Origin of the sequence: Bacillus thermozeamaize (assembly GCA_002159075.1) — a bacterium.
Lineage (GTDB): Bacteria > Bacillota > Bacilli > ZCTH02-B2 > ZCTH02-B2 > Bacillus_BB > Bacillus_BB thermozeamaize.
Window position 1 is genome coordinate 1 of record LZRT01000060.1, and the last position, 57671, is coordinate 57671.

General features: G+C 52.5%; 43 protein-coding genes and 2 pseudogenes (1 of these 45 running past the window's edge). 26 read left to right on the top strand and 19 right to left on the bottom strand.

What is annotated here, in order from left to right:
• The 8 genes and pseudogenes from BAA01_05160 to BAA01_05195 all read left to right on the top strand — a co-directional run bounded on the left by BAA01_05160 (position 1) and on the right by BAA01_05195 (position 5996).
• Positions 1 to 452: pseudogene (locus BAA01_05160) on the top strand (transposase).
• A 139-nt stretch (positions 453 to 591) separates the two neighbouring features.
• Positions 592 to 1926, top strand: a complete 1335-nt coding sequence (locus tag BAA01_05165; protein OUM88495.1) for a hypothetical protein — start codon at positions 592 to 594, stop codon at positions 1924 to 1926.
• Positions 1927 to 1996: 70 nt separating this feature from the next.
• Positions 1997 to 2440, top strand: coding sequence for a hypothetical protein (locus tag BAA01_05170; GenBank protein OUM88496.1), 444 nt, complete (start codon positions 1997 to 1999; stop codon positions 2438 to 2440).
• A gap of 143 nt (positions 2441 to 2583) precedes the next feature.
• Positions 2584 to 3129: a universal stress protein gene (locus BAA01_05175; protein ID OUM88497.1), complete on the top strand. Its 546-nt coding sequence runs from the start codon at positions 2584 to 2586 to the stop codon at positions 3127 to 3129.
• A gap of 14 nt (positions 3130 to 3143) precedes the next feature.
• Positions 3144 to 4376 (top strand): hypothetical protein, encoded by a 1233-nt coding sequence (locus tag BAA01_05180; GenBank protein OUM88498.1) that lies wholly within the window; start codon positions 3144 to 3146, stop codon positions 4374 to 4376.
• Between the two features lie 32 nt (positions 4377 to 4408).
• Positions 4409 to 4720: an aromatic ring hydroxylase gene (locus tag BAA01_05185; GenBank protein ID OUM88555.1), complete on the top strand. Its 312-nt coding sequence runs from the start codon at positions 4409 to 4411 to the stop codon at positions 4718 to 4720.
• A gap of 200 nt (positions 4721 to 4920) precedes the next feature.
• The gene (locus BAA01_05190; GenBank protein ID OUM88499.1) at positions 4921 to 5247 is read left to right on the top strand and encodes a hypothetical protein; all 327 of its coding nucleotides are present in this window, start codon (positions 4921 to 4923) and stop codon (positions 5245 to 5247) included.
• A gap of 23 nt (positions 5248 to 5270) precedes the next feature.
• Positions 5271 to 5996 carry a hypothetical protein gene (locus BAA01_05195; protein OUM88500.1) on the top strand — a complete coding sequence of 242 codons (726 nt, stop codon included), beginning with the start codon at positions 5271 to 5273 and terminating at the stop codon, positions 5994 to 5996.
• An 89-nt stretch (positions 5997 to 6085) separates the two neighbouring features.
• Here the strand turns inward: BAA01_05195 and BAA01_05200 are convergent, their stop codons facing one another.
• The 9 genes from BAA01_05200 to BAA01_05240 form a co-directional block, all read right to left on the bottom strand.
• The gene (locus tag BAA01_05200) at positions 6086 to 7183 is read right to left on the bottom strand and encodes a radical SAM/SPASM domain-containing protein (protein ID OUM88501.1); all 1098 of its coding nucleotides are present in this window, start codon (positions 7181 to 7183) and stop codon (positions 6086 to 6088) included.
• A gap of 112 nt (positions 7184 to 7295) precedes the next feature.
• Positions 7296 to 7979 (bottom strand): hypothetical protein, encoded by a 684-nt coding sequence (locus BAA01_05205; protein OUM88502.1) that lies wholly within the window; start codon positions 7977 to 7979, stop codon positions 7296 to 7298.
• Complete coding sequence (locus BAA01_05210; protein ID OUM88503.1) at positions 7976 to 8776, bottom strand: hypothetical protein; 801 nt, start codon at positions 8774 to 8776, stop codon at positions 7976 to 7978. The genes BAA01_05205 and BAA01_05210 overlap by 4 nt, the downstream gene beginning before the upstream one ends.
• Positions 8777 to 8804: 28 nt before the next feature.
• Positions 8805 to 10100: a hypothetical protein gene (locus BAA01_05215; GenBank protein OUM88504.1), complete on the bottom strand. Its 1296-nt coding sequence runs from the start codon at positions 10098 to 10100 to the stop codon at positions 8805 to 8807.
• Positions 10097 to 10648 (bottom strand): hypothetical protein, encoded by a 552-nt coding sequence (locus BAA01_05220; protein ID OUM88556.1) that lies wholly within the window; start codon positions 10646 to 10648, stop codon positions 10097 to 10099. The genes BAA01_05215 and BAA01_05220 overlap by 4 nt, the downstream gene beginning before the upstream one ends.
• A gap of 75 nt (positions 10649 to 10723) precedes the next feature.
• Positions 10724 to 12592 (bottom strand): nitrous-oxide reductase, encoded by a 1869-nt coding sequence (locus BAA01_05225; GenBank protein ID OUM88505.1) that lies wholly within the window; start codon positions 12590 to 12592, stop codon positions 10724 to 10726.
• A 15-nt stretch (positions 12593 to 12607) separates the two neighbouring features.
• Positions 12608 to 13072, bottom strand: coding sequence for a hypothetical protein (locus tag BAA01_05230; GenBank protein OUM88506.1), 465 nt, complete (start codon positions 13070 to 13072; stop codon positions 12608 to 12610).
• A 260-nt stretch (positions 13073 to 13332) separates the two neighbouring features.
• Positions 13333 to 14487 (bottom strand): hypothetical protein, encoded by a 1155-nt coding sequence (locus BAA01_05235; protein ID OUM88507.1) that lies wholly within the window; start codon positions 14485 to 14487, stop codon positions 13333 to 13335.
• 240 nt (positions 14488 to 14727) lie between these two features.
• Positions 14728 to 16263, bottom strand: coding sequence for a long-chain fatty acid--CoA ligase (locus BAA01_05240; protein OUM88557.1), 1536 nt, complete (start codon positions 16261 to 16263; stop codon positions 14728 to 14730).
• A gap of 239 nt (positions 16264 to 16502) precedes the next feature.
• Between BAA01_05240 and BAA01_05245 the strand changes: the two genes are divergently transcribed.
• On the top strand, positions 16503 to 17990 hold the full coding sequence (locus BAA01_05245) for a hypothetical protein (protein ID OUM88508.1): 1488 nt from the start codon (positions 16503 to 16505) through the stop codon (positions 17988 to 17990).
• 41 nt (positions 17991 to 18031) lie between these two features.
• On the opposite strand, the gene BAA01_05250 is transcribed toward BAA01_05245, so the two are convergent.
• Both BAA01_05250 and BAA01_05255 read right to left on the bottom strand, forming a co-directional pair.
• On the bottom strand, positions 18032 to 19456 hold the full coding sequence (locus BAA01_05250; GenBank protein OUM88509.1) for a glutamyl-tRNA amidotransferase: 1425 nt from the start codon (positions 19454 to 19456) through the stop codon (positions 18032 to 18034).
• Between the two features lie 27 nt (positions 19457 to 19483).
• Positions 19484 to 20791 carry an MFS transporter gene (locus tag BAA01_05255; GenBank protein ID OUM88510.1) on the bottom strand — a complete coding sequence of 436 codons (1308 nt, stop codon included), beginning with the start codon at positions 20789 to 20791 and terminating at the stop codon, positions 19484 to 19486.
• Between the two features lie 331 nt (positions 20792 to 21122).
• Between BAA01_05255 and BAA01_05260 the strand changes: the two genes are divergently transcribed.
• From BAA01_05260 to BAA01_05295, 8 genes are all read left to right on the top strand, one after another.
• Complete coding sequence (locus BAA01_05260) at positions 21123 to 22580, top strand: aminobenzoate synthetase (GenBank protein ID OUM88558.1); 1458 nt, start codon at positions 21123 to 21125, stop codon at positions 22578 to 22580.
• A 61-nt stretch (positions 22581 to 22641) separates the two neighbouring features.
• Positions 22642 to 23508, top strand: a complete 867-nt coding sequence (locus tag BAA01_05265; GenBank protein OUM88511.1) for a branched-chain amino acid aminotransferase — start codon at positions 22642 to 22644, stop codon at positions 23506 to 23508.
• A gap of 400 nt (positions 23509 to 23908) precedes the next feature.
• Entirely contained in the window at positions 23909 to 24784 is an 876-nt protein-coding gene (locus BAA01_05270) for a hypothetical protein (GenBank protein ID OUM88512.1), read from the top strand.
• A 53-nt stretch (positions 24785 to 24837) separates the two neighbouring features.
• Complete coding sequence (locus BAA01_05275) at positions 24838 to 25848, top strand: hypothetical protein (GenBank protein OUM88513.1); 1011 nt, start codon at positions 24838 to 24840, stop codon at positions 25846 to 25848.
• On the top strand, positions 25830 to 26618 hold the full coding sequence (locus BAA01_05280; GenBank protein ID OUM88514.1) for a hypothetical protein: 789 nt from the start codon (positions 25830 to 25832) through the stop codon (positions 26616 to 26618). Before BAA01_05275 ends, BAA01_05280 begins: the two co-directional genes overlap by 19 nt.
• 5 nt (positions 26619 to 26623) lie before the next feature.
• The gene (locus tag BAA01_05285; GenBank protein ID OUM88559.1) at positions 26624 to 27331 is read left to right on the top strand and encodes an ABC transporter ATP-binding protein; all 708 of its coding nucleotides are present in this window, start codon (positions 26624 to 26626) and stop codon (positions 27329 to 27331) included.
• Positions 27332 to 27366: 35 nt separating this feature from the next.
• Positions 27367 to 28599, top strand: a complete 1233-nt coding sequence (locus BAA01_05290; protein ID OUM88515.1) for a hypothetical protein — start codon at positions 27367 to 27369, stop codon at positions 28597 to 28599.
• 146 nt (positions 28600 to 28745) lie between these two features.
• Positions 28746 to 29636 (top strand): UTP--glucose-1-phosphate uridylyltransferase, encoded by an 891-nt coding sequence (locus BAA01_05295; protein OUM88516.1) that lies wholly within the window; start codon positions 28746 to 28748, stop codon positions 29634 to 29636.
• A 75-nt stretch (positions 29637 to 29711) separates the two neighbouring features.
• Here the strand turns inward: BAA01_05295 and BAA01_05300 are convergent, their stop codons facing one another.
• Complete coding sequence (locus BAA01_05300; protein ID OUM88517.1) at positions 29712 to 30629, bottom strand: hypothetical protein; 918 nt, start codon at positions 30627 to 30629, stop codon at positions 29712 to 29714.
• Positions 30630 to 30859: 230 nt separating this feature from the next.
• Between BAA01_05300 and BAA01_05305 the strand changes: the two genes are divergently transcribed.
• Complete coding sequence (locus BAA01_05305; GenBank protein ID OUM88518.1) at positions 30860 to 31612, top strand: hypothetical protein; 753 nt, start codon at positions 30860 to 30862, stop codon at positions 31610 to 31612.
• A 67-nt stretch (positions 31613 to 31679) separates the two neighbouring features.
• Here BAA01_05305 and BAA01_05310 read toward each other — a convergent pair whose 3' ends face one another.
• A complete protein-coding gene (locus BAA01_05310) occupies positions 31680 to 32639 on the bottom strand; it encodes a 1,4-dihydroxy-2-naphthoate octaprenyltransferase (GenBank protein ID OUM88519.1) in 960 nt (319 codons plus the stop codon).
• Positions 32640 to 32832: 193 nt separating this feature from the next.
• A pseudogene (locus BAA01_05315) lies at positions 32833 to 33936 on the bottom strand (tRNA 2-thiouridine(34) synthase MnmA).
• A gap of 185 nt (positions 33937 to 34121) precedes the next feature.
• On the opposite strand from BAA01_05315, the gene BAA01_05320 reads away from it, so the two are divergent.
• Positions 34122 to 34469, top strand: coding sequence for a glyoxalase (locus BAA01_05320; GenBank protein ID OUM88520.1), 348 nt, complete (start codon positions 34122 to 34124; stop codon positions 34467 to 34469).
• 304 nt (positions 34470 to 34773) lie between these two features.
• On the opposite strand, the gene BAA01_05325 is transcribed toward BAA01_05320, so the two are convergent.
• Positions 34774 to 35220 (bottom strand): ATPase, encoded by a 447-nt coding sequence (locus tag BAA01_05325; protein OUM88521.1) that lies wholly within the window; start codon positions 35218 to 35220, stop codon positions 34774 to 34776.
• 494 nt (positions 35221 to 35714) lie between these two features.
• On the opposite strand from BAA01_05325, the gene BAA01_05330 reads away from it, so the two are divergent.
• The 4 genes from BAA01_05330 to BAA01_05345 all read left to right on the top strand — a co-directional run bounded on the left by BAA01_05330 (position 35715) and on the right by BAA01_05345 (position 40349).
• Positions 35715 to 36722 carry a quinone oxidoreductase gene (locus tag BAA01_05330; protein ID OUM88522.1) on the top strand — a complete coding sequence of 336 codons (1008 nt, stop codon included), beginning with the start codon at positions 35715 to 35717 and terminating at the stop codon, positions 36720 to 36722.
• Positions 36719 to 38536 carry an acyl-CoA dehydrogenase gene (locus BAA01_05335; GenBank protein OUM88523.1) on the top strand — a complete coding sequence of 606 codons (1818 nt, stop codon included), beginning with the start codon at positions 36719 to 36721 and terminating at the stop codon, positions 38534 to 38536. The genes BAA01_05330 and BAA01_05335 overlap by 4 nt, the downstream gene beginning before the upstream one ends.
• A 189-nt stretch (positions 38537 to 38725) precedes the next feature.
• A complete protein-coding gene (locus BAA01_05340) occupies positions 38726 to 39703 on the top strand; it encodes an alcohol dehydrogenase (protein OUM88524.1) in 978 nt (325 codons plus the stop codon).
• A 421-nt stretch (positions 39704 to 40124) separates the two neighbouring features.
• Entirely contained in the window at positions 40125 to 40349 is a 225-nt protein-coding gene (locus BAA01_05345) for a hypothetical protein (protein OUM88525.1), read from the top strand.
• A 381-nt stretch (positions 40350 to 40730) separates the two neighbouring features.
• Here BAA01_05345 and BAA01_05350 read toward each other — a convergent pair whose 3' ends face one another.
• From BAA01_05350 to BAA01_05365, 4 genes are read right to left on the bottom strand one after another with little or no spacing between them, the layout of a single operon-like run.
• Positions 40731 to 44648 (bottom strand): helicase, encoded by a 3918-nt coding sequence (locus BAA01_05350; GenBank protein ID OUM88526.1) that lies wholly within the window; start codon positions 44646 to 44648, stop codon positions 40731 to 40733.
• A gap of 32 nt (positions 44649 to 44680) precedes the next feature.
• Positions 44681 to 47932: a DNA methylase gene (locus BAA01_05355; GenBank protein OUM88527.1), complete on the bottom strand. Its 3252-nt coding sequence runs from the start codon at positions 47930 to 47932 to the stop codon at positions 44681 to 44683.
• Between the two features lie 25 nt (positions 47933 to 47957).
• Positions 47958 to 48575: a hypothetical protein gene (locus BAA01_05360; GenBank protein ID OUM88528.1), complete on the bottom strand. Its 618-nt coding sequence runs from the start codon at positions 48573 to 48575 to the stop codon at positions 47958 to 47960.
• A gap of 18 nt (positions 48576 to 48593) precedes the next feature.
• The gene (locus BAA01_05365) at positions 48594 to 51818 is read right to left on the bottom strand and encodes an AAA family ATPase (protein OUM88560.1); all 3225 of its coding nucleotides are present in this window, start codon (positions 51816 to 51818) and stop codon (positions 48594 to 48596) included.
• Positions 51819 to 51998: 180 nt separating this feature from the next.
• Between BAA01_05365 and BAA01_05370 the strand changes: the two genes are divergently transcribed.
• The 3 genes in view from BAA01_05370 to BAA01_05380 are tightly spaced (each overlapping or abutting the next) and all read left to right on the top strand, a layout consistent with a single transcriptional unit that may run on beyond the window.
• On the top strand, positions 51999 to 53120 hold the full coding sequence (locus tag BAA01_05370) for a hypothetical protein (protein ID OUM88529.1): 1122 nt from the start codon (positions 51999 to 52001) through the stop codon (positions 53118 to 53120).
• Positions 53117 to 56206 carry a hypothetical protein gene (locus BAA01_05375; GenBank protein OUM88530.1) on the top strand — a complete coding sequence of 1030 codons (3090 nt, stop codon included), beginning with the start codon at positions 53117 to 53119 and terminating at the stop codon, positions 56204 to 56206. The genes BAA01_05370 and BAA01_05375 overlap by 4 nt, the downstream gene beginning before the upstream one ends.
• A protein-coding gene (locus tag BAA01_05380; protein ID OUM88531.1) for a hypothetical protein crosses the window boundary here: on the top strand, positions 56199 to 57671 show its 5' portion. The gene runs 1017 nt beyond the window's last position; only the first 1473 of its 2490 coding nucleotides appear in the window; the start codon lies at positions 56199 to 56201; its stop codon lies off the right edge, out of view. Before BAA01_05375 ends, BAA01_05380 begins: the two co-directional genes overlap by 8 nt.

The window sequence follows — 57671 nt, forward strand, 5'->3', positions numbered from 1 at the left end:
ATGCTCTCCCAGAAATCGAGCCTGTCACCGCAGGTGAGGCCGCCGGGGTTGATCTGGGAGAAGTCCACCTGGCAGCCGTTCACGACGGTTCCCAAACAACCATTTTCAATGGCCGGCTTTTGCGTTCGAAAATGCGATACCGGAACAGGTTGCTGGCCCGCCTGTCCGCGAAACAATCGCGAATGAAGAAAGGATCACGGCGGTGGAAAAGGCTCCAGCGAAGCAAGCGAAACCAACTCCAAAAGATCGGCCATCAAATTCGCGACATCCTGCACAAGCAGACGACCGCCCTTATCTCCGCCCTCCACGCAAGAAGGGTGCAGACGGTGGTCATCGGCGACGTGCGGAATCTCCGGCAGCGGGTGGATTACGGGTCAAGGATGAATCAGAAGATTCATCAGATGGTTGCTGGCAAACGGTACCGACCGCACATGCGGTGTAGCCCGCGCTAAGCGGGAAAGAATCCCCCGGCACAAGCCGTGGGAGAACGTCAAGCTTTTTATGATCTGCGTCACAAAACAGCGCGTCATCTTCCGATATACTAATGGTAATACTAAGGCATGGCAAAAGATGCCACATGGAAAATACTGCATGGAAGGAAGGAAAAGATTGGTTGCTGAAAAGCCTCCGGTGGCAGCCGGTGCCGCCGGCACGCTGGCGCCGCGTTTTCGGCTTACCCGGGTCTTTATGCTGACGGGATTGGCGTTTCTCGGTCCGGCCTGGTTCAGTCTGGTCCAAGCGGCGGATGCAGTCGCCCAGGGTCGGTGGCTTGATCCCTTTCTCTTGTCGGCTGTCCACCTTTTTGTCATCGGGTATGCCTTGACGGTGGTGCAAGGAGCGATGCTGCAAATCATCCCGGTCGCCTTTCAAGGACGGCTGTACTCCATCCGCCTCGGCTACCTGCAATACGTCTTGATGGTGCTCGGCGCCTTGGCCTTTCCGGTGGGGTTTCTTGCCAAGCGGTGGGACATGGTGGCGGCTGGGGGAATGCTCGTCCTCGTGGCGTACGGTCTGCTTTGCTGGAATCTTGGCCAGACGGCCCGGACGTTGAAAAAGCGGACCGAGGCGCTGGGAATCATGACGGCATTTCTTTTTCTTCTCGCCACCGTGATCATGGGGATTGGCATGGCTCTCGGCCGGCCGCCGGCAGGCCAGGTGACGTTGCCGCTGCACATGGTCGCCGGCATCACCGGTTGGTTCACCACCTTGATCGTCTGGCTCAGCCCCCGGTTGATGAGCTTTTTCGTCTCCTCCCGCTACCCGCGCTTGCGCCGCGGCGGTTCCGGGTGCTTGTTGTTTGCCGGGATGCTGGCAGTGATCGTCAGCTTGGCCTTGCGGGGCGGCGGGGCAATGACGCCTGTGGCGATGGGGATGTGGGTCGGAGGGTGGCTTCTCTATTTGTGCGGCTATCTGCAGGTGCTTATCGGCATCTATCGTCATTTCCGGGAGAGGCGGCGCCAAGAGGTGGAGTGGGTCCTGAAATGGATCCTCGGGGGACTGTACGGAGGCATAGGGGTGTTGGTACTCTGGGCTGTTGTTTCCAGCCGATTTGAAAAGGGATGGACGCTGGCTTCCGGTGGCTTTGAAAACAGCCGGACGATGTCTGTCATGTTGTTGCTCATCTTCGGCTATCTGCAATGGATGATCGCCGCGTATATGACCAAAATCATGCCGTTTTTGCGCTGGATGGGCCGCTATGGTCATGGGAATCCGGCGGGGAAGACGCCCGAAAGGCGGCCCGGCCTGGCGGAGATGATGCCCAAGCGTCCCACTGTGGCGGCTTTGCTGGGGTTTGCCGCGGGAGCCGTGATGTTGGCGTTGGGCACGTGCTTCGGCCGGGGAGCGCTGACGCTGACGGGAGCCGTGTTGGGGGCGGTCGCGTGGGTCCTCTATGTGGCCGCGATGGCGGTCATGTACCGCCGGTGATCGGTTGCCATCCCGGTTCGTAGTCTGCGGATTTTCATCAGATGATTGTCGGAAAGGAATTGTGGTCGCGATGAAACCCTTTGCCTATGCATTCCTCAACTATCTGCATGTGGTCGGCGCGATTTTCGCCATCGGCCCTTATGCGGTTTTCTTTTTCCTGATGCGCCGGCTGAAAAAGGCGGAAACCGGCCATATCCCGGAACATTTCTCCGTCTTGCGTTTTGTGGTGCGGGTTTCCAAACATGCGGGTCACGTGCTGGTCATCACAGGCGTGCTGTTGTGGTGGCTGGGAGGTTTCCCGCTTTTTACCTCTTGGATCCTGATTCCTGTGGTCATTCTCTTCTCTGGCCTGTTTTTCTTGGCGAGGGCCTTTTCTCCCGTCATCGAGGCGTTGGAAAAAGGTGAGATAAACAGAGATGCGGGCATGAAAAAATTGCGCACGTCCCTCTATGGCTACCTGATCATCCTGCTCGTTTCGATGTGGTTCATGATTGCCAAACCTGTACTGTGGTAGTAAGCGAAGAAGTCGCACCGGACCCGGCAAGGGTCCGTTTTTTTGTCCGGTTTTTGTGAGGCAGATCACGGCGGCAGAGAAGCGGAACATGTATCATGAGATGTGGATGGGATGCTGCAGGAGCCTATAAGGAGATGATGAGGATGGCAACCACTCCTCAAACTGTGGAATTGGACGTCCGTCCCTATTTGCGAAAAAAACTGGAGCCTTTTCAACTGATCATGGATACGGTGAAGTCGCTCGGTCCGGAAGATACGTTCGTTTTGCATGCCACGTTCAAGCCCGTTCCGCTGCTTGGGTTGATGAAAACGAAAGGTTTTGCGTACAAGGCCGAGAAATTGGCGAAAGATCATTGGAAGGTGACGTTTGTCCCCAAGCACCGCAAAGGTGAATTGGCGGATGGGGCAGGGGAGGAAGACGCTCTCCGGGACGAGGAGCCTGTCGCTCAAAGGGCGGAGGGCGGCGATTCCCCGCAGACGATTGAATTGGACAACCGGGGGCTTGAGCCTCCGCAACCGATGATTCGCACCCTCAACGCCTTGGAAAGGTGCCGGAAAGGTGACCGGGTCGTCATCCACAACGACCGGGTTCCCGTGTTTTTGCTCGAAGAGCTGAAGGCGCTCGGCTATCCGTATACGGTCGAGGAGCTGCCGGACGGCTCCGCGCGTGTGGCAATCCAAAAAACGTAAGGGAGGCCTGTCTGATGTTTCGCCTTCCTTTTCTTTTTATCTTGACGGGGCTTGCCTGTTTCGCTTTGTTCTCTCTCACGACGCTGCTGCAGACGGCCGGCTGGATCGTCCATTCGCCACGCAGCCCCGGCGGCTGGTTTCACGTTCATCTGCTCATTCTCGGTGGGGCGACGATGATCGCCATGGGCGCCATGTATCAACTTCTCCGCGTGATCCTCCAAAGGGAGGTGTTTAGCGAGAGGTTGGGGGATGTCCACTACCTGCTGTTCACCGCCGGCACAGCCGGTTTGCTTGCCGGGTTTGCCTTTGCCCAGGTACAGTGGATTGCCGTTTTCGCCACGCTGGCCTGGCTCGGCATCCTCCTGTTTGCCGTCAATATGACGCTGACACTGCTCAAGGCTGCCCAGTGGAATCCGGTCACGCTCAGTGCCGCGGGCGCGATGTTCTATCTCGTGCTGACGGGGCTCGCCGGGGTTGCCATGGGTTTCAATTTCGCCTTCCATTTGTGGCCGGCTTGGCATGAAAGACTGTTTTACACCCATATTTGGCTGGGAACGGTTGGCTGGTTCGGCTTGCTGATCACCGGTTTCAGCTACAAATTGCTGCCGATGTTCTATTTGGCCCACGGGGTGCCGGATCGAATGGCGTACGCCGTCTTCTGTTTGTGGAACGCGGCGGTCCTGACGGGAGCCGTCGCCTTTCTGACGGCCGCGCCCTTTCCTGTTGTTCTTGTTGCCGCCAGTGTGTTGACCTTGGCGGTGTACGCGTACAACCTCTACATCGAACAGGTCCGCAAAGCGCGTCACAAAAAAAGCCCTGGTGCCGGCGTGCTGGCGGCCGTCTACAGCGCCCGGGCGTTGGCCGTGTTCGGGACAGTGGCGATGGTCTATGCCCTGTTCGCTCCCGATCAGGCGATGGATGCAAGGGCGATGGTGATCCTCGGTTGGGCATACCTGTGGGGCTGGGTGGTTCTGACGATTTTCGGATATTTGTCGAAGATTGTTCCTTTTCTTTGGTGGACGTACAAGTACGGACCCCGCGTCGGCAAAGAGACGACCCCGACGATGGCCGACTTGCTGGAAGACCGTCACGTCGCTTACATGCTGACGGCTGTTGCGGCAAGCCTGATCGTGCTGATGGTCAGCCTGCGAATGGGCAACATGGCATGGACGCAATGGAGCGGCGCGGCGCTTTCGCTATTCTCGCTGTCTTATGTGGGCTTGATGAGGTGGGTGTTTACCCGTTGATCACCTGGGAAGAAACACGGGAGGTGCTAGGAATGGAAGCGGCAGACATCCGCGAGACGGAGATTCGGGAGTTGCTGAGACAGGTATACGACCCTGAACTGGGCGTCAACATTGTCGATCTTGGGCTGGTGTACGAGATTCGCCTTGAGGACGGGGATGTCTATGTGCGCATGACGCTGACGACGCCGGGTTGTCCGATGCACGACACCATTGCCGGCGGGGTTGAACGGTTGCTGCGGCTTCATCCGGGGATACGCTCCGTCAAGGTTGACGTCGTCTGGGATCCGCCATGGTCGCCCGGGATGATGTCGGAGGCAGCGAAAAAACATCTCGGCTTCGTTTAGGCTGATCGTCGGCTTCGTTTCAGCTGATCGCCGTTCCGGCCCTGCTGTGCCCGGCCCTTTTTGTTTTTGGACTTGAAGGCATGTTGACGACGCTCCCCTCCAGGCAGTATAGTTCAGACAGCGTTGTTTAAGAATGGAATATTTGTTAGGGCAGGAAAATTTATGCTGCACAACCGAGGTATGGGAGGGATCAGGTCGTCATGAAACCGTTCTTGTATTTGCTGTTGGCTATCATCAGTGAAGTGATCGCGACCTCTTCGCTGAAAGCATCCCAGGGGTTTACCCGCTGGTGGCCCAGTTTATGGGTTGTGATTGGTTACGGAGCCGCGTTTTATTTGTTGTCACTGAGCCTAAAACACATCCCACTCGGCATCGCATATGCGATCTGGTCGGGCTTGGGGACGGTGGGCGTGGTGGTAATCGGCCTTATCGTTTGGCGCGAGACGCTGAACGTATACAGCGTGATCGGGATTGCGCTGATCCTGATTGGCACCGTGATCCTGAATTTGACCAAAGTGGAGGCGTGAATCGAGCGAAAGGGGGAAGCGACATGCATGTCCTCTTATCGAGGCACAATATTTCTTCGAGCAGTCAGATCCGATCTTATTTTAGCGAAGAAAACCTGAACCTGTTAATTGAAAACATGTATCTCAAGAAACTGGGAACAGGCTCGTACCTCTTCATGGAAGGCGACCCCTCCGACCGTCTGTTTTATGTGTATCAAGGCAAAATAAAAATCACCAAGCAGACCCCGGGAGGAAAAGAGTTTATTCTCTATTTTCTTCAAGATGGAGACATTTACGGAGAGATTGGTGATAAGAACGAAGTCCAGCACAACTGTTCTGCCTATGTCATGGAAGACAGCGTCGTCGGCATTCTTCAGCAAAGTGATCTCGAGATCCTGCTTTACCGGCATGGGGATCTTGCCACTCAATTCGTCAAATGGATGGGAATGATGAATCGCAAGACACAATCCAAATTCCGCGATTTGCTGTTATACGGCAAGCCCGGAGCCCTTTGTTCCACCCTGATCCGCTTGACCAACACCTGCGGCGTGGAGATCGAAGAGGGCATTCTGATCAGCCTCAGGCTGACCCATTCGGAACTGGCAAATATGATCGGCACGACACGGGAGAGCGTAAACCGGATTCTCAATGATTTGAAAAGCCAGGATGTCATCGGGTATCATGATGGAAGTATCGTTGTCAAGGACTTGGATTATCTAAGGAATATCTGCCACTGTGGAGACTGTCCGGCAGAGATCTGCCGCATTTAAATGGACGTGGCGGAAATTCTTGTATGCTTCTCTTAAATGTAGAAGGTTTGGAGAACCAACTCTCTCTGAAGCATGCACAAGGCTGATCATCACCTTGGCCTCAGCGCTTTGGGAATGTAAATGCAGCAAGGCTCGCTCTCCAGGTAATCTCCTGTAACGGCATAAGCTCTTGATCTGGAACCCCCGCAGACATGGCGAAATTCGCACACCCCGCATTTCCCCTTATACTGATCGGGATCGCGCAAACTCTTGAAAATGGGCGATTCTCTGTAGATTGTTGCCAGCTCTTGTTCCCTCACATTTCCCGCCTTCACCGGCAGGAACCCGCTGGGATATACATCGCCGATATGGGAGACAAAGAGAAATCCATTCCCGTCGTTTACCCCTCTCGGCGCCCGTCCCAGTCCATCAACATTGGAAGTGACCTTCTGCGGAATCCAGGCTGGGTTCATCCGCTTTAGGCCGTTTTCCTCCTTCATTTTTTGCAAGAGTACGCGACGGTAGTGTTGCGCGGCCGTCGTCTTGATGTCAAAGGGAACGGTCTTGCCAATCTGATATAACCACTCAAACACTTCCTCATGCTGCACGGGAGTGATCATATCTCTTGCCGATCCCCTTCCCGTAGGAACGAGGAAAAAGAGGCTCCAAAGAACAACGTCCAGCTTTTTCACCAATTCCAGCATGTTTTCCAAATCGTGAAGATTGTACCGGGAAACGGTGGTATTAATCTGCAGCGGGATTTCCAGTTCATGGAGATATGCAATCGCCCGCATGGTCAAGTCATAAGACCCACTGGTTCCGCGAAACCTGTCGTGAATTTCTGCCGTTGACCCGTCCAGGCTCAATGCCCACCGGGATAAGCCAATCTCTTTCGCCTTTTGGATTGCTTCCTTGGTTACCCTGGGCGTAGCGCTCGGCGTCATCGACAGGCGAAGCCCTTTTTTGATGGCGTATTCCGCCAGGTCATACAGATCCTCGCGCATCAGGGGATCTCCGCCCGTAAAGACGAGCAGGGGGTTATCCATCTCATAAATTTGATCGATCAGTTTTTTCCCCTCTTCATAAGTAAGCTCCCTCGGATCACGGCGGTACTGGGCTTCTGCCCTGCAGTGGAGGCACTTTAACGCACAAGCACGCGTCAGCTCCCAAATGACGATAAAGGGATTCTCATGATAATTTTTTGTCAAAGCAAATCACCTCTGGTGGTTGATCAATCCGTTTGTCTTTCTTAATGATAACCCTTGCTTTTTCCGGCTTCTGTGAATTGGATCACGAGCGATTCCACCAAAAAATCCCATCTCACCGGGAAAGGGGAACGGGATTAAAATGCGCAGACTCCAGGCGAAATTCTTCCACAGGCCATTTGCTTGCTTTCCCCTCGTGCAAGAACAACACATGGGTGGCCACTTCTCTCACCTCATGGAGGTGATGGGAAGAAAAGAGAATCGTTTTCCCCAGACTTTTCATCTCCTTCATGCTCTGGATAATTTCCCTCCTTCCGAACGGATCGATCCCGGAAGTGGGTTCATCCAAAAAAATCAGATCCGCATCGCGCAATAAGGCAAGGCCTAATCCCAGCCTCTGCAGCATTCCTTTGGAAAGCTGTCGCACTTTTTTCCCTTTGTGATGGATGAGTCCCATCTGTGTCAACACACGTTCCACTTTGTCCTTCCCGACCTTTTCCAGAGAAGCGAAAAATTCCATGTTTTCTTGGACGGTCAATTGGGAGTAAAGCTGAAAATGCTCCGGCAGGTAAGAGACGTGCTTTTTCCACTTGTCCGTTTTGGCAATGTCGTATCTGCAAATGGTCACCTTGCCGTGCTTTAATGGCAACAGGCCTAGCAGCGTTTGCAACAGGGTGGATTTCCCGGCGCCATTTTGGCCGACGATGGCGCATACTTCATTTGGCGCAATGGCAAAGCTGACATCGGTGAAGATCGGTTGACGGCCGTAATACTGGCAAATTCTTTCCACGTGAATCATTCCCGTATCCCCTTTCGCTTCAGCACAAGATGACTGATGATGATGGAGACGCCTGCCCAGAACAGGAAGTTGGCGGCCAAGACCAGCCTTGGGGACCTGAACAAGACCTGGTTGAAGATGGCACTGTTCCGATCAAGGGGATAGAAACCCAGCTGAACGGACAAAAAGTATTCGATCGCGTGGACGGGAGAGAAAAAATAGAAGAGGGAGAAGAAAAAGAGCTCATCCGTTCCGATGCCGGGAATGACATAAATCAAAACCAGGTCGTAAACATAGAGAAAGCCGGCCCAAATCAGGAGGCATACGGCAAAAGCCGCCATTTTATGATTCATGGCCACGCCCACGCAAATCCCGATTTGTGCAAAAACGGCCGATAACGCCAAAATGGAAAGCAAAAATGCGAGAAAAGGGAGAAAATCGGCTTGCAGGAACAAGCGGCTGATCAGCAGAACAAGAAAATAGCTGCTTAAAATCATGCTGAACAGGATCAAATGGATGGAGATAGACTTTTCGAGCAAAAAGCGCAACGGTGAAAAATGGCTGGACAATAAAACGAACAGCGTCCTTTGGGATTTTTCCTGCAATACCAGCATGGAGGAGACGATCAATGCCATGAACGGAACAAAATAGAGATTGATGCGAAACAAAGGCATGAGCGCGGCGGAAAAACGGATATCGCCTTGCAAATGGGTGACTTGCCACAGGATGAGCAAAGAGACAAACGCGATCATCCCCGAACCAATCCAATAAAGATGGCTCCGGTATACTTCCTTCCAGTCTTTCAACAAGAGGCTCATGCGGCTTTCCCTTCTTTCCGGACGTTATTCAAGCTTTCCTGATTCTTCGGAGCAACAACACACCGGCAACGGCTGGAATCAGGAAAACGAACGCGAAAATGCCGTTCCACTCCCGTTGCATGACCAGCGGATACGGATCAACCAACGGTTCCCGGTCCTTCATGAAGATTTTTTCGATCTTCTCATACACGTCAATCGCAGGGCTGTGAATCAACAAATACCCCAAAGGATATCGCGTGATGAATTCCCCGAATGAGGAAGCGTATTCATAGGGTTGATCCACGATCCCGTCCTGATCCAAATCGAAACCGGCCTGATCGGACCAGGCATTTCTCACCCATTGGTTTCGGCCAGGCTGGCCGTATGTGGTCACTTGGATCGTATTTTCCAGCAATTGATTCTGTGCCAGGATATTGTGGACGGAACTGGTCCAGATTTCAACGCCGATATTGTTGTACGAGATCTCGTTGTCAAGGATTTTGTTCCGGTTGGATTGATCAAGAAAAATGCCTTTATGGTTTAAGGTCACGATATTGCCTTTCATCACGACCTCATTGCTCGTCTGAAACAACACCCCAAAGGACCGGAGCGTCTGATGACCGTAAAACTGATTCTTTTCCAGCACGATATCGTTGGAATACATGATCGCGGCTCCGCCGATGTTGTCATAAAAAAGGTTGTGATAAAACCGGTTATGGTTGGAGTACATGTAATGAAGCCCGTAGCGGTTGTCGTGCAAGTCGTTTCCTTCCACCAAGGTTCGTTCGGAATAGGAAAAATAGATTCCGTCCCTGGTGTTCTTGATTTCGTTCTTGATAATCCGATTGTCCTTGGAATGGAAAAGGTGAAAGCCGTTCCCCCGGCTCGATCGGGGAAGACGCCCATTACCTTCAATCGTACACCCTTGGATGAGGTTGTTTGAACTTTCCTCAAGATAGATGCCGTGCAGAGATTCGGATATCTTCAGACGGATCAGGCGGTTGCCGTCGGACAACACCTTGACGGCCGCCTGATCTTGTTCCAACGAGGTCCCGCTGCCCGTGACGGTCAGGTTTTTCAAGGTCACATTGGGCGCGGTAACGGTGATGACGGTATCTTTGCCGGAACCTTTGATCACCACGTTCCCATTGCCGATCAAGGAAATTGGTTTATCGATCACCAGATCCCCCTCATAAATCCCTTCCTGAACCTCAATCCGTTCTCCTTCTTTTGCCTGTTGGATGACCTGCTGCAAGGGATTGGGAGTGGAGGCCAAGACCTCTCCTTGGACCATCAGGCTGATGCTGCCGACCAGGACAATCGTGAGCAAGATGCGCAGTTTCATCTTTCCTTCCCTCTCCAATACACCAGAATCAAGATGAGAAAGGCGAGGGCAGCAAGAAAAGCTCCATAGCTGAAAAAGGACAAGGTTGTAAAGTTGGCCAGTTTGTTTGTGCCAAGTACCGGCGGCACAAACGGATCGATCTGAATCGGCGCATGAGGATCCAACTCGGTTCCGTATTTCTTCAGCCAGCGATAAATGTCATAAAGACCGAGCGCGCCTCCGAAGGCGAACACGAACAGCCAAACCAGCAAGAACTTCCGGCGGCGAAACAGGCCAATCCATGCCGTCATTACGGCCATTGACCCAACCACATAAGGAAGATAGGAAAGTTCGGAGAAGGATTCCTCGCTGAATTCCGCCATGCCGATGTAGTGGTTCAAGCCGTTGATAATATCCAGCTGGCCTTCCAATTTATACGGATAGACGTAGATGTACAGTCCCTCCTGATATTGGGGTGCGGTCAGTTTCATCCCCCACCAGGGAAGAAAGATGGAGACGAAAAGCAGCAAGGCGGCGACAAGAACACCGATGCTTCCTTTTTTTGATATTTTATCCACGTCAATCACTCCCAGATTGTGGGAACAGGCATTCCTGAGAGGTCTCAAGAATGCCATCATCCTTTTCTATTTGGGTTCAACCAGGAGGTAACCCGTCATTTCCTGGTGCATGGCGGAACAGAAGTTGGTGCAGTAAATGGGATATACGCCGGCTTTATCGGCCGTGATCTCCATCGTCTTGGTTTCGCCGGGCTGAATCTCCATGTTCTCATTCAAACCGTTCAGGGCAAAACCATGGGTAATATCCTCATCAAGGTCCAGGTTGGTGATGTGGAAAATAACCTTGTCCCCTTCCTTTACCTTGACGACGTCGGGGAGGTTCGATTTCGCGTCAAAGACAAAGCGTGAACGGATGGCCACGCCGTAGACATGGACCGTATTCCCGTCCCGGACGATGCGAGCCTCTTCCTTGCTCCAAACGGCATTCTCACGATTGGGATCCTTGTCCAGAACTTCCTTGGTCTTGATCTTGTCCGCCTTGATAATCTGTCCGTAATGGGGCTCCGGCTGGGACGGAGCGATGCCCAAAACCTCCATCTTGTTGCCGGTGATGTCGATCAGTTCGAAGCTTTCCGGATGGGACGGCCCGACGGACAAGAAGCTGTCCTTCGAAATCTTGTTCAGAGATACCAGGTATTTTCCGTCCGGTGAAACCGTGTCCCCTTCGGCGCCAACCAGGTGTCCCGGCGCATAATGCACATCCGCTTTATCGATGATTTCGCCGGTTTGCAGGTTCCACTTCACGACTTGAGAGTCGATGAAGAGCGTGGTGTATGCATTTCCTTTGTCGTCAAACTGGGTATGAAGCGGCCCCAAGCCAACTTCCACTTCCCGTTCGACAACGCTTTCATATTTTAAGATGGGCAGGCCTTGCGCTTCGCCCTGAATATCATTGTTTTCGATCGCCTTCATCATTTTTTCAAAGCTGTAAACCGTCACGGTCGGCGACAGCTTGCCGCTCGCAATGAAGTATTTTCCGTCTGGAGTGACGTCCACGCCGTGCGGCGATTTGGCAACCGGAATCAGATAGACGGTGCCCGGAGCTTTGAGCGGATCAAACATCTTGACGCCGTTGACTTCGGTGTAATTTCCCTTGTTGACTTCTTCCTCGATTTTTTTCCAGTTGAAGACGACGATGTAATCCCGGTCATTCTGGGAGGCGTTCATTTCAAGCGTGGTGACCGCCTCTTCAGTATTGTACGTGCTCAAGAATCCCCAGCCGTCTGACGGGCCTTTTCCTGCGTCGGACAAATCGTATGACCATGGCGGCAGGAGCACCTGGAAGGCGATATTCAGCTTTTTGTTTTTAAAATCAGGTTTTACCGCCGTCATGACGCCTTTGTATTTCTGACTGAACTGATTTAGATCCGCATACCCGTCAATCGGTACGCTGAAGCGCGTGGGCATGAAAAAGTATTCGGAATTGGGTGTGACAAAGGCCGCACAGTGGGGGCCGGAGATATTGGGAATCTTGATGATGTCTTTTGTTGTGAAGGTTTCCAGATCCACATAGGCCGCCCGGTTGTTGCCCACGTCGGTGGCAAACAGGGCTCTGCCGTCATATTCGCCGTTGGTTTCCGAAAGGGCCGGATGGTGCAAATCGCCCCAGGTGTATCCGCCCAGCATCTCCTTCGATTCTTTGTCAAAACCGTAACCGGTTGCCGGATCCGGGCTGAAAACCGGCACAATGCGAATCAGCCTCATCGATGGCAAGCCGTATACGAAGAGCTGGCCTGAATGCCCACCGGAAGCCATCAGATAATATTCATCGAGCTTCCCTTGCGGAACGTAAACTTTTTCGGCTTTCGTTTGGGCATAAGAGGTGGTCTGGGAGATGTTGCCCGTACCATCCGTATTGAGAAAAAAGATTGCGGCTGCGAGAAACCCTGCCGTCAACCCTAAGGCGATCGAACCGATCTCTTTTTTCCTGAGCATGGTCCAACCTCCATTTTATTTTTCGCTTATGGTTTTCAACGCTTCGACAATCTTGTTCAACTCTTCGTCGGATAACGGTTTTCCCTTGATGACCGAACTCATGACGGCCGTCGTCGGTTCTTTCAAGAATTCATCCAAAGATTTTCCGTGCTTTGCGAGAACTTCCGCATAAGCATTGGATAAATCCGGACCTGTCTGGCCTCCCTTCACGTCATATGCGCTGACTGAGTGGCATTGGACACAACCGGCCTGCACAAAAATTTCCCCTCCCGTTTTTACATTGGAAACAGCCGGCTGATCATGCTGTTCGGTCATATGCTCGGTTGTGTGCTCCGCATCGTCGGTTTGCGTTTGGTCTTGCTGCTCTTCTACGACAGCCGTGTTTGTTGAATCTGCTTGCTTTTCATTCCCTGTAAAGAGATACACGCCGCTGAAGCCAACCAGAAAACTCAAGACAAACAACCCGATGATCCGGTACAACGATTTTTCCTCCTTTCTTTTGCTTGATGGGAAACATGTCGGGCCCTTCGCGTCCACCTCCTTTTTTCACCTTGCAAGCCCAGTATAAGGAAGGCAAACCACTTCTCTCTGCGAATTTCATCACAATTTTCTTTACATTTTTTTGAACTTATTCCGTTGATTTATAAAAAACAAAAAAGCCGCATTGCTTCTTTAGAACGAATAGAACGAAGCAATGTGGCTTTGATCTTCATTTCGTAAACGTAATGTTGAGGTGATATTTAACGGATGAGGCGGGCGATGTTGCGCGCCGTGTGGGCAAGCAGGGTCCGGGATTCGCGTATGGACTCTTCCAGCGTCATCGGCCGGTTCGGGATGGCGAAGAGGGCATCGAAGTGACGGTTTAAAGCGTTCAGTGTCTCCGCATCGCTGTCGAGGCTGCCGGAGATCAGGATGGTTCTCACGCTGTGTGCTCGGGCCAGGCGGGCAAGGGCAATGGGCAATTTTCCCAGCAAGGTCTGATGGTCCGTTTTTCCCTCGCCTGTGATCAGCCAATCGGCCTGGCGCAGCTTTTCCGGAAGACCGGCGGCTTGCGCGACCAGTTCGGCGCCCGCATGCACCTTTCCCCCGATGCTCATGAGGGCGAACCCCAGCCCTCCAGCCGCTCCGGCACCGGGAAGGTGCTGATAGGAACGGCCGAGATGCCGCTCCACCTTTTCCGCAAAGGAAGCCAGCGCCCGATCCAATCGCTGCACCTGTTCCGGTGTGGCCCCTTTTTGCGGCCCGAAGACAAAAGAGGCTCCTTGCGGTCCGCAGAGCGGACTTTTGACATCGCTGGCGATGAGGATGTCCGTTTCCTTGAGGCGCGGATCCAGCGTGCTGTAGTCGGCGCGGACGATGCGGGTGAGCGCGTCGATCACGGAGCATGCCGGGGCCGGCACCTGTTTGCCATCCGCGTCGACAAAGGTGGCGCCCAAAGCCTGCAGCGTGCCCAGGCCGCCATCGTTCGTCGCGCTGCCGCCGAGGCCGATGATGAGACGGCGGATGCCCTGATCCAGCGCGTGGCGGATGCATTCTCCCAGTCCGTAGGTGGTCAGGTGAACGGGATTGCGCTTTTCCGGAGGCACCAGCGTCAGTCCGGCGACCGCTGCCGTTTCGATGACCGCCGTTTTTGCGTCAGTGCCAGGGGCGCCGGCCAAGATGCCGTAAAAAGTGGGGATGGCTGTGCCCATGGGCCCGGTAGCCGTCAGGCGGATGCGTTCTCCTCCCGTGCCGGCCAGCAGGGCGTCCACGGTGCCTTCGCCGCCGTCCGCCATCGGGACTACGTCCACCTGGGCATCCGGGATTTCGGCGAGAAGGGCGGAACGGATGATGTTGCCGACTTCGATGGCGCTGAGCGATCCTTTGTAAGAGTCTGGGGCGACGACAATGCGCATGCTTTTTTGATCACCTCGATGCAGCGCGTTCTGACTCGATAAGAGTATTCGGCAAAGTCGTTTTGATCCCTTTTATTTCTTTGTTAAGGAATAAATTTGGTAGCCTGATGTTTTTGTGGCCTGAACCGCGCAAGAGGCAAATATCGCAAACAGTACCAAAAAACAAATGTCGGGGCACCTGTTTCCCATAGGCTCCAGGTGTGCCCTGTTTGCGAAAGGTTTCGATGGATGATGCCTGGATTATGCTTGGCCTGATTTGGCCTGTTCGCGCAAGACGTACTTCAGGATTTTGCCGCTGGCGTTGCGGGGCAACGCATCGACGAAGTGATACTGGCGCGGCCGCTTATAGTCCGCCAGCTTGTCGCTGTTCTTGCAGAAGGTTTCCAGATCTTCAGCGGTCAAATTCGGGTCCTTTTTGACGACATAGGCCACGACACGTTCTCCCCACATTTCATCGGGTACGCCGATGACGGCCACATCCAGGACGCCCGGGTGTTCGTAGAGGACATCCTCCACCTCCCGGGGATAGATGTTTTCACCGCCGCTGATCACCATGTCTTTCAGCCGGTCGGCCACATAGAGGTAGCCATCTTCATCGAGGTATCCCAGATCCCCGGAGTGGTACCAGCCCTTGTACAGCGCTTCCGCGGTGGCCTCTTCCCGCTTGTAGTAGCCGACCATCATGCAGGAGCCGCGAACGATGATCTCGCCGACTTCTCCCGGCCGGCAGATATCATCCGGTTCGGAGGGCTGGCCTTCGCGTGGGCGGACGACCCGCAGTTCATGGTTGATGCAGACTTTTCCAGCCGAGCCGGCTTTTGTCAGCTGCTCATCCTCCAGCAGGAAGGTGACGGCAGGTCCCATTTCGGTCATCCCGTATGCCTGGATCAGATCGATGCCCAGCTTCTCCTTGCAGGCCCGGACCAGGGCGGGAGCCATCGGCGCCGCGCCGTACAGCCCTTTGCGCAATGCGCTCAGATCGTATTGCGACAGGTCTTCCTGCAACAGCATATTCCACATGGTCGGCGCGGCGAAGAAATGGTCGATTCGCTCATCTTGTACCAGCTGCAAAATCTTTTTGGGTTCAAAGTGGTGCAGGATCACGCTGCTGGCGCCGATATGGACCCGGGGCAGAAAAACGCAGTGCAGCTCGGCGGCGTGAAACATGGGTCCCACCGCCAGCCCCCGGCTGTTCGGGGTCAGTTTCAGGGCGTTGAGGCAGATCATGTTCTGCTCGATCATATCGCGATGGCGGTGCATGACACCCTTGGGCCGCCCGGTTGTCCCGGAGGTGTACATGATACTGTACAGATCGTTTTCCGATACCTCCACGTCGGGGCGGGCGTCGCTTGCCCCGGCCACTTTTTGCGCATAGCTGTGCGCATACGCCGGCGGCTCCTCGTCCACATACCAGAACTGGATAGACGGGAAACGGTCGTGAATTTTTTCCACCTGCTCCGCCAGCGCCTGTTCAAAAAGGACGACCTTCGGTTCGGCGTCCGAGAGGATGAAGGCCACCTCTTCCGACATGAGGCGGAAGTTGATCGGGTTGATAATGGCCCCGATTTTGGCGCATGCAAAGAGGCAGGTGATCAGTTCGTGCGTATTGTACAGGTAGGTGGAGACGCGGTCGCCCTTTTGCACGCCGGCTTCGATGAGAGCGTTGGCCAGCTTGTTCACCTGCTGGTTCCATTCCGCATAGGTCCAGCGGATGTTTTTCCGCACATCGTAAAGGGCTTCCTTGTCAGGATACCTGATGACGGTTTGATCGAACATGGTGCCCAGGGTATTGTAGAGTGCCACGCGCTTTCTCCTCCTTGTCACACTCGCATTGTATGCGCTTTCAAGAATAGCAAGTTTATCATAGCACATTTCGCATTGGCTGAACAATAGAGAATTTTGTCAGATGGATAATACTGAGACAACCGTATTGGAAAAAAATGTTTTTTAAAAATTACCTGTTAATCGATTATTTGTTATAATAGAAAAAAGCAGATTACATCATGGGGAGTGGTATGATGGACAAGCAGCTAATCATCCTTCATCAACGCAATCAATTGCTGGTCAAACTGCTGTGGTTTTCACTGGCATTAGGGCTTATTGTCAATCTTGCGTCCAGATCGCAACCCATCACGATCATCATACTGGCCACGGTTGGAAGCGCGTTTTGCCTGATCGCGACGTATTTGATCCGGAAAAAGATATTGGTTTCTCATCTCATGTACCTGGTGGTCGTTGCCCTGGCTGTCCTGACCTGGTTGCTGGTAGCCAATGCACCAAAGATCACCATGTACTTTATGATCTACTACAGCCTGGCGGTCATTACGCTGTACCATGATTACAAGCCGCTTGTCTTTTCGGCAGGCATCGGCCTCGTCTTTACCAATCTTTTCTATTTTTTCTATCAGGATACGATGTTTGCGCAAATAGACACCAATGGCCTGATCTCTCTCAATTTGTTTGTGGTTTTAATCTCCGGCGCCTTGATCACGCAGAGTCTGATCGGGAAGAGGATGAGGGAGGAGGCGGATGAAAATCACCGCCAGGTGCTGGCCGCGAAAACCCGGATCGAGGAGGTGTACCAAAAGATCCAGGAAGCGGTGGAGGAATTGGGCCAAATCAGCACCCGGCTGCAGGAGAATGTGAATGTGGCTGGAAGAATTTCCAAGGAGGTGACCGACGCGTTTTCCGAGATTGCCAGCGGTGTGGAATCCCAGGCTGAGAGCGTCAATCAGATTGGCGAGGCGATGGGGCAGATTGATCGGGGCATTGGAAGCGTGACCCATTCTTCCGCCATGATGAAGGAAATTTCTCATCTTACCGGGAAGATGACCCGGGACGGAAACCGGGAGGTGGCCGCACTGTCCGTGGAGATGGACAAGCTGAACGCGATCCTGGCGACCACGGTGCAGTTGATGGATGATCTGAACCGGCACAATCAACACATCGGCGATATCGTCAAGACGATCAACGAGATCGCGGAGCAGACCAATCTGCTGGCGTTAAACGCGGCCATTGAAGCTGCCCGGGCGGGAGAGCATGGACGCGGCTTTGCGGTGGTGTCGGAAGAGGTTCGGAAACTGGCCGAGAATGCACGGCAATCGACGAAAGAAATTGCGGCCATTCTGGAACAGATTCAACAAAAGGCAACAGAGGTGTTCCAACAAATGCATTCCGGAACAGACGCGTTTCGGGCCAGCAGACAGGTGGCTGAAAAGGTGGAGCATGTTTTTGCGGAGATCACCCGGAATACTGAAAAGGTGATCCAACAGGCGGCCGACGTGGAATCACAGCTTCAACAACTGCAAAGCTCGTCGCAACGGGTTGTTCATGAAGCCGCTGCGGTCGCAGGGATCACCCAGCAAGCCGCCTCATCGGTACAGGAGGTGCTTGCTGGGGTGGAAGAACAACAGCGCAGGGTGGAGAATATCGTCGCGAACTTCCGGCAACTGGAACAAATGGCCCGGCAGTTGAAAAACCTGACCGCCGTAGATGCGGGGTAAGTCGGGTGCTTACCCCGCCTTGCGGCACAGTCCATTCCATGTCATTGGATATCGAACTTTACGGTTGGAAGCGAACGTTCCTGTTCAAACGCATAAGCGAAACGGTATAGATTGGCTTCGTCAAACGGCTTTCCGATCAGCTGCATGCCGATGGGCAATCCCGAAGACGAGAAACCGCAAGGCACGGAGAGGCTGGGCAAACCAGCAAAGTTGGTGGGACTTGTCAAACGAACCAGCGCCGCCCGGACGTGTTCTTCCTGTCCACGGATCGATACCTGACGTTGTCCGATGTCCGGCGGCAGGATGGAAATCGTCGGCGTGACAATCACATCCGCTTCTTTCAGCGCATGCATATATTCCTGAACGGCCGCATGTTTCAGCTGCCGGGCATGGATATAAACATGCGCTTTTTCGTCTTGGCCGGTAAGCAACCGTTCTCTTACCTCCGGGTCGTATTGCGCTGATTTCTCCCGGAGCATGGCTTCATGGACCGCATAGGCCTCGCTGCGGATGGTGATTTGCTGTGCCGACAGGATGTTTTGTATGTTGGGCAGATCGATGACGCGGATTTCCGCCCCCAGGTTTTCGAACACGTTCAACGCGTTCCGAACCTGCTGCTCCACTTCTTCCTGCACATGTTCAAAGTAGAAGGAGGAAGGGACGCCGATGACGCTGCCCTTGATGCTTTGCCCGATGAGACGGGTATAGTCTTCCGCGCCGGTCTTTACGGCGTACGGATCCCGTTCGTCGTAACCGGCCAATGCGTTTAATAACAATGCATTGTCCAATACGGTGCGGGTCATCGGTCCCACGTGGTCCAGCGTCCAGCTTAACGGATACACGCCGTATTTGCTGACAAGGCCAAATGTCGGCTTCATGCCGACAATGCCGCAACAACTGGACGGAATGCGTATGGAGCCGCCGGTGTCCGTCCCCAATGCGGCAAAGCACAAAGCCGCCGCGACGGCCGCCCCGGATCCGCTGCTGGATCCTCCCGTGATTTTGGACAAATTGTAAGGGTTTTTCACCGGGCCAAAAGCGGATCGGTCTCCCGTTGGGCCGTAGGCAAACTCGTGGGTGTTTAGCTTTCCGACAATCACCGCCCCGGCCTGCTTCAATTTTTCCACAACGGCCGCGTCGTGATCAGGAATATAATCCTTGAAAATTTCTGAACCCATGGTGGTACGGACGTTTTTCGTATAGATCAAATCTTTTAATCCGATTGGCACGCCATGCAGCGGCCCTCTCCAGTTGCCGGCGGAAATTTCCTTCTCCGCTTGCAACGCGCTTTCCATTGCTTGTTCATGCATGACGGTGATGTATGCGTTTAGTACGGGATTGACTTGTTCGATCCGTTCCAAGAGCGCCCTTGTCACTTCGGCCGGTGATAGCTGTCTCGCTTTGAAGGCGTTCGACAATCTGGCGATATCCCATTGCAAGATGTCTGTTTGAGGTGTATTTGCCATATTGACCTTTCCTTTCGTTAACTTGGGTCAGTTTGCCGTTTTTGTATTGGATGGGTTATGACCCGGTTTGACAAAGAGCATGGCCAACATGCCGACGACAACCGCCACTACGGCAGCTGTGAACATCGAAGTGTAACCGTAATTGGCGACCAAAAATCCGGTCAGCGTAGGCGCGACGATGGTGGCAATATTGGTGAAGAAGTGTGTAACGCCGCCAAACGTGCCTGCCCGATCGGGTTCCGTGTCAATAATCACGGACCAATACACGGAGTTCGGCAGGAAATTGAAGGCGTTTCCGATGGCCATCAAGGCCATCACGGCCACAATGCTGTCGACGACGGGAATCAACAGAAAACAGATGGCTGTCAGGAAAAGGGAAACGACGGCAAGACCGGAACGGGCGATGCGCAGATTCCCCGTTTTGCGCCGCAGCGCGTCAGAAATTTTACCCCCCAACAGCACAGTGAAGCAGGCGCCCACCCAAGGAATCATGCCCAAATACCAGAGCGCGCTGAGCTGAAAGTTGAACACGTCCTGGAGATATTTTGGCGTCCAGGTGAGCAGAAGGAAGTTGACGTACTGAAACGAAAAATAACCGATGGTGTTGAAAACCAAGGTCGGATTTCGGAAGAAGTGGTACCATTTTACGTTGGGATCTGCGGCGCCCACCGTTTTTTCGTTTTCCAGCAAATCAGCTTTGGACCGGATTTCCGCCAACTCTTCTTTCGATACTTTCGGATGATCCTCCGGCAAGTTGGTGAATACCTTGGCCCAGATGATCACCCAAATGATGCCGATCACACCGAGGATGACGAACATCATTTTCCAGTTGGTAATGGATAAGAGCGCCACTGCGACGGGAGCGGTCAACAGTGCTCCCAGGGGCGTGCCCAAAAGTCCCAGTGCGACGGCAAAGCCTCTTTCTTTGGGCGCGGCCCAGTTGGCCATCGTGCGGTTGATGGTTGAAAAAGTAGGACCTTCCGCCAGGCCAAACAAGATCCGAAACACGGCAAATCCGGCCAGCGCAGAGCCGCCGAACAGAGCGAGGCCGATTTCACCCGCATAGGCAGTGGCGATTTCAAATACCGACCATGCAAGCCCTGCGAGGATCCAAACAAATTTTGGCCCTTTGCGGTCTGCCAAAGCCCCGCCGAACAAAGCGCCGACCATGTAGCCGTAACCAAAATAGCCCAGCACCGCTCCCCATGACGCGGCATCAAAACCAAAAGCGGCGATGATGTCTTTTTGCGCATAGGCAATCGCGCCGCGGTCCACATAGTTGACCACGACCATAAAGACAATCATCCCCATGATAAAGTAACGATAATTTCTCATCGCTTTCAACCTTTCTTGTAGTGATTTTTCCAATCGTCACGATGTGGAAGCAGGACCCGGTTTTGGGCGCCTGATATTATCATTACCGGATCTTATCATTTCATCATTGCGCCTGAGCATATATGATTTTTTTATGTATTTTTAGCATAATAGAATGAAGTCAAAAAGTGAATAGCAGGCAAGTCGCATGCCCCTCGGTTGACGGTTGAAAAAAGAAGCGGATATGATGATAGGCGTCATCGATCATATCTGGAGCAATGTCTGGAGCGTGAGCGCGTTGTATCTGACATCGCGAAACGATTACAACACATGGAAAGCGGAAGGGTTCGCGCTGATCCCGGTCGTCAAAAAGATATGCGGGATCGAAGCGGAACAGTGGTTTGCCCTTGCGGAAAAACGGCAGAAAAACGAGTTTTTCGCCCTGTTGCAAAGCGGCCGCGGCGGACGGTACAGCTACCTGGGCCATGGCCTGTTCGGTGTGGTGAAGGCGAAAAACGGCCGGATGTGGTTCCGCGCTGGCGGCAGTGAGCGGAAGATCACCACCGCCGATCCACTGGCAACATTCAAACGGGAAATGGAGCGGTGGAGGGCGCCGCGGTTGCCGGAGGGGCCGGACTGGCTGGGCGGGGCGGCGGGTTATCTCGCTTATGATCTGGTTCGTTATTTCGAAAGGTTGCCGCAACTTTCGGCAGACGATCTGCGCTTGCCTGATTTTTATTTTTTGCTTTACCGGGATGTGATCGCCTATGACCATGCGGAGGCAGCGGCATACATCATCAGCAACGGGTTTGCGCAAGAAGGGGAAGGTTTCGACGCCGTAGCGGCCCGGGTGGAAGAGCTGCAACGGGAGCTCGCAGCATCTGGCCATGCAGGATTTGGCCATGAAGCCGGGGACGGCGCGGTCTCGCCGGCCTCCCGCCTTTTCAATGGCGAGGATGGGCCGGGAGGTCCGATCCACTTGTCTTTGGACAAAGAGGCGTTCGTCCGGGCGGTGGAAAAGGTCCAGGAATACATCGCCGGCGGCGATGTTTTTCAGGTGAACCTTTCCCTGCGCCAGTCGCGGCCGCTCGTGGCCGCGCCCTGGACGATTTACCGCAACCTTTTGCAAATCAATCCCTCGCCGTACATGGCCTATTTGCAGGTGCCCGAATTTCAAGTTGTCTCTGGGTCGCCGGAATTGCTGATCAAAGTCAAAGGCTCCGGCATCCGGACGCGCCCGATCGCCGGCACGCGGCCACGCGGCCAGAACCGGGAGGAAGATTCGCGCCTCGCGCAGGAACTGCTGGCGAACGAGAAGGAACGGGCCGAGCACATCATGCTCGTCGATCTGGAAAGGAACGACTTGGGCAGGGTCTGCCGTTACGGCACAGTAGAGGTGAGCGAATTAATGGTCATCGAAGCGTATTCGCACGTGATGCACATTGTCTCTGGCATCACCGGGGAACTGGACGAAGGCAAAGATGCGTATGACGCGATCCGCGCTTGTTTTCCCGGTGGGACGATCACCGGCGCGCCAAAAGTGCGAACGATGGAGATCATCGAGGAACTGGAACCTGTGCGGCGCGGGATTTACACCGGTTCGATCGGTTGGATCGGATTCAATGGGGACCTGGAATTGAACATTGTGATCCGCACCCTGTTGGCCAAGGACGGATGGGCGCATGTCCAGGCGGGGGCCGGGATTGTGATCGATTCCGATCCGGAGGCCGAATATCGCGAATCGTTGAAGAAGGCCGAGGCGCTTTGGCGTGCGTTCGAGATGAGCGGAGCAGGCATGCGGAAGGGCTGAGCCGGGTGTGATGTTGCGAATCGGCAGATGCCTAAATAGAAGAACAGGCGGGTGAATGAACATGGCACAGGCGGGCTACGTCTATTTGAACGGCGATATCGTGGAAGCGGAGAATGCCGTGGTTTCGGTTTACGATCACGGCTTTCTTTATGGTGCCGGCGTTTTTGAAACGTTCCGCGCGTATCAGCGGCGGCTGTTTCTCTTCGACGCGCACATGGATCGCTTGTTCTCAGGCCTCAGGGAACTGGGGATTCGCCTTCAGATGAACCGGGAACAACTGCGGGAGGCGGTATTGCGGACCCTTGCCGCCAACGGCTTGCAAGACGCCTATATTCGCCTTTCCGTCACCGCAGGTGTGGCGGGGCTGGGCTTGTCGGCGGAAGATTACACGCGCCCCACTGTTTTGGTCATGGCAAAAGAGGTTCCGCGGTTTCCGGATGCGATGTACGAAAAGGGCAAACGGCTGCTCACCGTTTCGATTCACCGCAATACGCCCGAAGGCCATACGCGTCACAAGTCCCACAATTTTTTGAACCAGGTTTTGGCGAAAAGGGAACTCGGGGAACAGGCAGAGGCGGAAGGGCTGATGCTGACGCGGGAAGGCTATGTCGCCGAGGGGATCGTCAGCAATATTTTTCTCATCCGGAGCGGGAGGCTCTTCACCCCGACGCTGGCGACCGGGATTTTGCCCGGCGTGACGAGGGCGTTTGTGCTGCGTCTGGCGGGCGAGCTGGGGATTCCCGCGGAGGAACGCGATTTTCGCCGCGAGGCGCTGTTTGCGGCGGATGAAGTGTTCCTGACCAATTCCATCCAAGAGATTGTCCCCGTGTGCGAGATCGACGGGGTGACGATCGGGGAAGGAAAAAGGGGCCCGTTCACGCAGCGGTTGCAGCAAGCTTACCGACAGCATGTGCAAACGGGCAGCTGACCGGAAATGCAAAAATTCTTGTTGCTTTTTATGGACAGACATGGTAAATTAGGGGACGAATTACCATAAAACATAGTGTTTTGATATGAAAAATCATATATCTTTATTTAACCTCAATTTCTGGGGAAACCGCATCCTGTCATGTAACCGCATCCTGTTATGCGATGTTTAATGAATATACAAATATTGTATATCATGAAAACAATTCCGTTTAACAAATAGATAACAGGAGATCCATATGCGGAGACATGTTTTGCAAAAAAGTGAAGACATGTCTTGCAAAAAACTGCAGAAAGAGATTTTGTAACCCTTTTCTTGGATTGGCATGAAAGTTGCTTAAATTTCCATTTAAAAATTTTGTCAAAGTTTGACGTAAATTCGAGGGTGGTGACGTGTACTGATGGATTTTAGCATTTGGCTCTCCCATTTTTTCAATGCGCTCACGCTTGGTTTCCTGTTGGCCTTGATCACTTCAGGGCTGACGCTCAGCTTCAGCTTTTTAAACGTGATCAATTTTGCCCATGGCGCGATGTACATGTTGGCCGCGTACTTAGGTTACCAGTTTTATCAGGCCACAGGGCAGTTTTGGCTCGCCTTGCTCGTCATCCCCATTGTCATGGGGCTGATCAGCATGCCGCTGCAGCACTTTGTCCTGCGGCGTTTGGCCCCGGTATCGCCCATTTATGTCATTTTGTTTACCTTTGGCCTTGCGCTTGTTGTCGAAAATGTGACGCGGATCATCTGGGGACCCAATATCATCAGCGTTTCCCCGCCGCCGCTGTTGTCAGGAAGCATCGATTTGTTCGGGGCGCCCTTTCCCGTTTACCGGTTGTTCATTATCGTTTTTAGCGCCCTTGTTCTCTTGAGCGTGTATTTCATTCTGCACCGGATGCCGGTTGGCATTATCGTCCGCGCGGGGACGGAAGATCAGGAGATGGCCGCCGCCCTGGGTGTAAACATTCACTTGGTTGGCGTCGGTGTGTTTGGATTCGGCACATTTCTCGCCGGGTTGGCCGGCGTCATCGCGGCTCCGTACACGGCCCTGAGTCCGCATATGGGCGTAAGCATTATTGTCATGGCCTTCCTCGTGATGGTGATCGGCGGCATGACCAGCTTTGCAGGCACTGTCCTGTCAGGTTTGCTCGTCGGATTTGTGCAGGTTTTCGGCGGCATCTATTTTTCGGATTTGGCGACCGCTTTTGCATTAATCCTGATGATCATCGTGATCTTGACGAACCAGAAGGGATTAAGCGCCCTGTTTGAAAAAGCCCGATGACGGCAAGCAGGGAGGCGGTTGATGCGGAAGTACACGGCTAAAGGAGGATCACCTTGTCCAACGCACCTGTTGACATCGAGCAAAAAAAGAATCCGCCCCTCGCCGGCAGACGCACGCAGATCAACGCGGGACAGCGGCGAATCGATTGGGCCGTTTACGCCGGCTGGGCATTGTTGTTCATTTTGGCGCTGACCACATTTACCCCCTTTTACCAGCGGTTTTTTATCGAAATGATGATCTTTGCCATTTTGGCGATGAGCATGGATTTAACGCTTGGGTTTACAGGCCTTTTAAATTTGTCGCATGCCCTTTTTTTCGGCTTCAACATTTACGTGTTGGCCATTTTGCTCACGAATTTTGAATGGCCTCTGCTGCTGGCTGTGCTTGCAGCGCTGCTCTTGACCCTGTTGCTGGCATTGATCATCGGTTATTTGAGCAGCCGCCTGCACGGCATACAGTTTGCCATGGTCACGCTTGCTTTTGTGGAATTGATTTACATTTTCGTCATGAAATGGCGAAATATGACAGGCGGTTCAGACGGGAAGCGCATCGCGCGGGAAGCTGCCGAGTTTTCGTTGGGCGGGCTCCAAATCAATATGAGCGATACGCTGCCGCTCCTTTTCTTCGTCAGCGCGTTGTTTCTGGCAAGTTATTATGCGCTGCGCCGCATCGTCAATTCCGCTTTCGGAAATGCCCTGGTGGCGGTCAGGGAAAATGAAGAACGGGCGAAATTTCTCGGTTACAACATCTTTCGCCTCAAATTGCAAGCCTTTGTGGTCAGCTCGCTGTTTAGCGCGCTCGCCGGGGTCGGTTACGCGTTTTTAAAGATGTACATCTCACCCGAATATGTCTCGTGGACACTCTCGGGTGATGTCTTGATTATGACGCTCTTGGGCGGGGCAGGAACACTCGTCGGCCCGATCGTCGGAGCGATGGGATTGGTCTGGTTTAAAGATTGGGTGAGTTCCTACACCGAGCACTGGATGCTCATCGTCGGTCTGTTGTTCATGCTTGTCGTTACCTTTATGCCGAAGGGGGTGCTCGGATGGCTGTTCAGGAAATAAGCGCGTCCCAGCTTTTAAAAGTCACGGATCTGGCGTTTGCCTATCGAAAAATACGCGTCATTGAGGGGATCGATTTTCACTTAAACCGCGGGGAAATTTGTTCCGTGATCGGGCCGAATGGCGCGGGGAAAACCACCTTTCTCAACCTGCTGAGCGGCAAACTGGTGCCCAATCGGGGAGAGATCGTCTATCGCAACCGTTCCATCACGCGCCTGTCGCCGGAAGCGCGCCGCCATTTAGGATTGGCCCGTTCCTTTCAAATCACCAACATTTTTCTGCATAAAACGGTTTATGAAAATGTCCGCTTTGCTGTACAAGGGTTGCATAAGAAGCGCTACGCGATGTGGAGACCGATCGATGATTATCGTGATATCGAAAAGGAAACGGAAGAATTGATCCATCTCATGAATTTGCAGGCGTTGAAAAACGCCCGCTGCCTCGATCTCGCGTATGCCGAACAGCGTCTTGTGGAACTTGCGCTCACGCTGGCAGGCGGCGCGGAAGTGCTGTTGCTTGATGAGCCAACGGCCGGTCTTTCTCTCGAAGAGAGCCGTTATGTTGCCGCGCTGATTCGGCGGCTTGTCGACGAGCGGGGTGTGAGCATCGTGTTCATTGAGCACGATATGGACATTGTCTTTTCGATTTCGGATCGCATTGCCGTGATGTACTACGGCAAGCTCCTCGTCACGGATACGCCGGAACGCGTCAGACAGAATGAACAGGTGCAAAAAATATACCTCGGAGAAATGGGCGGTGAATCAGTTCAGTGAATAAGATCCTTGAGCTTGACGACGTGCACGCGTTTTACGGAGAGGCGCACGTCCTGCACGGGGTTTCTCTCGTTGTTCAACCTGGACAAGTCGTATGTCTCATCGGCAGAAACGGGATGGGCAAGTCAACGACCCTGAAAGCGATCATGGGTTTGGTTCATGTCAGAAAAGGGGGGATTTATTATCGGGGAGAAGCGATTACCAACTGGGAGCCGTACAAAGTATTCAAGAAAGCGATCGGCTACATCCCGGAAGATCGCCGCATTTTTGCAAGCTTGACGGTGAGAGAGAACTTGTTGTTGGGGGCCTATTATGCGCCGAAAAAGAAAAAACGGTGGACGATCGAGGAGGTGTTCAAACTATTTCCGGTTCTCAAGGAAAAACAGGACCGAAGCGGCGCGATGCTGAGCGGCGGCGAACAACAAATGCTGGCGATTGCCCGGAGCTTGATGAGCGATCCGGAATTGTTGCTTATCGACGAACCGTGCGAAGGCCTGGCGCCGATTATCGTGCAGGAATTGGGCGCAGCGATCAAGCGGCTGTATGAAGAAGGGCTGCCGATCCTCTTGGTCGAACAAAGCCTCAAGCTGTCGAAAGAGCTGGGTGACTACTACTATGTGTTGAGCAAAGGCCAGGTGGTGTTTTCCGGCGATCGCCAAGCGTTGTTCGGCGACGGTGACGTGATCAGCAAATATTTGGGCGTAAATGTTTGAATAAAATAAAAAATATGTTTTTAGGGGGATGAGGTATGCGGTTTTTTCATCGGCGGGGTTGGCTCGTTTCATTGGTCGTTGTCATGGCGTTATTGTTGGCTGGATGCGGTGGATCGACTTCCACGGGCGGGCAGGCGAATGATGCGGATAAAGGCAGCGGTGACACGCTGAAGGTTGGTTTTCTTGGCGACTTGAGCGGGCCGTATGCGGATATGGGAAAAGAAAGCCTGGATGCGATTCAAACCGCGGTCAACGAGATCAATGAACAAGGCGGACTGCTGGGCAAAAAGGTGGAACTCGTCTACGAAGACGACGAGTTAAAACCGGACATTGCGCTTCGCAAAGCGGAAAAAATGGTCTTGGATCAAGGGGTGAAGTTTCTCTTTGGCAATACCAGCAGCGCGGCTGCGTTGGCATTGGAAGAGAAGTTGCCGCAATGGGGCGTGCTGATGTTCGGCTATGTGACCAAATCGGTCAAGGTGACGGCGCCGGAGGTGAATGAAAACTTTTTCCGTGCTTGCCACAACGACGATCAAGACAAGGCGGCGATTGAAGACTACCTTAAAAGAGGCGGGGTCAAGTATCAGAACTATTACTTGGTCGGAGCCGACTATGAATGGGGTCACGACATGGTCGAACAGTTGGAAAACATCGTGAAGAACCTCAACGGCAACATCGTCGGCAAAGAATTTACACCGCTTGGTTCGACGGAGTTCGGTACGGTCATTACCAACATCCGCAGCAAAAAGCCTGATGTTGTCCTGGCGGCGCTGGGCGGCACCGATCAAGTGAATTTTCTCAAACAAGTGGAGAGTTTCGGTCTGATGAAAGACGGTATCGACGTCATTGTCACACCGCTGATGAACATTTCTTTGAAAGCCGAGGTCGCCGGTGTGCGGGGACCGCTCAATTACCACTATTCGATTGACACTCCCTTGAACAAAAATTTTGTCGAACGGTTTGAGAAGGAACACGGATATAAGCCGCCTAATTTCGGAGGCGAGGCATATAACGCGGCCCTCATGTTGTTCGAAGCGATCAAAAAGAGCCAGTCCACCGACGTGGAGACGCTGAAGAAAACGTTGGAAGACAATTTTGAATTCGAAACCAACTTGGGCCGCCTAAAAATCGATCCGGAAACGCATCAGCTCATGCACCCGAATTATATCTTCGAAACCGTGAAAGATCCGGCAACAGGGAAGATGGACTTGAAACTGGTCCATACCACTCCGATTGAGGTGGCAAACGCCGTTTATTTAAATAAATAATGCATGCATGCATGTACACATGCATGCACATCTGGACTGCCCCGGTTGCGGGGCAGTTTTTTTCTTTTTTTGCCAGGAAAGTCAGGAAACTGATACAATAGAGGAAGCCGTCCGTATGACGATCTGATGGGAAAGGGGGCGTTGCGGTGAAAGTACGAAAAGCGATCATTCCCGCGGCGGGTCTGGGGACGCGCTTTCTGCCGGCGACCAAGGCGATGCCGAAAGAGATGCTGCCCATTGTGGACAAGCCGACGATTCAATATATCGTGGAGGAGGCGGTGGCCTCCGGAATCGAGGATATCATCATCGTGACGGGAAAGGGAAAAAGAGCGATCGAGGATCACTTCGATACCTCTTTTGAGCTGGAGTATCACTTGCGGCAGAAGGGGAAGCTGGACCTGCTGGAGGAAGTGAGGCGGCCTTCACAGGTGGAGATTCACTATATCCGCCAGAAGGAGCCGTTGGGGCTGGGCCATGCGGTGTGGTGCGCGCGGAAGTTTATCGGCGATGAGCCGTTCGCGGTGCTTTTGGGAGATGACATCGTTCAGGCGGAGGTGCCCGCCCTGAAGCAGATGATCGAGCAGTTCAACCGTTACCGGGCTTCGGTGATCGGCGTGCAACCGGTGCGCGAGGATGAGGTGGAACGCTACGGCATCGTGGAGGCGCAGAAGATCGATGAAGCTTTTTACCGGGTTCTTCACCTGGTGGAGAAACCGAAGCGGGACGAGGCGCCGTCTAACCTGGCCATTATGGGCAGGTATATCCTGACGCCGCGGATTTTTGACTTGCTGGAGAAGCAGCAGGCGGGCAGCGGTGGAGAAATCCAGCTCACGGACGCCATTTCCGCGTTGAACAAGGTGGAAGCGGTGTATGCGTACCAGTTCGTCGGAACCCGTTACGATGTCGGGGAGAAGCTGGGGTATATCCAGACGATGATCGAACTGGCCCTGCAACGGGAGGAACTGCGCGCCGAGCTGTTGGATTATCTCCACAGATTGCTGGAGAAGGAAAAAGCGGCCAACCGTCCGCTGCGGTAGAGACGCAAGCTCCGGTGCAAGGGAGCCTGTCCGATGGGTTGGCAGTGAGCCTGTCCCCACGGCCTGGAGGCGAGCCTATCGGTGGCTTGTGGAATGAACCGGTTGCTCCGCGAGCATGTAGATGCCTTCCTCTTCCCGGACCAGTCCCTGCTCCACCAGCCGCTCCAAGTGGTGTTTGATCATGAACATGTCAAAGAGGCGGTTCAGGGCAACGGGCGGGGCGTGCTTGCGGAAGATGGGCCTGCCTTCCATCACCTCTTCCAGCGTGCAAGGCTTCTCGCGCAGGATGTTCAGGATGCGTTCGTCCCGTTTGGCAATTTTGCCGGTGTAGTTGTCCAATAGCTGGTCAAGGTCTTCCCGGTAAATCTGGGGCATGTGGCTTGTGATCAGGACAGCGGGCCGAATGGCACGGATCTTTTCAATATCTTCAACAAAGCGGACGATGCTGGAGTGGGGATTTCCATACCAAGGTCCGAACGGGGTCATGTCCACGTCCGTGGAAAAGAGAATGCCGTTTTTTTCCTCATAAAGCATGATGTGATCACAGGCGTGGCCGGGAGCGTGAATGACGCGCAGTTTGGTCTTGCCGAAGTCCAGCACGTCTCCGTCCTGAATGGTGTGATGGACCTGCAGATTGGCGCTGAACCGCCCGCTTGCGATCAGCTCCTGCTGCGATTCGGGATCAAGAAGATGAATGCCCGTGTATTCCGAAACCTTTTCCGGATTCCGGAAGACTTCGGCGCTATAAGCAGGCACCCAGAGTTGCGCCTGTTCCGCGAACAAGTGATTCAGAATCGTGTGATCCTTATGAAAATGCGTGTTGATCACGATCTCCGTTTTTCCTTGATATTCCGCCACTTCACTGGCGCCCGTGTCAATGATGACGGCCACTTCACCGTCAATCCGGAGGCTGTTGCAGGCCGGCAAATTCCCAAAAAGCGGATGATGGCCGAAAATGACGCTCATTTCATCCGTCAAGCGAAGTATGTTCACGCAGGTCACCTCTTTGGATTTTGTGCTTGAAAAATCTGTACGACAACAGATTATACCAAATTTGAAGAGTGGATAGATAGGAATCTGAGTGAAAATATCGTATTCTTTTTAAAACGGCGCCTGTCATGCGGACAGATGAGGCCATAGAAGGCTATAGATGAGATGGATGTGGCTGTAGATGAGATGATAGATGAGATTTTTCAACGAGATTTTAATATGAGGTGACAGCCATGCGATTGAAGGAAAAAGTGTGCTTGATCACCAACGCGGGTGACTACATGGGTCCCGCCACGGTGAAGGAATTTCAGCGGGAAGGAGCCATTCTCTATGTTCATGGAAAGGATGGCGGGAAGGTCAGGGAGATGCTGGAACGGTTTGAAGTGGATCTCTCCGCGATATCCTTGTTGGAGGCCGATATTGGAAGTCCGGACGGGGCGCAAAAGATTGCGGAAAAAGTGAGCGGGGAGAAGGGGAGAATTGACGTTCTGGTGAACGTCAACAGCCATCCCCCCGGCGGGTCACTGGTCCATGAAACAGAGGAGGCGTTCTGGCGGTCCATGTTTCACCGGCTGGTGGATGAGCTGTTTTTCATGTGCAAGGCGGTCTTGCCGTTTATGATCGAAGCCCGCAGAGGGAAAATCGTCAATTTTACCTCGTCGGCCGGTGTCCGGGGGATGCCCAAATACGCGACCTATTCGGCCGCGCGGTTTGCGGCGAACGGCTTCACGCAGGCCTTGGGACGGGAGGTGGCCCGGTACAACATCCAGGTCAACGCGATTGCCCAGAATTATGTGGAGAATCCGCAATACTATCCGGATGAGCTGATCGCAAATCCCGAGATTTTGGCCAAGATTCAGCAAAAAATCCCCCTTGGCCGTCTGGCCAAGGGGTGGGAGTCGGCCCGGCTGGCGGTATTTCTGGCCTCGGAGGAAAGCGATTTTCTCTGTGGGGAAGTGATCCGTTTTACGGGAGGCGGAGACTGAGATCCGCCTGATGTCCGCCGCGCCGGAAAGCCGGATGTCACCTTCCATGCCTTCAATTTATCATCCTTCAATTTATTATAATGAAGCCTTCCAGTAAAATGCCGGCCATCAGCAAGATGCCGTATTGGGTGTGCAGCTGGGCGGTCGATTTCATGGCCGGCATCATTTCCGCCGGCTTGGTCTTGCCGCGAAAGCGGCGAATGGCCTGAACCGCTTTCGGCAGGCTGAGCAGGACCAGCAAAAACCAGTATGAAGCGATGATCAGTGCGTACACGATGGTCCACAGATACGCCGCGGCAAACATTCCGGCGAGAAGCTGGATCGCTTTCGGGCGTCCGAGCCGGATGGCCAGCGTTTTGCGCCCGCGCTCCCGGTCGCTGTCCAAGTCACGGATATTGTTGGACAGAAGGATGGCCCCCACCAGGATGGCTACCGGTATGGAAGTCAGAACGACATCGCGGCTCAGGGTGCCCGCCTGAATGTAGTAGGAGATGAGCACGATCACTGGGCCCATAAAAAATCCCGAGGCCAGTTCGCCAAACGGGGTATAGGCCAGCGGGTAAGGCCCGCCGGTATAAAAGTATCCGACCGCCATGCTCACCAGGCCGACGACGGCAATCCACCAGCTGCTGTTGGCGCAGATGTAAAGGCCCAGCAGGATGGCGATGAAAAAGAAGAGGATGGCCAGACACAGCACGGTCTTGGGGGAGATCCCGTCACGCACGATGGCCCCGCCGATCCCCACCGATTCCGGGGTATCCAGTCCCCTTTTGTAATCGTAGTACTCATTGAACAGGTTCGTCGCCGCCTGGATCAGAAGGGAAGCCGCCAGCATGGCGAAAAAGAGCGGCAGATGGATCGCGGTGTGACTCATCGCCATCGCCGTGCCGATGAGCACCGGGATCACCGAGGCGGTCAGGGTATGGGGGCGCATTTGACGCCACCAGACGCGCCAGTCGGGCAGCGGAGGAAGGGTTGAAGCGGGGATGATTGGTTTTTCCGGGTTCAATGCGCATCCCCCTTTCATGATGTGTTCGGATGTTGTTCCGTACGGTGGGGATCAAGGACATGCCGTATTGTTTCAGATGATACAAATTTATACGTTATACGATTTATACGTCATGCGATTTATACGATTATACGGTGGTTGCCTGGATGTGCATCAGGTCATGCATCTCTGAAAGTGGCCGGGTGTACCCCGCAAGCAGGTAATCCTCCTCCTTGTAGATGTGGTGGATGATCCCGCCGCCCAGGCAGATCTCGCCGTCGTAAAACACCACGGCCTGGCCAGGGGTGACCGCTTTCTGCGGTTTTTCAAAGCGGACCAGACAACGGCTGTCCGGCAAGATTTGAATCGTGACGTCCTGATCTGCTTGCCGGTAACGGAACTTGGCCGTGCAGGAAAAGCGGCCCGTCGTTCCTTTCACCGGAGGATGACCGCTGATCCAGTTGACATCGGTGGCCAGCAAGCCGTAGGAATAAAGGGCTGGATGTTCGCTGCCCTGGACGACGTAGAGGATGTTGTGTTCCAGGTCCTTGTCGGCGACGAACCAGGGCTCGCCGGTCCCGCCTCCGCCAATGCCCAGCCCCTGCCGCTGGCCCAGGGTGTAGTACATCAGTCCCTGGTGGCGGCCCTTCAGCTCGCCGTCCAGTGTCCGGATGTCACCCGGCTGGGCGGGCAGGTAATGGCTGAGGAACGAGCGGAAATCCCGTTCGCCGATAAAACAGATCCCCGTGCTGTCTTTTTTCCCGGCGGTCGGCAGCCCCGCTTCCCGCGCGATCTGCCGCACCTCTTGCTTGGTCAGGTGGCCGAGGGGGAACAGGGTTTTGGAAAGCTGGTACTGGTTCAGTTGGTTGAGGAAATAGGTCTGGTCCTTGTTCCGGTCGGCCGACCGCAGCAGGTGCCAGGTGCCGCCGCGCTGTTCCAGGCGGGCGTAGTGTCCGGTGGCGATGAGGTCGGCACCCAGTGAGAGCGCCTTGTCGAGAAACTGGCCAAATTTGATCTCGCGGTTGCACATCACGTCCGGATTGGGCGTCCGGCCTTTCCGGTATTCATCCAGGAAATAGGAAAACACCTTATCGCGGTATTCCTGTTCAAAGTTCACGGTGTAATAAGGGATCCCGATATGTTGGCAGACGCGCTTGACATCTTCAAAGTCTTCCTCTGCCGTGCAATGGCCGAATTCGTCGGTGTCATCCCAGTTTTTCATGAAGATGCCGATCACGTCGTAGCCCTGTTGCTTGAGCAAGAGCGCCGCGACTGAGGAGTCGACGCCGCCAGACATGCCGACGACGACGCGTGTCTGCTGGGGCGATTTGGACATGGGGATCCCTCCTTTTTTGCAAATACAAGTTACATCTATTTTAACAAACGGCAACAGGGGCGACAATTGAACAACTTTCCACGAACTTTTCCACTTCCGTCTGAAAGTTCGCGCGAACAGGTGAATGCCGTATTTGGTTATGCTATGATTGAGTTGCGTGTAATTCAGCCAAACGGGGGATGATGATGAAAATCAAACTGACCAGCGTATTTGTAGACGACCAGGACAAAGCCCTCAAGTTCTATACGGAGGTCTTGGGTTTCGTAAAGAAACAGGATGTTCCGGCAGGGGGAGCCAGATGGATCACCGTCGTCTCACCGGAAGGTCCGGACGATATCGAGCTGGTTCTCGAGCCCAACGGCAACCCGGCTGCCCAAATCGACGGCAAACCGGCTGCCGCGTCATTCCAAAAAGCTCTCTATGAGGCGGGAATCCCTTTCACCTCGTTTTTTGTGGAGGATGTTCACAAGGAGTACGAAAGAATGAAAAAGCTGGGTGTGGTGTTTACGATGGAGCCGACAAAAACGGAATAGGGAGTCTATGCGATATTTGACGATACTTGCGGCAACCTGATCATGCTCGCCCAGGTGAACGCATGACGGCGCCAAAACAAGACGGCACCAATACCAGACGGTGCCAAAACAGGATGGTGCGGATACCGAAAACCCGGTACCCTGTACGCTAGGGTTCCGGGTTTGATATTTTTGCTCGTGGCAGGGACAACCCGGACGAGCCGCAATGGCCGGATTGCCCCATTCCAATATCCGTTGCACGTGCATATCCGTGGCAAGTGCGGATTTCACAGCGTTGCCGGTTCTGGGCCTGCCAGGTTCCGCCTCACTGAAGCGCGAGTGTCGGGGCCAGCACGTCGAGCATCTTGGTCCAGGCAGCCTCTGTGCGGTCCGCGTAGTCCGCCCAGTCCGGGTGCAATTGGTGGGTCAAGGTCAGCTCACATCCGTTCTCCAGCGGCACAATGTCAATGATCACGCGGGAACTTCCTTCTTCGTCCGCCACTCCCCAGGTGAACGCGAGGCGGCGCGGCCGGTCGATTTCCAGATATTCTCCGACGTGGTCAATTTCTTGACCTTGCCGACGGACAACGAAAGAGAACGATCCTCCCACGCGTGGGTCGAGGGAAATGCGCACCACTTCTTCCTCGCGGAGAGCAGGGCCGAACATCCATTTGCCGATCATGGCAGGGTCCAGCCAAGCGTCAAAAACTTGCTCCGGCGATGCAGGATAGCGACGGGTGACGCGAACTTTTACAAAGGATTCAGCGTTCATACTGAACATCCTTTCTTCAAGATTATCCTTTTTTCTCAGAATTGCTGCGCTGGTTGTTTGTACAGCCATTTTTGCTTCGCCATTGGGATAAGAATAGATAGAGGCTGGATGGTTGTCAATCGCCAAGTAATTGATATTTTTCCCGTTGCGGCGTTGCCATATCACAGACGCACAACCGAAAAGAGGCTTTGCATGGAGGAGTGGGGATGTTCACCGGGCTCTTTGGAGTCCGGTTTTTTGTTATGAAAAACGTTCTGCTCATCCGTTAGTCATTTAAATCTTGGTTTGGGCTTGGTTATTGGTTGTCACTTAGTCGGTTTTAGTCGGTCATAAATATTGTTGAAGGAAATAGACATGGTTTTGTCGTATATATTCATTGGAATAATTTTTTTCTAGGGAATGGGTGTTTTCGTTAACAGGAAAAAATGCGAAATATTTGTTTTTAAAAAACAGTTTTCTAAGGAAAAACGAATCAATCAAAGGAGTGAAGAGGAGTGGAGAAGACATTTCGCGCGCTGGTGGTGGAGAAGACGGAGGATGCATTTACCGTGGAAGTGCGGGAACGCAGCCTGGATGATTTGCCGGAAGGGGATGTGACGATTCGCGTCTGCTATTCCAGTGTGAATTACAAGGATGGGCTGGCCAGCATCCCGAACGGGCGGATCCTCACCCGGTATCCCATGGTCCCGGGCATTGATCTCTCCGGGATCGTGGTGGATTCCAAGGATCCCCGGTTTCGCGAAGGAGATGAGGTGCTGGTCACAGGGTATGAGCTGGGCGTCTCACACGAAGGGGGATTCAGCGAAATGGCCCGCGTTCCGGGAGACTGGGTGGTTCCTCTGCCGGCCGGATTGACGCTGAAAGAGGCGATGGCCATCGGTACGGCGGGGTTTACCGCTGCGATGTCGGTCCACCAGCTGATAGAACACGGGGTTACACCGGAGAAAGGGCCGGTGCTGGTGACGGGTGCGACGGGCGGCGTGGGTTCCAGTGCGGTGGCGATGCTGGCCCAACTGGGTTATCACGTGGCGGCCAGCACGGGAAAGGATTCGGAGCATGATTATCTCCGGAAGCTCGGCGCGAAGGAAATCCTGCACCGCGATGAGGTGTCAGCGGAGAGCAAGCGGGCCCTGGAAAAGGAACGCTGGGCGGGCGCGGTGGATCCGGTGGGCGGGAAGACGACCGCCTATCTGTTGCGGACCACCCGGTACGGTGGCGCGATTGCCTTGAGCGGGCTGACCGGCGGAGCCGAACTGGTGACAACCGTGTTTCCGTTCATCCTTCGCGGCGTCAACCTGCTTGGCATTGATTCGGTCTACTGCCCGATGGAACTGCGGAAGCAGCTTTGGGAACGGCTGGGCAGCGATTGGAAGCCGCAGGGCTTGATGGCGGAGATCGCCCGGGAGGTCACCCTGGATACTTTGAAAGAGACGCTGGCCGCCATTTTGCGGGGTGAAGTGCGTGGCCGGACGATCGTGAAACTGGGAGGCAGGGACGAATGAGCCAGCACCATGGGAAGGACAACGAAAGAGAACTCACGCCAGGGGGCTCCTTTCTCCTCCGTCCGGTCTCGCCGGAAGAAGTGTTCACACTGGAGGATTGCGACGAGGAGCATCAGATGATTGCCCGGACGGCGCGGGATTTTATGGAAGAAACGGTGATGCCGCACGTGGAGGCCATCGAGGAAGAAGCGGATGATCAGCTAGTGGCCCGCTTGATGCGGCAGGCGGGGGAGGTGGGCCTGCTCGGTCATTACCTGCCGGAAAAATACGGCGGCAGCGAGCTGGACAAGATCAGCTCGGCGCTGATCAATGAACAGACGGGACGCACCGGTGCTTATGGCATTGCCCATGTCAATCACACGGGGATCGCCACGTTGCCGATCTACTATTTCGGGACAGAGGAACAGAAGCGGAAATACCTGCCGGGCCTTGCGACCGGAAAGCTGATCGGCGCCTATTGCCTGACCGAGCCGACCGGTGGTTCGGACTCGCTTGCGGCCAGGACCACCGCTGTGCTGAATGCGGCAGGTACCCATTACGTGCTGAACGGGACCAAGCAGTTTATCACCAACGCCGCTTTTTCCGACACGTTTATTGTTTATGCCAAGGTGGACGGGCAGCATTTTACGGCTTTCATTGTCGAGAAGGACTTTCCCGGCCTGCGCCTTGGGCCCGAGGAGCGGAAAATGGGCATGCACGGCTCATCGACGCGGCAGGTGATCCTGGAAGATTGCCAGGTACCGGTGGAAAACCTGCTGGGAGAAGTGGGCAAAGGGCATCAGATTGCCTTTAATGTCTTGAATATCGGCCGGTTCAACGTGGGAATCGGTTGTCTGGGTGCGGCGAAAGAGGCCTTTGGCGAGGCGGCAAGGTATGCCGTTCAGCGCAGGCAATTCGGCCAGCCGCTGGCGGCCTTTGGTGCGATTCAGGAGAAGCTGGCTGACATGGCGGCCCGGATCTTTGCGTTGGAGTCGCTGCAATACCGGACGGCTGCTCTGTTGGAAGCGGCGTTTGCGCCGATAGGCCGGACAGGCGGCAACATTTCGGCCGAATTTGTCCGGCGCTCGCAGGCCTATGCGCTGGAGTGTTCGATTTGCAAAGTATTTGGTTCGGAGTCGTTGGATCGGGTGGTGGACGAGGCGGTTCAGATTCATGGCGGGTACGGCTACATTCGGGAGTATCCGGTGGAACGGATGTACCGGAACTCCCGGATCAACCGCATCTGGGAGGGGACCAACGAAATCAACCGGATGATCATCCCGGGGATGCTTTTGCGCATGGCCAAGGCCGGGCAGTTGCCGCTGGAAGAGGCGATTGGCCGGGCGCTGTCGCAGGATCCCCGTCTCGATCTGGTTCCCAAGGTGTCCCCTGATGTGTCCCACGCGTTGGGTGAAATGCCGGACTGGCTGGATGAGATGAAGCTGTCCTTTCTGCGTTGCATCGGGCTGGCCTGGCGGCGGATTGGCGAGCGGTTGCAGCAAGAACAGGAGGTGGCGATGCGGCTGGCCGACATGGCCATCTGGATTTACGCTGCGGAAAGCAGCATCCTGCGCGCGGCCAAGACGGTTGCGAAGCAGGGAGAGGAGACGGGTGCCCTGCAGGTGTCGCTGGCCTCGCTGGTGGCTCACGAGGCGGTGGCGGAAGTGGAACGGGCGGCCCGCTATATCCTGGACACCCTGATGGAAGAGGGCACGGCGGAAACGGATGTCAAGAAATGGCGCCAGGCGCTTTCCGCGGTCTCATACAAGGGAGTGCGCGAACAGAAGCGGTTGATCGCCGAAAAGATGGTGGAGGCGGGCCGCTACCAGTGCTGATTGGTTGATTGGCTGAGCTGGGTTTGCGTTTGGCGGTTTTATATGGCTGTTTTCGTTTGGTGGCTGTTCATTAGCGGTTCGTTATTTGATAGTGGATGGTCCATTTTTTGGAATGGTGCAATGGCTGTGGTGCCCAAGACAGGGGATGGATGAACAGGGGACCATCTTGCAAAAAGGAGGAGACGCCGAATGAAAGCAATCCGTTGCCATCAGTATGGCGAACCGGATGTGCTGCAGTTGGAAGAGGTGGATACGCCGGTTCCCGGACCGCGTCAGGTGTTGATCCGGGTCAAGGCGGCCGGCGTGAATTACGCCGATGTGATGCGCCGGCGGAATATGTATGTCCAGCACACGCCGCTGCCGTTTATTCCGGGATCGGAAGTGGCCGGTGAAATCGTGGCGGTGGGACCGGAGGTTAAGTCGGTGAAGGAGGGGGACCGGGTGGTGACCCTCCTGGGACCCAAGTGTTCCGGATATGCGGAGTACGTGATCGGTTATGAGCCGATGCTCATTCCGATTCCGGAAGGATTGGATGAGGTTCAGGCGGCCGCCCTGCCGCTGCAGGGGTTGACGGCATATCACATTTTGAAGACTTCGGGACAGGTCAAGCCGGGCGAGACCGTGCTGGTCCATGCGGCTGCCGGCGGAGTAGGCACGCTGTCCGTACAGCTGGCCAAACATTTTGGCGCCACTGTGATCGCCACGGCCAGCACGGAGGAGAAGCTGGCACTGGCACGCTCTCTGGGCGCGGATCATACGATTAACTACACCGCCGCCGACTGGGACCGGCAGGTGCTGGAGCTTACAGGAGGCAAAGGTGTGGACGTGATTCTGGAAATGGTGGGCGGTGAGATCTTCAATAAAAACTTAGGGATTCTGGCCACGTTTGGGCGAATGGTGGTCTTTGGGGCGGCCAGCATGAAACGGAGCGCATTGGAGCCTTTCCGCCTGATGAACAAGTGCCAGTCCGTGGTCGGCTTTCTCCTCACCCCGGTCGTGGAGCGGCCCGATCTGTACCGGCCCAGCTTGCAAGAGCTGTTGCAACTGGTGAAGGAAGGCAGGTTGAAGCTGCATATCGGCGGCACTTTTCCGCTGGAACAGGCTGCGGAGGTGCACCGGATGCTGGAAGGCAGGCAGACGACGGGCAAGCTGGTGTTGATCCCGTGAGCGGGTGAACATGACATGATTAAGTGAAGATTGAGATAATCAATGTTAATCCTGGACTCAGTCATTTGCAGATACCGTCCGTTTACTCGAATGAAGTAACGGACGTTTTATTTTACGAAAAGAGGGGAGATGATGTTAGAATGATGGTAAACATTGCGAAAAAGGGGGGTTACCAGTGTCTGACCAATTATTATTAAAGAAACGCGTACCGAAGCGCCCCCGATCTCGTTTCCGAAGTGCTCTCTCCCATTACAGTCAGAACGAAAAATTTCCAAAAAAGCTCAAAACGAACGGTTTGGAGTACGCGAATACTGGATTGCCGATCCGGTGCATTACATGGAATGTTTCCTTATACCACTTGTGCACCATGAACTAGAATATGCAATAAGTTATAATGAAATGATGAGGGAGGTATTGAATCATGAGTGTCTCTATTGAGGAATTGGAACATTTACTGAGACATCTAAATGACAAGAATAAACTGGTTGCAAAGAGTTTTTTGTCCTGGCTTGTAGAAAAACAGTTCGATGATGAGGATGACATGTTGACTCCGGATGATATAGAAGCCATTGAACAAGCCAGAAAGGAACTGAATAACGGGGAGACCAAGTCATTGGAGGACTTAAAGCGTGAACTCCAATTATAATATTCGATTTACAAAGCAAGCAAGTAGAGCGCTAGGTAAATTGGACAAAACAACAGCTAAAAGAATCATTCAAGCGATTGAATCTTTGAGTTATGATCCCTATCATCATTCACAGACCAAGAAGATGAAGGGGTATGAAGGGCATTTTTTTCGTTTGAGGGTCGGAAATTTCAGGATAATATATGAGGTGATAGACAATCGACTTTTAATCGTCGTTGTAAAAATTGGTTCCCGTGGCGATGTTTACAAATAACAAACTGCCTTCTCTGGCCACAAACTTTTCCCAAATGGGTTAGAATCCTGAGTATGGTTTGATCCAGCCTGTAAGAGACCTTGTTCAAGTAGCCAATTTCAGCCCTTACAGGCGGAGCAAGGTGATAATTACTGGACAACTAACCGTGTTCTTTGTTCGGCCTCACGGTTTAAGCGTGCCACAACCCTTTTGATCGTCAGTTCACTTTTATTGCGTTTTAGTGATTCAGCCACACGTCTTCCGGCATCGGCGGCAGCTTTTGCTGCAAATTGTGGTACCTGTATGTGGCAATATTCACCAATACTTGGTATAGTCACATCATATACCAGATGTCGTTGGAATGAACTCAGGATTCGTATCGGGATGTTGGTTATGAGAATGCGTTCACGTTCATTAATTGTCGACTCGACGGCTTTGATCACTGTTCCGAAAACAGCCTGATCCCCATCTTCTCCAGCTTTGGTTTGTAGTAAGTCGCGAATGATCAAAAAGTTGAGTAACTCTTGTACAAGTGCGATACGAATGTTCTCCCGTTCGATCCGCTCTGCGGCAAGATTGGGTTCCAGTTCTTTTCTAACCAAACTGCGCAATTGATCGAACAATGGTTTAATTTCCTGTTCGCTAATTTCTTCGTCCTCGTTCAGAGAAATATGTTTCAGGTCATCCCATGACTGGATTAAGCGCACCTGGCGTATTCCATCTGTTCCCCGGCAAACGACAGCATAACCCACTCTATCCACACCGTTCATTCCTTCAACGGGGATGGTAATTCTCCGAACACATGAAGGTAGTTCGTAGTTTTGAATATGTTCAAGAATTTTCTCGAAATATGGATCTCCGTAGGAAGCAAAGTGAACTCTTTGTTTTCCATCAGTTAAACCTTCATCGTATAACTTTCGCGAGGCCGTCAATACGGTGCCGTCAGGCACACCAGGGATACCGCGTATTTCTAAGATCTCTTCCCCAGCTACTGTTTTCTTGGTACAACCACGGGATTTTAAATAACGGGATGTGCTGAGCGTTTCCCAGATGGCTTCCATCGTGACAGGAGCAGATGGATGTTGTGTATTATCAGTAAAATGTTGATATATCTCAAACAATTCATGGGCCGGTATCTCCATGCGTGCATGATGTTGGAGTTGTTCTTTCAGGCGATTGGTCGATATGATATAGAGTTCTTCCTCGGTCAACGTTCCTTCTTCAAGTTGACGAAACTCATCTGGTTTAACCGGAAGAAGAGAAATTTGTTGAGTACCGACGATGAGGTTTGCTTTTTGCAAACGTTCTAATAGACGTCTGTATACAATTTCTTCTGCACTTCCAGCATAGAAGAGGTTCAAGACATAAATATGCTGATGTTTTTGACCGATACGGTCAATGCGACCGATTCTTTGTTCAATCTTCATGGGATTCCATCCAAGGTCATAATTGATCAGCAGATCTGCAGTCTGTAAGTTTAAACCCTCTGCTGCGGCATCCGTGCAGACGAGAACATCGATTTCGCCACGCAAAAACCGTTCTTTCACTTCTTCGCGATCGCATGGGATCATTTGTTTTTGGTCTGGATCAAAATACTCAGCTCCCTTCCCAGAATAAGTCCCAATTCGCATGTGTTGGTCAACCCTGCGAAGACGCGAGACAATATCTAAAAGAGTGTCGTAGAAACGGGTAAAAACCACCGTTTGCCGGATTCGGCCTGTCGACTGGTCTTTGCGACGTTCCAGTTGTTCCAAAAGAACCTTCATTTTCGATGAATCGCCGGTGAGATCGTTCAATTGCTGAAGCATCTTTTGGATTTGGTTTCTTTCCCATTCTAAATCGGGCATGCTCCGTCCTTGCAGCAGCACTTGAAACACTTCAACATCATCTTCGTTGTCACCTTCATATACCACTTCGTTCAAGGAGAAGCTGTTTATTTCATCTTCGTTAGTTTTCCAATCAAAATGATGCTTCAGAGTGGCCTCCACTTTGTCCAAACGCCGCTTTAACGTCTCCCGGAGAGCATACAGGCTGGAGGCAAACCGCAAACGAAGAAAACTGAGATAGAAATTCACCATTTGCCGATGTTGGGAGTTCCCGTGTTTTTGTATTTGTGCCATTAACCCTTTGCAGTAGGTTTCCAGTTGGGCGTAAATGCGTTTTTCTAAGTCGTTGAATGCAATGGGTTCCATAGGCAGGATGTGACGTTCGGCAAGATTTTGCTGCAATCGGCCGTATTCCCGATACACTTCAAGCAATTTTCTGGTATGTCGCAACATGACTCGGGATAGCGGGGCTCCGCTGAAGATAATGCGCAACAAGAATTGCCGTTCTACACCTCTGGGAACATATCCATTTTCCAGCCAGCGGCGAATCGTGTGCCGGTTGCGATTGTCAATGACGTACTGTTCAAAATAACGCCAAAGCATCGGATCCTGTTCACGGATGCCTAAAATGGCACGGCGGAGAAAAGTCCATTCCCATTCACTCAATTCCTGTTCATTGAGAAGTTTTTCCAATGTTTGATAATACTCGAGTATCAGAGTGGGATCGAATTGAAACACCCCCACCCGATTGGTCAGGGCCAGCAAATCACATACTTCCACGGGATGGATCTGCATCGGGGTGGCCGTAGCCAACCACAGACAACGTGTTTTTTCTCTCAATGCACTTTGCAGTGTCGTATACAATTGTCCATATTCGGGATGTGCGCTTGCTCCTCTGGACGGATTGTGCCGCCGGGCTGCATGCGCTTCATCAACCAATGCGACGTCAAATGATTGCGCGTTTTTCAGTTCTTCCACCCGTTCCCTCCGGGGTAACAGGCCTGTTGAAACGATTACTAGATCTGGTTCGTAAATCGAACTGGCTGGCCGTTGTTCTTCATGAGGAAATTCATATTCGTGGGCCAGATCAGGAGTTGTGACGGCCCTACCAAACGACATGAGCATTTTGGTGGCCATTTGGCGTTGCCATTGTTTTGTCAAGCTGGCAGGTGCCGCGATCAAGATGCGTTTTGCCAGGCCAGACAAATATAACGAACGGAAGGCCAGACCTGCCTCGATTGTTTTTCCCAGACCAACTTCATCGCACAGGAGGTAAGAATAGGGCCACGTTTCGACCAAGCGGCGCACGACAACCTGTTGATGCGGCCACGGTTCTACCGGTGCCGTTTCCATGCCGACAAACCTTCCGTTCGGCATTTTGGGCCCATCCCGCAAGATCGCAAACTGCAGCCGTTCCAGTACGGAGGGGGTGTCCTCAACTGGCATGTTTGCAACCGGTGTGCCATCCACCTCTTTGGGAATCGTGATTCCTTCAGCAATTTGCAGCATTCTGCGTCGCACTGCTTCGGGAAGAGTCAGCACCGGCATATGAGGGAGCTTGCCATCCCATAAGTTTTCAAAATCTTCTACCGCCTGTTCAACCCGTTCTTTCTCTGTTTCGCCTTTCCAGTCGCAATGGATGTCAATGTTTTCTGCATTGAGCACCAATGCGTTTTTGGATTCGTTCAAGGAACCTGAACCGTATAACCGGTTTCCGTATTCGTCATACATAATGAACCACTTTTCATGGACATAACCATCTTCAACACTGTCAAAAGGCAAGGGTTCGCCGGTTTCCTTATGCAAGCGGAAAGCGACGCGAACCTCTAAATAACCGTGCGCGACCATCCAGGAAAGAAGAGAAACGCCATTCTGTACGCTTTCGGGCCACGATTCAAATTGTTTCAGTTCATCGTTCAATCGTGCTTCAAGTTGCTTCGCATCGCCTGCGAGAATCGCCTTGACATCTTCAGGAGCCAGATCGGCCCCGACAATGAGGCGCATTTTTCCGTTCCGTTGGACAAAAGAGGAAAAACCTTGGGAAGCGGCAGCCAATGAGGAAGAACGGAAATACCCGGCGACGCGGTCATAACGTACGGCCAGCTTGAGGGCTGGAATGTAGAAATCGTGCAATATATTGACCGGACGGCCATCGATCATGGTAGAGGAGGTTTTGTAAGACAGACGCCAAGAGTGTGAACGTAACCCTTTCTGTTCGTTAGGATCATGTGGGTTCGTCATGATTCGTTTCCACCTGCCTCCAACGACCCTTTTTACGACTTCAAGCCGAATAACATTGCCTCCGCTTCTTTCCTCAGCGTATCCTCAGACATCTCCGCTGCCCAAACGGAAAGCAGGTCCAGAATCACTTGTTCCTTTCCTTCCGCATGCTGTGCCAAATACGCACGTGCCACAGGCACATCTCCCTCACGATAACTCATAATCAGCCCGTGGAGGATGTCCCATTCCGTCTGTGGGTTTTCCAGCCGGCGTTTGTTGCGTTCTTCGGGTCTCGCTAAACGGAGTTTGGAATTTTTCCGCAGCAAGGGGGCGTGATAACCTGTCTCCTCTGCATGTTGATGCCGTGCTCGCCGGCCTTGATTTTCGTTGTTGATACCAATCATCCGTCCTTTGACGGTATACCCTGCTGGTTTTGCTTCCAAGCTGATGTTGAGGGAGCGGGACAGACTCAAAGCTTCATCATAAGGAAATTCGGACAGACCGAAAATGCCGTACAGGGTCAGCGCGATTGCCGTTTCTGGATTGAGATCCTCTACCTTCAAGCGGTTGTTGGTAATCCGCGCAACCTGATATTCTGCAACTACAGCGCTGGCTTCTCGCATGGCGCGCATTGGAGTTACCAGTTCGTCGCCGTCCAGTACGGGCCAATTCTCAGAAAGGACTTGCAATGCACGGCCGTAACTTGCGACCATTTCATCGACCGGATTTAACTTGAGTGGTGCAAACTCTTTTAGTCCTTCACGAACGGCTTCACGCACTTTCTGAGCGACGCCCGTGCCGCCAAATCCGGACCAGGTTGCGGGAACGTCGTTGGTTTCGAAACGCTTGCGACAGGAGAGGAAGATGGAACTAGCTGCAGCAGCCATGTTTTTTTGATGTGTTGATTCTGATGATTCCGATTCCACAGGTAGGGAGGTCGTGATCGTCCATCCGTTTTCTATTAACGAACGAGTCAATGCTTCCCAAGCTTCCTGTGTCTTGTGAGTAAACATGATTGTCATGATGCCATCATCTTTGAGAACACGGCGACATTCGGAGAAAATTTCACCCATCATTCGTTCATATTCTCGCGCCGCATTGGCTGAAGAACCATCGCGTGCCGGATTGGCCACAGCTTCATCCGTTTTGTTTGTCAGTCGTCGGCGGTAAACATCAGGATACAAATCCTGTAAAGTGCGCCGCTGCCAGACATAAAAGTAATCGGAGAGTTCTGCATACTGCACGTTGTTATAGTATGGGGGATCCATACAAATCAGGTCTACCGATTTTTCTGGCAAATCGGTATGAGCTGCTGTTCCGTGTAGGATGGTAACAGGCGGAGCCGAACCGTTTAATTTTTCATGCAGCGGCTTTAATAGCTCGGCAATGCCGGAATAAGCGTCAAGCACTTGGGAAAGCGCCCATGCAGCTCCGGAGTTGGGGCCGGTAAAGATCATTTCGCCAAATGTCCATTTCAGCGAAAAATCATGTCTGCCAAATGTTCCTTTAACGATGCTACGAGTATATTCCCACCTTGTCTGCTTGCTGTTATAGTCAAGCCCTTTATCAATCATAAATTGCAAATACGTCACGACGGCACGTCCGCGTTCTTCGCCCAGTTCATTTAGGATCTGGGGTTTGATGCGGTTTAGTTCTTCCACAAGGATCAGGTGGCCCAAAAGTTGACGCGGTGTAAACATGTCACACCAGCGGTTCATTCCAAAACGAAGCGGCTCTGCTGTTTTATGCCCTTGTGGAATACTTTCTGTAGGGATCAAGCCCATCTGTTCCCATTCCGGCCATTTCTCCTGCAAGCGCTTCTCAGCTTCAGCCAGTGCTTGCAAATCCCGTTCATTAGGCGGGCGGAAAAAGCGAACTTTTTCCGTTTTGACTTCGCCGGCTCTTTCCCCGCTTTTATATCGCTGGGGGTTTCCGTTTTTATCCAGCTTGGGTTGATAGCGAACAGCTACGACACAATACAATCGATCAGTCCAACGGCCATGGGGCGATTCTCCGCGTGCTTGAGCTTTGATCTCATCAGCAGGGATTGCCTGGCGGCAATGGACACACATCCCAACGCCATTATTTACCGTTGCAAAGTTTGGGTCTTCACCATTTGGACCCCGATTCCCTTTGACGCGGTAGGTTTCAAAACGTACCGTGCCACCCTGGGAACGTCCGTCCGTTACAATGCGAACCCCCCATTTGTCACCTTCTTTTGACAGCCAGCAAGTGTTCAATAGCGGCGCCTCACCACCGCAGTGTGGGCAAGTGACTTGGCGACAATAAAGCAATCCAATTTGGTCATGTTCAGGACCAGAAAATTGAGGAATTAGTTCTGGACATTTAGTGCAATGTTTGTACAGGTAGTTTAGTTCTTGTTTAGGTAGCGGAGAGAACGGTGTAACATCTGCCATATTTTTCCCAACATGTGATACGAGATGTTCTCCCCATTTTTTGATATCGGTAATCAGTCCTTCTCCAAACTTCACGGGATAATCGAGTGTTGCATAAAGAATGACATTAGCTACAGGATTTAAATCATTTGCAATTACGCTATAACCAAGACGTAATGCTTCAAATGGTATTGAACCTCCGCCAGCTGTAGGGTCGTACACTTTAATATTTGGCGAATTAAAGAACGGTTGATGCATAAAAGCCCTTCCATAACCGTACAAATCCTCGGGATCCCATTTTATTTCAGAATCAAGTATCTTTTTTACTTGATCGGTTTTGGCGAATTCAATCCGCTCATTTACATGGGCAGGATCGGCAGTGATGCGTTGAACAGGCAGGATTGACCCGATATCAGGTAAAGGTTCAGGAAATGGTTGAGATTCTTGCTCCCAACGTATAATTACCGGATGGTTTTTAAAAGACGGGTCAGTCGCACAAAGCTTTTGAATGATTTCCCTGTTTTTTGCCCGTCGTTCCTGCTCTTTTTTGATCCATTGGAGAACAGTATGATCAACCCTGATCCATTCTTCATGTGCATCATTTGTCTCGATGCGATTCACAATTTGACCTGTTAGTGTCCAAGGTTGTCCATTGACGATGGCCTGCACTTTTTCGATGCCAAGTTGCCGGAGAAACCACTCCGGATCAGTATATGCAGGCAAAAGAGAACCAAGTATGGCTGCCCGGCTAGGCGTCAGCGGGCGCCGTGCCCACCAAACATGTAAAAAGTAAAGAGGAGGGAGTGCAGAACTTGCACCCCGTTCCCGTTGCGTTTCGGCGCCGACCTGATGGCACGGAAATCCTGCTTCGATCAGACGTCGATCTTTGCGTTGCATGTGGCTGGTCATGATCGTTTCCCCTTTGCATTACCCCTCAAAATGATTTCCGAAGTTTTTCAAGCATCGTTTGAATCGATTTGTCTCCGGGTTGTCCTCCCAACATAATGCGCATGCCAGCAAGTGCCCAGCGGCTTCCGGCTGCTCCGTATTGTGTACTTCTGGTCAACCAATAGTTGGCTTCTTCAGCTGTGAAGCGTGCCACACGCCAAGCGATGAGCTCGACACGATCCATGTCCAATAAGCGTTCAGATAGTTTAAATATCAGGGACAGTTTGGGTCCGGTTGCATGGTCAAGCGGCAAGTTTCCTCGAAATGTGATCTGGCCATTGCCAAGAAAACGATGTAATTCTAATGGGGTCCCATCTTCGTCGCATACACTGGATAAGATTTGGCGAATGACAGGCAAACAGCGGCGCAGGGGTTGTCCGTATAACAAACCCCTGTCGCGTGTTTTGCGATTAGTTGCAGATGGATTGGTTTGTCGGTGATTATCTTCCGGATAATACCGTTCCTTCACTATCAGGACTGGGCTTGGTTTATCCTTATGTTCAGTGATCCGCAGTATCCAGGGCGCTTTTTTTTCAAGCGACTGGATCCGTTCCAGATCCTCCATCTCAAAATGGAAGCCATGTTCTTTCGTATTTTTGGCCATGGTTCTGTATGCTCCGATCTACGTTTTTTTGAGTTCCTGGATAAATGGGCAATTTTCATCCGGTTGCTCCACATCAAGGAAGGCTGCTGTGTAATCTCCCCGGCTCACGATGCCATCCAGTATTTCGAACAGTTCACCTAATGCCTTCATCGATTCCGGTGTCGCATTTTCCAGTCTGAGGGTGAGTGTTCCTCCGCCTGGAAGTAGCAGATCGAGGAATTCCATCGTTTTGATTTGAGTCCGGGCTCCTCTATTATAGAGGCTGCCGATGCGGCGAAGAAGAGGGAGGAGCTTGTCCGCACCTTCTTTTCCGCTTAGATGGAATCCACCTGCTGATGCTTGCTGCCATCCCTTTTGTTTTGCTTGATCAGGAGTGAACAACAGATCGCTTTCGTAAGGTACGTAAAAAGACGCCTCAAATCCTTGGATGAATTCAGGTTGTTCTGGCGTATAGACATCATATCGGGAAGCCACCAGTTTTCCTTCTTTGACAAGATCGATCACGGCCTCTTTTACTTCTTGGTCGGGGAACTGGCCGTATATACTCTGAACTTCGGTGATGACTTGGCCCAAGGTGCTTGTGCCCTTATCACTAATAATGTCCAAAACCACTTGTTGAACTTGTTGAGGATCATTCTTTTGCCTTTCTAACCATCCGCGTTGGTTGACGCCCTGTACAGTAATGAGCATATATCCAGGGGCTGAAAGATCGACATTTAATGGGATTTCTTGGTCCTGATGATATAGCTCGGATGGCGTGCTTTCCCCTTCCGATAAGCGATAAACGCACCATACGCCATTTTTGACCCCTGCTCGTATGATTTGTTCAAAAACGGCGGGTGACTCCAGAACAGGCCATTTTCGTACACAGTAGAAGTTGCGCCGCAGATTTTCTAAGGAAACCGTGTCTTCCAAGCTGAAAAACAGCTGGCGCAGATTGACCAGGTCCTCTTGTGTCGTGTGGCTGTGGGTGATCAGTTCCTTGTCTTGAACCAAAGATTCCCGGATGAGCTGTATAAAAGTGGCGCCTCCTTCGCCACCAGCCGTTTTGATGTCTTTGCGCACAATAAATCCAGTGGTAGAGGGATAGTAAAGCCCGGTGTAAATGGCTGAAACGGCGGTTTGCAACGCCTGTTCACGTTCGCTCCGACGCTCCTTAAAGTCAGATTCCTGCAGGCGGCGCGGGCTGATTCCATAGTTTTCAGGTTTTTCCGCAAGCGTGCGCATGGCTAACACTTGCCTGGCGACAAGTTCGATTCGTTGACGCGCTTCCTCTGCCTTGGTGCGATGAAGATTGTCCATGTCCAATTGTTCAGATGTGTCTTTTACGACGACTGTGTCCGGAACCAGAAGAAAAATCAGGTTTTGCTGTTCCCGTGGCCGGTTTGGCCCTTTCGTGGTGATCATCGCCTCGACATCGATGATCTCTGCTGTGGGTGAGACCACGCCCAAGACTGGTCTGCCTTTTCCATCCGGAAGATGTTCTGGAAGAGTTACATCATGTTCTATATGAAACAAATCGGAGTGATTGGAGATGATTTTGCGGGCGGTACCTTTAATCAACTCTTTTACTTGGTCGCGCTCCAGTGTTCTGCGGATTCTGGCTAACACACTGTTAATTGTCGGCTCTTCGCTTGCAAAATATCTCCCTTGTTCATGCCGAAGGTAAAAGGCGCTTTCATTGATTTCCTCCAAAGCAATGCGCACTTGAGGGGGTGTCAATCCGGGAAAAGAAACACTGAACAAGGCTTCTGATTCAGTAATCCCGAAGATTCTCGAGTTTAATCCTTCTTCCCGTCCTACCAGGCTGTGCAGGAAAACGGTTTTCCATGTGTATTCGTAGAGTGGATGGCCCTCCGGATGAGGGTTTCGTTGATCAGCCAGTTCTGCATTGCTGTGCCCGCCTTCTAAAGTACCGGTATCCACACCCCCTACATCTGCATTTAACACGTACAATAAATCTGAAGCGCCTGTCCGGCCGAGGATTTCATTGACCACCCGATCAGAACGCATGTCCAAGTGGCAAGTATGGATCATGGGTACAGGTTGCTGTTTTTGCCACAAACTACGCACGGCCATCGAAAGTACCCGCAGCACGCCACGGGTGCCTTGGAAATTTTCGGCGCTAGCCAATTTCTTGTTTAAAAAATCCACCAGTGACGGGTGGAAAGGGTAATTGGCAATCATGCGTTGACGCAGATTTTCGCTGACTGCTTCCTCCGGCAACAAGTGCGCGTTGCGCCGATACATTTCCATATATTTTTCAGCGACGGATTGGGCCGCTTCCCGATCCACGGATATAAACAGGCGCTTTGCAAAGACGGATGAAATTTCCGCCGCTTGTACGGGGGTAATCTGAACAGCATCCCGCGCGACCACGCTGGATACACCTTGAACGGCCTGTTCTCCGATGCTCAATGCATCGTCTTCACTTACTTCTTCTCCGCGCACTTTGCTGATGAGTTGTGCCAATTGCTTGGTCTGTTTGGAAAAAGCATCTGTCGCACTGGCCAGTGTCAGGACTATGGCGATCCCTGGTTGATTCCGCGCATATCCATGAAGGGCCATCAAGAATGCGGCAAGTTGATCCGCTCCGTTGGAACGAGCTGCCTCGAGACGTGCCGCATATTGAGCAAGCTCATCCAACATGATAAGAACCTTTTTTCCTTTGAGTACTTTATCAAAATAGTGTTTGCCTGGCGCAGCGTAAGAGTTGGCATCTTCTTCAACCTCACGGTACAACGATTCTCCACCGATTTGAAAGGCGATTTCTCCCCACAAAGTATACGGCACGAGGTCTCCTCCCCGGGGTTTGTGAACCGGAATTTCATCTCCGGCTACACCCACGACACAAATCGAATTTGGTTCCGGAAGAAGGGATGGGTCCAGTATATCTTTGACCACGTGCCGAAGTTGGGTGCCTTGAAATGCCAGGTGGGTACAAGCGATAAGTGTATGTGTTTTTCCACCACCAAAAGCGGTTTCGAGACGGTGGATTGCGGGTACTGTCATGTCGCCGTTTATTCTGCTGAAAATTTCAGTCAAAATTTGGCGGAGGCCTTGCGTTGGATAGGTTGCTTCCTGAAAGAATAGCTCTGCATTGGTATAAATGCTGTCCACTGCCGTACGTCCACTTCGATAATACTCGATGATAGGGCTAAGCGAGGCAGTAAAAATTTCCGGATTGAACATTCCAGCTAAAAGCTCTGGCCGAGGTTGGCATGTTTCGAGTACAGAGCGCACCTTGGATTTCCCTCCGTCGATGATGATCTTCTCATTGTTTTCGACATGAAAAAACAAAATCCTGCACCTCATCATAGAAGGGATATTTTTGTTCTAAGAACATTCATTCGGTGACAAACTTTTGTCAGAAAGTATTGGTATAACAGCAATAGATTAACTTTTACATATTGAGGTGAGTGGATGACGGAAACAAATATGGACTTAGGGCATATGGGTTTAGACCGGCAAATTGACAAGATGTTCTTGCTTCTGGCCATTGGCGCGAGGAAATGGCAGGCGGACATAACGCGGGTGCCTGCGGAATTGCATGAAGGGCATTTACGGTTGATTCGGTTCGCCGTCCAGCATCGCGTGCCTTATCCGGCCGATTTGCACGAGCTGCTTCAATGGCTGCATCGTCCCATAGCAGAATGGCCGCTTCCGCACGTGGCCGAGCGTTTTCCGGCGGATGAGCCGGTGCTCGTGGATTATGCGGGGTTATCTATCTTTTATGAAGAATGGTTGGAGGAAAACGTTTCTGTGGAAGAGTCGGAACAGAAAGTGATGCGCGAAATATTGAGCTATTGCCGGGAGGCCACGCCACCTCTGGAGCAGGCGTATCGAGCGATCCGCACTTTTTTGATTGAACATCCTGTGATTGAATTTATCAAGTTGAGAGCATTTCTTTTGTCGTTTGACAAGGAATTGCAAGAAAAAGTGCGGGATTGTTACGAAGAGATCAACCTGCCTTATCCCCGAATTTATTTGTGCCCTTATTGTGGGTGGACGTTGACAAACCGTGACGGCGAATGGGAATGCACGCGCTGGGTATGCAAGCGCAACAGCGATTTCACACACTTTAATGTGCTGGATACTTCCGGTCATCAGAAGTACTATCGGCTCACCAAAGGCATTCAAAAATATGTCCAAAACCCGGGGCTTGCCGAGCTGGCACTGGCGCGGAAGCTCGAAGAACGGGGATGGGATGTGGAACTGTATCCGGACGTGGACCGCGTGGATCTGCGCATCACAAAAGATCAGATGCGAAAAGAGATCGATGTGAAGGATTACAGCCACCCGAAGTTGCTGGCCGACTATCTTCTCGCCAAGATGGAGCAGGAAAATTGGGATAAGGATGTCATCTATGTCGTTCCGCAATATCAGGAGCGTTTTCATCCCGATTATGCGAAACGAGTTTTGCAATATCTCAGGCAGTCCCGGGAGAGATCCCCGCTGAGCGATTCCGCTTTTGAGGCTGCTGTCCAAGAAGTGCAAGTGATGGCGGAACGAGAATTTTTCATCCGTCTGGGGGAGGAATCATGAGGAAAAACGGGAGGCAAATAACGGAGGATTTGCGGAAACGATTTGTTGATTTGACGGGAGACCGGGATGCGGCGGAGATGATTTTTCCGGTCGAGCTTCTCTTATGGGGGTTTTACCAGGTTCATTCGGAGGGGAAGGCTCAAGAGGCGTGGTCGCTGATTCCGGGCTATGATGAGCCGATTTTGCCGGGGACGCACCGGGAGCTGATTGCCCGTTTGCGGGTGCTGTTTCCCACATTCCGAAACCGCCAGGCTTGGCACGATCTGATTCAGGAATATCAGGAGATCGATTTGAAGTACCGGCTGTTTGCCATTACACCGGAGGGATATCTTCAGAAAAACACCCCGGACTTCATTCCGGATCGGGAAACGGTCTACCGGCAAATTTTGGATAAGCCGATTCCTTTTCATGCCGTCGAGAATACGTTTGCCAAGCCGGGTCTGTTTGTTTATCAGAGATCGATCGATGGTCAGGTGCAGGAATTTCGCGGGGAGCTTTTTTCTCTCCCGAAAGTGGAAGGGAGAGTTAGGCGTCTGCCGCTTTACCGGTCGAAAAAACGCGTTGGCGGTTCATTTCCCGCGGACTGGATAGATATGTCCGAGGAGATGGATGAGATCTTGGGTGGGAGCCGTTTTCGGGATTTTGTCCGGCAAAGCCAATTTATACCTTTAGGGGACAAGCCATTTCAATATGCCGGAAACCTGCACATCGCCGGCGGCTTGGGCGTTGGCAAGTCCACTTTTATCTTGCTTGAAACCTACCGTCTGGTCAAAAAACATCAGGTGAAAGTGGGCATCATCGAGGGGTCGGTTGAAGGCGTCCTGGAAAAAGTTCGCGAATTGCGCAAGCTCGGGCTGAAGGCGGTTCCGATCATCGGCAGAAGCAACCGGACAGGGCATTTGGCGGAATTTTTATACTCGGTGAGCAAAAAGGCAGAGGATCTCACCTCGTTGCGGGAAGAAGCTGCGGACGAGCTCCGGTACCTGTCCGGAAAATGCGTTATTCACGCCTTGGCGGAAGATTTTGCTGGTGACCAGCACTATCCTTGCGCGGCACTTCAACAGGAAAAACAGAAGCGATTACTTTGCCCATTGTACGCGCAATGCGGCGTGATTCGTCCGGAATTGGAGCTTGTCGATGCGGATGTGTGGGTGGCCACCGCCCCCAGCGTCTTAAAGTCCCGTTTTTCGCCGATGGTTGATCCGTATCGAAGGACCTATTATGAAGCGATGTACCAATACCTCGATGTGATTTTTGTCGATGAGGCCGATCAGGTGCAAATGGCGTTTGATCAGGCCTTTATCGGACAATACGATTTGATCGGCAAGAGCGATGACTTGTTTGGCCGTTTGGTGCGGTCGACGGCCCCTCGCGTGGCCAGCGATCCGGGGTTATATTCACATACGCTAGTATCAAATTGGCTCAGTCACTTCGATTATCTTCGGAATATCGTCAATAAAATGTATCATTTGCTGTCCCGTTCCCCTTCTTTGGCATCGTGGTTGAAAAACCGCATCTTTCATGTCTACCGGATTTTACACGATGTGGCGAAACATCTTTGGGGTGAGAACTATCAAGAGCAGGCGGGTTATAAAATGTTGTCAGACTACGCAAAAGAACCCCTCAACCACCTTGTGCTTTCCCCGATTGTCGATCAATTGCTGAATCCCATCGATCAGCAGAGGAAAAAAAACCTATTGGCGCAATGTTTAAAAGCGATCGCGAACGAAGAAAAGCGATATGAAGACGAACCCAAACTGTTTCAGAAACTGGAGTTTTTCCTCTATCTGGCCCGCATTGACGAACATCTGCGGTATCTCACAACCAATCATCTGTATGTCAACCCGTATCTGAATTTGGAAGAAGAGATTGGGCAGATGTTTCGCACGACGCCGAGGGATTATCACCCCTTTATCAAGGACAGCATGACCGGCCTGTTGTTGGGATACCGTTACCTTGCTACGGACGGAGTCCGGGAAGGGCATTTCAAGCTCCTTGAATATAACGGGGTAGGCAGGGAATTGCTGAAAGACTGGCACCGCATTTATGAAGATGCCGACCAGTGGGAAGGGCCAGCGGTCGTGTTTTTGTCAGGGTCCAGTTACGCGCCCGGGTCGCATCATTTTCACCTCGACATTCCGGTTCATTGGCTCTTGATATCCCAGCGGGAGAAGCCTTGGATTGATCAGCGGTTGAGACTGATTCCCGATTTGGAAGCCAATCGCTACCTGTATGTGTCTGGCACAAGGCATCGGGAAGAACGGACGTTGGCGATTCAGAAAATGGTGCGAGATTTGAAGGGGACAATTGCCAGTGAATTGGCATACTGGCGGGACGAAAACCGGAAAATCTTGCTTGTAGTGAATTCGTACGAGGATCTTGAGGGCGTCCGTGAAGTGTTACAATCCGATCCAGACTGGAAAGATTGCTTTCGTCTGTTGTCCAGAGAGAGGGTGGAAGAGGGGCATTTCATTCCCAAACGGTTTATCCGAGATTTTGCGCAGGAAGAGGCGGACGTTTTGGCGGTGCCCCTGACGGCCGTAAGACGCGGTTACAACATTTTGCAACCGGATACCGGCCGTTCTCTGTTCGGCAGCGTCTTCTTCCTGGTGCGTCCATACCACGTCCCAGGGGATATGGCCTACATCATCCCGTCCTTACACGGTTACTTGCCTTCATATTTAAGGACGATCGGTTCGAAACGCCTTCAATACGAAGATGGGATCAAACACTTGCGGCATAAGAGTATTCAGTTTTTGGAGGATATGGTCCGCAAGCCGCAATTTTGGGCTCTCTTGGACGAAGATGAACGCCGGCTGTTGTCTTGGTACACCTTTATCCTCGTGTGGCAGATGATCGGCCGCCTGTTGCGCGGGGGCACCAATGCCCGCGTCTGGTATGTGGACAGCAAATTTGCCCACCCACATGGCGTACATGGGACAGGGGTAGAAGACAGCATGCTGGCTAGTTGGAAACAGATGTTGCAGGAATTGGCGGGCGACCTGATTGTGCAGGAACTCTACGGCCCATTTATGCAATCGATAGACCATTTGATTAACAGTGAAAGGGAGATAGCGGATGTCTAAAGTCATGCAATTGTACTCATTTCCCGTGGATTTGAAGTCCGTTCCTGAAATCCCGCTGTATGCTTTGTCCATGCCAAAACCGTGGCGGGATTATCTTGCTCAATTTAAAGAGGGGGAGTATAAGTACCGCTTTAAGCTGCACGGGTTGGGAGACAAACTGGAAGCTGTCTTTCCCAGCATTATTTCTAGCCATTTTTCAACACAAGTGGTGAAGGACGGGAAGCCTTGGATCATTGCGACGGAGAAGCTGGATTTGGATGTGATTACTCAGATGTTTCTAAGCTGGTTGAAAGTGAAGGCCGGCAACGGTGTCACTGATCCCGGTCTGCTTCGTCAGTTGCAGGAACTTCCGGATTGGGATTGGAGCACTTTTGATTTGGAACGGGATGTCTACGACGAAAGTATCTTGTACAAGGTGGTGCCGGGGCTGTTTGCCCATTCGTTTTGCCGCGAGCCGGTTTATTTTGATATCGGCGGCCAAGAGCTTTCATTCTATCCGATTGCTGCGGCGGAAAATGGGTATGAATGCATGTCCGAGCCCATCCAGCGAAAGGGAGGCGCTTTTTCATATGTCCTCCGATTGCGGTTGGTCACCCGCGGCCTTCGGGCGGAACAAAAGTGTCTCAACGTCAGAGTTGGTATTCGCCGCTTTGTGTTGCAACCAGTAATTGAAAAGAAGTACTGCTTATTGCGATGGCAAAAGCGGTCTTCGATCTATCTCTCCCTCAACAATCCTTACATAAAACAGGATCGAGTTTCATTTGCGAAATTGTTTGCTGTGCGAGACAATCGCCGGGAACAGGAACGCAAAACCAAGTGGGAGGATGAATTTGAAGAATATTGTTCCGACCTGGTCTCACGGCAACATTTGTCGACAGATGCCATTTATTGCGATCCAAAGGCGTATTTTCAAGGGGTAAACGGCATTCGAGCCTTCATCACCTATTCACCTGCCGCCTTTACTATCAACTATGGGGCGATACGCCCCGGTGCCGGCCTGTATGAGCGAAAAACACTTTTTGAGCGGTTTCAAGAAAGATTTCCGCAACTGAACTTATTGCCGCCTTTGCCTAGCATCGAGGTTCGGGATCGCCGGGAACGGAAACCAGTCCCACCCAAAAGGGATTCGATCTATACGCTGGAAGTTTGGTCAAAGGACATGGCGTTTTTTCAGGCCGTTTGTGAGCAGACTGGGGAAATCCTCGATACCTCTCCTTCCGAAACGTTGCCATCCTCTGTTTCCTTTCCCGTGGCGGATCCGGATACAGGCGAGATCCAGTGGGAACTGCGCGTTGTCCATAAGGATCCCGGTGTTATGGTATCCCCCTTGGACGACAGGCTGGCAACAGCGAAGGAAACGTTTAATCAAAAAGGAATCCAAAAAAGAATCGGCGAAATTCGCCGGTTTGTGGAACAGGCCAGGGAGAAGCCGATGATGGCGCTGGTGGAAATTGAAGATTATCCC

Coding starts and splice junctions, on each gene's coding strand:
- BAA01_05165 (OUM88495.1), top strand. CDS start 592: ATGGAAGGAAGGAAAAGATTGGTTGCTGAAAAGCCTCCGGTGGCAGCC.
- BAA01_05170 (OUM88496.1), top strand. CDS start 1,997: ATGAAACCCTTTGCCTATGCATTCCTCAACTATCTGCATGTGGTCGGC.
- BAA01_05175 (OUM88497.1), top strand. CDS start 2,584: ATGGCAACCACTCCTCAAACTGTGGAATTGGACGTCCGTCCCTATTTG.
- BAA01_05180 (OUM88498.1), top strand. CDS start 3,144: ATGTTTCGCCTTCCTTTTCTTTTTATCTTGACGGGGCTTGCCTGTTTC.
- BAA01_05185 (OUM88555.1), top strand. CDS start 4,409: ATGGAAGCGGCAGACATCCGCGAGACGGAGATTCGGGAGTTGCTGAGA.
- BAA01_05190 (OUM88499.1), top strand. CDS start 4,921: ATGAAACCGTTCTTGTATTTGCTGTTGGCTATCATCAGTGAAGTGATC.
- BAA01_05195 (OUM88500.1), top strand. CDS start 5,271: ATGCATGTCCTCTTATCGAGGCACAATATTTCTTCGAGCAGTCAGATC.
- BAA01_05205 (OUM88502.1), bottom strand. CDS start 7,979: ATGATTCACGTGGAAAGAATTTGCCAGTATTACGGCCGTCAACCGATC.
- BAA01_05210 (OUM88503.1), bottom strand. CDS start 8,776: ATGAGCCTCTTGTTGAAAGACTGGAAGGAAGTATACCGGAGCCATCTT.
- BAA01_05215 (OUM88504.1), bottom strand. CDS start 10,100: ATGAAACTGCGCATCTTGCTCACGATTGTCCTGGTCGGCAGCATCAGC.
- BAA01_05225 (OUM88505.1), bottom strand. CDS start 12,592: ATGCTCAGGAAAAAAGAGATCGGTTCGATCGCCTTAGGGTTGACGGCA.
- BAA01_05235 (OUM88507.1), bottom strand. CDS start 14,487: ATGCGCATTGTCGTCGCCCCAGACTCTTACAAAGGATCGCTCAGCGCC.
- BAA01_05240 (OUM88557.1), bottom strand. CDS start 16,263: ATGTTCGATCAAACCGTCATCAGGTATCCTGACAAGGAAGCCCTTTAC.
- BAA01_05245 (OUM88508.1), top strand. CDS start 16,503: ATGATGGACAAGCAGCTAATCATCCTTCATCAACGCAATCAATTGCTG.
- BAA01_05250 (OUM88509.1), bottom strand. CDS start 19,456: ATGGCAAATACACCTCAAACAGACATCTTGCAATGGGATATCGCCAGA.
- BAA01_05255 (OUM88510.1), bottom strand. CDS start 20,791: ATGAGAAATTATCGTTACTTTATCATGGGGATGATTGTCTTTATGGTC.
- BAA01_05265 (OUM88511.1), top strand. CDS start 22,642: ATGGCACAGGCGGGCTACGTCTATTTGAACGGCGATATCGTGGAAGCG.
- BAA01_05270 (OUM88512.1), top strand. CDS start 23,909: ATGGATTTTAGCATTTGGCTCTCCCATTTTTTCAATGCGCTCACGCTT.
- BAA01_05280 (OUM88514.1), top strand. CDS start 25,830: ATGGCTGTTCAGGAAATAAGCGCGTCCCAGCTTTTAAAAGTCACGGAT.
- BAA01_05290 (OUM88515.1), top strand. CDS start 27,367: ATGCGGTTTTTTCATCGGCGGGGTTGGCTCGTTTCATTGGTCGTTGTC.
- BAA01_05305 (OUM88518.1), top strand. CDS start 30,860: ATGCGATTGAAGGAAAAAGTGTGCTTGATCACCAACGCGGGTGACTAC.
- BAA01_05310 (OUM88519.1), bottom strand. CDS start 32,639: ATGAAAGGGGGATGCGCATTGAACCCGGAAAAACCAATCATCCCCGCT.
- BAA01_05320 (OUM88520.1), top strand. CDS start 34,122: ATGAAAATCAAACTGACCAGCGTATTTGTAGACGACCAGGACAAAGCC.
- BAA01_05325 (OUM88521.1), bottom strand. CDS start 35,220: ATGAACGCTGAATCCTTTGTAAAAGTTCGCGTCACCCGTCGCTATCCT.
- BAA01_05335 (OUM88523.1), top strand. CDS start 36,719: ATGAGCCAGCACCATGGGAAGGACAACGAAAGAGAACTCACGCCAGGG.
- BAA01_05340 (OUM88524.1), top strand. CDS start 38,726: ATGAAAGCAATCCGTTGCCATCAGTATGGCGAACCGGATGTGCTGCAG.
- BAA01_05345 (OUM88525.1), top strand. CDS start 40,125: ATGAGTGTCTCTATTGAGGAATTGGAACATTTACTGAGACATCTAAAT.
- BAA01_05350 (OUM88526.1), bottom strand. CDS start 44,648: ATGACGAACCCACATGATCCTAACGAACAGAAAGGGTTACGTTCACAC.
- BAA01_05355 (OUM88527.1), bottom strand. CDS start 47,932: ATGACCAGCCACATGCAACGCAAAGATCGACGTCTGATCGAAGCAGGA.
- BAA01_05360 (OUM88528.1), bottom strand. CDS start 48,575: ATGGCCAAAAATACGAAAGAACATGGCTTCCATTTTGAGATGGAGGAT.
- BAA01_05370 (OUM88529.1), top strand. CDS start 51,999: ATGACGGAAACAAATATGGACTTAGGGCATATGGGTTTAGACCGGCAA.
- BAA01_05375 (OUM88530.1), top strand. CDS start 53,117: ATGAGGAAAAACGGGAGGCAAATAACGGAGGATTTGCGGAAACGATTT.